Source organism: Acidovorax sp. SRB_14, from assembly GCF_012932145.1.
In the GTDB taxonomy this organism is placed as follows: domain Bacteria; phylum Pseudomonadota; class Gammaproteobacteria; order Burkholderiales; family Burkholderiaceae_C; genus Simplicispira.
The window spans coordinates 1-45,174 of record NZ_MWOK01000024.1; the positions used below are offsets into that span (position 1 = coordinate 1).

The following is a 45,174-nucleotide window of genomic DNA, read 5'->3' on the forward strand; positions in this document are numbered from 1 at the left end:
AGCGCGCAGCGCTGGGGTCGCAGACTTCGGGTCGCCTTCTCTTTGGTGACTTTCTCTTGGCGATCAAGAGAAAGTTACTGCGCCGCCGGGCGCACATCCCAGCCAGCAGCCTCCGCAAAAAGCGCGCTCTAAACCAAACCCCTGCCCGCGGCACAACCCAATTAATAAAAAACCAATGAAAAGTGCCTCTAGCCCAATAAATACCAGCGCTGAACGCTATGTTTTAAAGAGCAAGCGCAAAAATTCAAAACGGCGAAACCGCGTTGAACGCGCGCCCCAGCCAGCCCATGGCCTGGACCTCACTCTGCGCCCCGCGCCCGCGCGACTGCACGCGCACGTTGGCCACCTGCGTGGAGCTCACGATGCTGCCCGGCTGCAGCGCGCGCGGGTCCACCGTGCCCGAAAAGCGTAGCACGTCGACGTTGTCGTTCACGCCGATCTGCTTCTCGCCCGCCACCACCAGGTGGCCGTTGGGCAGCACCTCGATCACCGTGGCCGTGATCGAGCCCGTGAAGGTGTTGGCGCTCTCGGTGCCGCCCTTGCCCGAGAAGTTGTTTTCCGTGCCCGCGCCGACCTGGGTCTTGTCGCCCAGCACCTTGTTGTTCATGAACGGCAGCGCGGTGATGCCGGCCTTGATGCCCGATTTGCGGTCGATCGTCGACGACGAGGTCTGGCTGGCCGTGACGCGCTCGACGATCTGGATCGTGACGCTGTCGCCCACCATGCGCGCGCGCCGGTCCTCGAACACGGGGCGGTAGCTGGCGCTGCGGAACAGGCTGCCCGTGGCCGGGCCGACCATGGGCGGTGCCGCGGCGATGGGCGGCGGCGCAGTGGGCAGCAGGTCCACCGGCGGCGGCGGCGACAGCGGGGCGCAGCCGCTGCACAGCAGCACCAGGCCGGCGCTCCAGGCGGCCGCGTGCCCGGGCAGGTCGAGACGGAAGGAGGACAGGGGCGAGCGCATGGCGAAATTCCTGGGTGCGGTGGGTGCGTTGAAGCGCGCGGTTACAGCTGGGCCAGCTTCGCCAGCATCTGGTCCGAGGTCTGGATGGCCTTGGAATTCATCTCGTAGGCGCGCTGGGTCTGGATCATGGTCACCAGCTCCTGCACCACGTTGACGTTCGAGGTTTCCAGGTAGCCCTGCAGCACCGTGCCCAGGCCGTTGGTGCCCGGCGTGCCGCCCGTGGGCTGGCCCGAGGCGGCGGTCTCGACATAGAGGTTCTGACCGCGCGGCTCCAGGCCCGCCGGGTTGATGAAGGTCGCCATGGCCAGGTTGCCCATGGGCTGCGGCGCGGGGTTGCCGGGCAGCAGGGCCGAGACGGCGCCGTCGGCGCTGATGCTCACGCCCGTGGCATTGGGCGGGATGGTGATGCCACCGCCCACCGGCAGGCCGCTCGACGTGACCAGGCGGCCTTGCGCGTCGACCTGGAACGAGCCGTCGCGCGTGTAGCCAATGGTGCCGTCGGGCTGCGTGACCTCGAAGAAGCCGTTGCCCTTGATGGCGACATCGAGGTTGTTGTTCGACTGCTGCAGGCTGCCCTGCATGAAGTTGCGGCTGGTGGCCACGGTGCGCACGCCCAGGCCCAGGTGCAGGCCGGTGGGCAGCTGGCTTTGCTCGGTGGTTTGCGAGCCGACCTGGCGCAGGTTCTGGTAGATCAGGTCTTCGAACACCGCGTTGGCGCGCTTGTAGCCCGTCGTGGAGACGTTGGCCAGGTTGTGCGAGATGACGTCCAGCTGGGTTTGCTGGGCTTCCATGCCGGTCTTGGAGATCCAGAGCGAATTGATCATGGTGTTTCCTCGTGTGCGTTCAGGGTGAGTGCGTGCTCAGGTTCAGCCGTTGAGGCTGAGCAGCTGGCTGGCCGATTTGTCGTTGGTTTCTGCGGTTTGCAGCAGCTTCATCTGCTGCTCGAACTGGCGCGCGGCGGCGATCATGCCGACCATGCTCTCGACCGCGTTCACGTTCGAGCCCTCGACCGCGCCGGCCAGCAGGCGCGCGTTGGCGTCCTGGGGCAGCGGCTCGCCCGAGGCGGTCCGGAACAGCCCGTCGTCGCCGCGGCGCAGCGGATCGTCGGCCGTGGGCGCGGCGAGCTTGAGGCGCCCGAGCACGGTCGGCGGCTGGCCTGCGGTCTTGGCGGTCAGTGTGCCGTCCGAGCCCAGCGAGAGGTCGGCGCCCGGGGGCACGTCGATCGGCGCGCCGCCGTCCGAGAGCACGGCCAGGCCGGTGCCGGTGCGCAGCTGGCCGTCCTGCGCGACCTCGAAGCTGCCGTTGCGCGTGTAGGCCTCGGTGCCGTCGAGGCCCTGCACGCCAAACCAGGCATTGCCCATCGCCATGGCGTCGAGGCTGCGGCCGGTGCGCTGCACCGGGCCCGAAGCTTCCGAGTGGCCGGACGTCGCTTCGAGCGCAAACACGCGCGTGGTCGAGCCCTCGCCCTGGATGGGCACCGAGCGGAACGTCGACATCTCGGCGCGAAAGCCGTTGGTCGACGCATTGGCCAGGTTGTTGGCCAGCACCGCCTGCCGGTGCGCGGCCGCGTTGGCGCCGGTCATGGAGGTGTAGATGATGCGGTCCATGGCGGTGGCTCCGTGCGTTCAGGGGGTCAGAAAATCAAGCGGGCGGTCAGCGCAGGTTGACCATGGTCGAGAGCACCTGGTCCTGCGTCTTGATCGTCTGGGCGTTGGCCTGGTAGGCGCGCTGCGCGGTCATCATGTTGACCAGCTCGGCCGTGAGGTCGACGTTCGACTCTTCGAGGGCGCCCGAGCGCAGCCCGCCAAACGTGCCGTCGCCCGGCTTGCCCAGCACCGAGGGGCCCGATTCGAACGACTCCACCCAGTTGTTGCCACCCACGGCCAGCAGGCCCTGGGGGTTGCGGAAGTTGGCCAGCGCCACCTGCGCCTCGGCGCGCGTCACGCCGTTGGAGTAGCTGGCCATGACCATGCCGTCGTTGGAGATGTTGATGCTGGTCAGTTCGCCCGAGGCGTAGCCGTCTTGCGTCAGGTCGGCGACGGCGAACTTGCTGCCGAACTGCGTGACGTTGGAGAGGTCGATGTCGACCGGGAAGGGCGCCACCGCCGGTGGGGCAGCGCCAGCGTTGGGGTTGGAGCTGGGCGTGACGGTCAGGCTCAGCTTCGCAGGCGGAACGATCTCGCCCTTTTCATTGAACGTGAGCGTGCCCACTTCCGTGGTCACAGCGGGGTCGAGCGTGTCAAAAACCTTCCATTCATTAGAGCCGCTCTTTTCGAAATACAGGTTCACCGGGGTGGCAACGCCCTGGCTGTCGTAGACGTTGATCGAAGTGCCATAGGTCGAGCGCGGCGTGGCCGCCACGGCGGCCACCGGGGGTGTGGCGGTGGGATCGGCCGCCACGCCGGCGGCCAAATTGGCGCGCGCATCCACATTCAGCGTCGCCTTGATGCTGCCGGTCTGCTTGGCCTGGATGGGGGCGCCGGTCGGGAACGACAGCGGCGTCGCCATCGAAGTGCCCACGCCGGTGGCCGGATCGACCTTGAACCCCATCACCTGCGCGCCGCCGTTGGTCACCACGCTGCCCGCCTTGTCGATCTTGAAGTTGCCAGCGCGGGTGTAGGCCGCCGAGCCGTCGGGCATTTGCAGCCGGAAGAAGCCGTTGCCGTTGATGGCAACGTCCAGGCTGTTGCCAGTGACCGTAAGGTTGCCCTGGCTGAACTGCTGCGCCACGGCCGCCACTTCGACGCCGATGCCGGCGTTCTTGCCGCTGCCGGCACCCATGGTCGAGGCGACCACGTCGGCAAACTCGGTGCGCGAGGCCTTGAAGCCGGTGGTGCCCGAGTTGGCGATGTTGTGGCCGATCACGTCCAGGTTCTTGCTGGCGGCGTTCAAGCCCGAGAGACCTTGTTGAAAACCCATGGTGTGCTCCTGAAGATATAGCTGCTTGCGCTTGCCGGTATTGGGCTGCGGTGCGATTAAAGGATGGACTTGATGGCGCCGTAACTGGCCGAGCCGCCGCGCGCCAATTCGAGCTGCAACGCGCCGTTGCTCATGCTGACGGCGGCGACATGGTCCACCGTGAGCGCGGTGGCCGCGACCGGGGCCTCTCCATTGGCGGCCAGCACCTTGAAGCGCAGAGGCCCGCTGTCCATGTGCCCCGTGCCATCCCACTCGAAGTTGTAGCGCCCTTCCTTGAGTGCGCCGAGGTCGACCATGCCGACCTCCTTGCCGCCCGCGTCGAGCACCTGCACGCGCACGCTCGCGGCGCTGCCGGTCAGGTCCAGCGCGCCATAGCCCTTGGAGGTTTCGGTGTTGAGTGCCAGCGAGTCACCGTCGACCAGCACCTGGCGGCCCACCATGGCACTGCCCTGCACCAGTTGCTGCGATGCAAACTGGCCGACCAGGCCCTTGACGGTTTCGTTGAGCTGCTGGATGCCGGTGACGGTGTTGATCTGCGCGATTTGCGAGGTCATCTGCGCGTTGTCCAGCGGGTTCATCGGGTCCTGGTTGTTGAGCTGGGCCACGAGCAGCTTGAGGAAGCGGTCCTGGGCACTGGCCGGGTCGTTGGCGTTGACGTCGCGCGGGCCGGCGGCGCTGGCGGCGTTGGCGCCCGCGGTGTAATCGGTCGATGAGATGGGTGCGGTCATGGCGGGGCTCTTTCGGCGGTCGGGGGCTTATTGGCCCATTTGCAGGGTCTTGAGCAGCAGCGACTTGGCCGTGTTCATGACCTCGACGTTGTTTTGGTACGAGCGCGAGGCCGAGATCATGTTGACCATCTCCTCGACCGCGTTGACGTTCGAATGCGTGACATAGCCCTCGGCATCGGCCGATGGGTGGCTCGGGTTGTGGATGCGCCGGCCCGGAGTGTTGTCCTCCTGAATGGCCTTGACGCGCACGCCCGCCGAGCTGTCCGCGCCCATGGGCGCGGTCTGGAACACGACCTGGCGCGCCTTGTAGGCCTGGCCGTCGGGGCCGGCCACGGCATCGACGTTGGCCAGGTTGCTGGCGACGACGTTGAGGCGCTGCGACTGCGCGCTGACGGCGCTGCCCGAGACGCTGAAGATGGAGAACATCGACATGGCAGGGGGTGCTTTCTAAGACGGCTCACTGGCCCTGGATGGCGCTGAGCATGGTTTTGGCGTTGCCGTTGATGAAGCGCAGCGTGGCCTCGTAGCGCACGGCGTTGTCGACGAAGTTGGCGCGCTCGCGGTCCAGGTCGACGGTGTTGTTGTCCAGGCTGGGCTGGGTCTGTACGGCATAGCCCAGCGCGCCCTCGCCCGCTGCGCCCAGGCGCACCGTGGGCAGGGCCATGTGGTGGGCGTGGGTGGGCGCCGCAGCGCCACGCGGCCCTGGGCTGGCGCCGCTGTGCGTGGCCTCGCGCATGGCTGCGGCAAAGCTCACGTCGCGTGCCACGTAGCCGGGGGTGTCGGCGTTGGCGATGTTGCTGGCGATGGCCCGCTGGCGCTCGGCGCGCACGAGCAGCGCGCTGCCGTGGAAGTCCAGCTTTTGGGTCATCTTGTCGAGCATGTCGGGCCTTGCGGGAAGGTGGCAGAAGGGACCCACGCTATAGGGCGGTGTCCGGCGTGGGGCAATTATGGAAACGCCGGGTTTTCTCTAAAGGGGAAAGAGCGCGGGGATCGCTGCGCAGTTCGGGGTATCGCCGCGGCGTGCGCTGCCTATATTTGCAGCGGTGAAAGAGCCTGCGCGCTGTGCGCAGGCGTCCGTGGATTTCCTGGAGGCCCCGCCATGCCCGCTCCCCTTGCCTTAGCCGACAACCCCGCCCCGCTCATTGCGCAGCGCGTGCGCACGGCGTTCGTTGCGCTGTCGCTGGGGTGCGCGGTGGCGGCGGCCACTGCGCAGGCGCCGGCCGAACTGGGCCAGGCCACGCAGCAGTGGCTCGATGCGGCGCTGCAGCAGCAGTCGCAGGGCATGCTGCGCATGGAGGTCAGCGTGGGCGCGCTCGACGAGCGCCTGCGCCTGGCGCCGTGCGCGCGCATCGAGCCCTACCTGCCGGCCGGTGCCCGCTTGTGGGGGCGCTCGCGGCTGGGTCTGCGCTGTGTGGAAGGGAGCACGCGCTGGAACGTCTTCCTGCCCCTGACTGTGAAGGCGTTTGGCCCCGCCTGGGTGCTGACCGGCAACGTGGCGTCGGGCGCGGTGCTGACCGAGGCCGACGCGACCGAGAGCGAGGTCGATTGGGCCGCCGAGGCGGCGAGCATCGTGGCCGACCCCGCGCAGTGGGTGGGCCAGGTGGCGTCGCGCCCCTTGCACGCCGGCCAGGCGCTGCGCCAGTCGATGGTGCGCGCGCCCCACCTGTTCCAGGCGGGGGCCCAGGTGCGTGTGGTGGCCGAAGGGCCGGGCTACGCCGTGAGCGGTGGCGGCCAGGCCCTGGTGGCCGGCGCCGCAGGCCAGACTGTGCGCGTGCGCATGGGTAATGGAAAGATCGTCAGCGGCACTGTTGACGAAAGTGGAACAGTCACGGCCCAGTTTTGAGCCGCAGGCGCATAAAACGCTAAAGTAGGCAGCCCACAGGTCGAAAACATTGCTACTGATGCCCCATACCACACGGGGTGGTGGAGAGAGCGATGAAGATAGGTCAAACACCGGAGTTGCCCAGCGCGGCAGTGCAGGCAGGTTCTGCCAAGCAGCAGGGCAAGGCCGCTGCACCCGCAGCCCCAGGGCTTGCCACAGGCGCCGCCGCAGCGGCCGCCACCGCCGGTGTGCCTGTCAGCCTGTCGCGGGCCGCGCTCGCACCTACCGGCCGCACCGCGGGCGACTTTGACGCCGACCGCGTGAAGGCCGTGCGTGCGGCCATCGAGCGCGGCACGTTCAAGGTCGATGCCGGGGCCGTCGCTGACAAGATGCTGGCCAATGCCACGGAGATCCTCTCGCGCGCACGCTCCTGAGCGGACTGCCTGCGTTTTTTTTGATTCTGTGGCCTCGCCATGTCCCTTGAACAAGCCCTGACCGACGTCGAGCAGTCCCTGCAAGCCGTGTCGTCCCGCCTTCTGGCGAACGATGCGCTGGCGCTGGAGCGCAGCAGCGCCCATCTGCGCGCGGCCGTCGCCGGCTTGTCCGCGGTTCTGGCCGGCACGCAGAGGCAGGCGTTGTCGCCCGCGGTGGCGCAGCGCGTGCAGCAGGTGCATGCACAGCTGGCGGCGCAGCGCGAGGGCCTGGCGCGCCTGGCCGCCGCCACGGACCGCCAGGCGGCGGTGGTGTTGCCCTCGGTGCGCGACGACGCCACCTACGCCCAGGCCGTGGGCGTGCGCGCTGTCTCGGGCGCGGGGGCCCGCATCTACCGCTCGGCCAGCTGAAGTCCAGCAGCCGCAGGCCGCAAGGCGGCTTCTTGGGTGGAGTGGGGTGCCCTCAGTGGCTGCGCATCTTGGCGCGCAGCCGCGCAATCGACTGGCTGTGCAGCTGGCACACGCGCGATTCCGTCACGCCCAGCACCGCGGCGATTTCCTTGAGGTTCATGTCCTGCTCGTAGTACATGCCCATGATGTACTGCTCGCGCTCGGGCAGGCCCTCGATGGCCTTGACCAGGGACGCGCGCAGGCGCTGGTCGCGCAGCAGTGCCATCGGGTCGCCCGCGTCGTCGGCCGTGTCATGGCGCTCCAGGAAGCCCTCGTCGTCCTCGCCGTGGCCGCGCGCCATGTCTTCGAGGTACACCAACTGCGTGCCGCGCACCTTGCCCAGCAGGCTTTGGTAGTCCGCCAGCGCCATGCCCAGCTCCGCTGCGATCTCCGACTCGAGCGGGCTGCGGCCGAGTTTCTGTTCCAGGCGCTGCACGGCCTTTTCGATGTCCTTCTGGCTCTTGCGCGAGCTGCGGCTCATCCAGTCGCCCTCGCGCAGCTCGTCGAGCATGGCGCCGCGGATGCGCTGCGTGGCAAAGGTCTCGAACTGCACGCCCTGCGCCACCTCGTAGCGCGACAGCGCTTCGGTCAGGCCGATCATGCCGACCTGGATCAGGTCGTCCAGCTCGACGTTGGGCGGCAGCTTGGCGATCATGTGGTGCGCGAGGCGCCGAACCAGCGGAACATACTGGCGGATCACGGCATCGCGTGCGAGCTGGCCTTTGGCGGTGTACATCACTTCAATGGCTCTGGAAAGAAAAGAGGGGGTGGCCTGCCGCGGGTGCGGCCTGCGGCCAGGCGCAGTCCTCGGGGGCGCCGAGCGTGCACGCGTTCTCCAGCAAATGCAAGGCCAGGCGCTGCATGTCGGGTGCGTGGCCGGCCTGCACCACGGTGGTGGCGACGCTCTGGCCCAGGTGGCGTGCTGCGCACTGGCGCACGGCGTTCACCGCGTCATGGCCGTGGCGCTGGAGGTCGCTGTCGTGCGAGGGCACCAGGCAGGCCACGGTGGCGGGCAGGCCGGCATGTAGCGCCAGGAGCTTGAGCTGGCGGTAGCTGTCCACCACGCCCGCCGGGCCGGCCTGCATGGTGAGCAGCGGCGTGACCGCCGTGCCTGTCAGCAGCGGCGATGCCAGGGTGCCGACCGGCGCGTGGAGTACCACCAGGGCGTACTGGCGAAACAGCGGCTGCAGCGCCCGCAGCGGTGCATCCAGAGGGCGGGCCTCGAACGCCAGCATGTCCAGACCGGTCATCGCCGGCAGCACGGCCAGCGACCCGGCATCCATGCCAGTGTGGGGGAGGGCATCGTCGCCCCAGGGGGCGCAGGCCAGCAGGTGCTGCAGGCCGGGGGCGTCGTCACTCTCCTGCGCCGTGCCGTCGAGCACCACCACCGGGTGTCCCAGGCGCTGCAGCTGCGCGCACACCTGCCACAGGGTTTCCAGCGCATGCGCATTCCCGCCCTGGCTGGCGACGACCGCCAAGCGCAGCTCGGCCTGCGGCGTGTGGCTGTGCAGGCTGGTGCCTTGGTGCAGGCCGATGTCAAGCATCGACCAGCCCTCTGTCGTGCACCGGCTGGGGCGTGTGAGAGAAAAAGAAGTTCAGGTCGCTGGCCTTGGGGTCGAACGCCGAGCGCGCGGGGGCGCGCATTGACGTGCCCACCAGCTTGTGCGCGTCGGCGGCTTCCCAGTCCTCGGGCACGCGCTGGCCATTGGTCACGCCGCGCAGCACCATCTGGTGGCGGATCAGTGCGTCGATCGAGGGGCCGAGCTTCACCGCCTCGTCCACCTTCGAGAGGATGGCCTGCTGCGATCCATCGGTCTTGAAAGCGGCCAGGGTGTCGTCCAGCGTGTCGCCATGGCAGCCGGCGTTGAGCACCAGCAGCCGGTTGACGTGGGGCAGGTTCAGCACATCGAGCATGTCGCGCTTGCGCGGGTCGCGCGGGGCCACGCCCGTGGTGTCGATGAGCACCATCTTCTTGCCGCCGAGCAGGCCCAGCAGGTCTTGCAGCGCGGCCCGGTCGTGCGCCAGGTGCGCGACGATGCCGAGCATGCGGCCATAGGCGCGCAGCTGTTCGTGGGCGCCCACGCGGTAGGTGTCGAGCGTGATCAGGCCCACGCTGGCGGGGCCGTGGATGCGCGCGCACATGGCGGCCAGCTTGGCGGTGGTCGTAGTCTTGCCCACGCCGGTCGAGCCCACCAGGGCGTAGATGCCGCCTTCCTGGTACAGCGGGCGGGCGCCGGCATCGGTCTTGAGGTTGCGCTCGAGCACCTCCATGAGCCAGCGCACCGATTCGCTGGCGTCGAGCTCATCGGGCAGGCGCTCCAGCACGGCGCGCGCCAGCGCAGGCGAGTAGCCCGCGCGGATCATCTTGAGCATCAGGTTGGACTGGATCGGGTTCTGGCGCGCCTGGCCCAGCCAGGACAGGGTGTTGAACCGGTCCTCGATGAGGTCCTTCATCGACTGCAGCTCTTGCAGCAGCCCGTGCGGGTTCATGCTGGGCGCCATCGCCACGGGGGCGGGTTCGCGGCGGGGCCGGGGAGCGGGCTCGGCCATGAAGGCCGGGCTGGGGGCGGGCGCCGGACGCAGCGGGTTGTGGCGCGCCACCGGCGGCGGCGCTTGCATGACACTGGCTTCGTGGGTGAAGGACGGGGACTGGAATGCCGCCGCAGGCGCGGCTGCGACGGGCTGGGCGGCGCTGCCTTGCAGGGCTTCGTGGCGGCGGCGCAGCATGCGCTCGCGCACATAGTCCTGGAACGACAGGGTGCTCATGGCCAGCTTCTCTGTGTCTTCCTGCACCGGGTTGCGCAAGGGCGCCGGGCGCGGCTGCATCTCGCGCGCTTCGGGCTGCGCGCTGCGCTCTTGGGCGCGGCGTGCCACGGGGCTCGCCGCCTCGGGCGAATCCAGGGCGCTGAGCGCATCTTCGGCCGTGGCCACGACCTCGACGCCGGTGGCGGTGGGGCGGTTGGACAGGATGAGCGTGCCCTCGCCAAAGGCCATGCGGGCCTTGGCCAGCGCCTCGCGGGCGGTCGCTGCGTGAAAGCGTTTGAAGTTCATGCCGAGGCTCCTTTGAGGATGGGCCCGATGCGGATCGTGTGGGTTTCGGGAATTTCACTGTGCGCCAGCACCTGCAGGCGCGGGGCCACGCGGCGCACCAGGCGGGCGATGGCGCCGCGGATCTGGTCGGGCACCAGCAGGCAGGCCGGCAGGCCGATCTCTTCCTGTTTCATGGCCACCTCGGCGGCTTTCTGCGTAAGGATGTCGGCCACGCCGGGGTCGAGCGCCGGCCCCGCGGCATTGCCCAGGGCCTGCACCAGCAGGCGCTCCAGGCCGGGCTCGATGGCGATCACGTTGAGCTCGCGCGTCGGGCCATAGATCTGCTGCACGATGGCCGGCGACAGCGCAATGCGCACGCGCCGCGCCAGCTCCACCGGGTCGGTGATGCTCACGGCATGCTCGGCCAGGGTTTCGATGATGGTGCGGATGTCGCGGATGTGCACCGACTCCTCCAGCAGCAGCTGCAGCACTTTCTGGAACGTTGCGATCGACACCATTTTCGGAACCACTTCTTCAATCAGTTTGGGGGCCAGCTTGGCCACGTGCTCCACCAGTTGTTGGGTCTCTGTGCGGCTGAGCAGCTTGGCGGCTTGGACTTGCATCAAGTGTGACAAATGGGTCGCCATCACGGTTTCCGAATCAACCACGGTAAAGCCCGCCATTTGCGCCGCTTCCTTCTGGCGTTCGTCGATCCAGTGCGCGGGCAGACCGAAGGCCGGGTCGGTGGTGGGCGTGCCGATCAGCGGCGTGGTGATGCCCCCGGGATTGATCGCCAGGTGCATGCCGGGAAAGGCCTCGCCCTCGCCCACGACCACGCCGCGCAGCGTGATGCGGTAGGCGCTGGGCTTGAGTTCGAGGTTGTCGCGCACGTGCACCGGCGGCGGCAGAAAGCCGACCTCCTGCGCGAACTTGCGCCGCACGCCCTTGATGCGCGTGAGCAGGTCGCCCTGGCGCGTTTTGTCGACCAGCGCAATCAGGCGGTAGCCCAGCTCCAGGCCCAGAAGGTCCACGGGCTGCAGGTCGTCCCAAGTGGCTTCGCCGTCGCCCACGGGGGCCATCGGCGCCTCCACTTCGGCAGGTGCTTTCTGGCGCTGCGCGAGCGACCAGGCGGTGTAGGCGAGCAGCGAGCCGACGGCCAGAAACACCACATGCGGCATGCCCGGGATCACGCCCAGCAGGATCAGGATGCCCGCCGTGATGCCGAGCACGCGCGGCGAGGTGAACAGCTGGTGCACGATCTGCTGCCCCATGTCCGAGTCCTTGCCGACGCGCGAGATCACCATGGCCGCCGCGACCGAGATCAGCAGGCCCGGAATCTGCGCCACCAGCGCGTCACCCACGGCCATCAGGATGTAGGTGTCGGCCGCCTTGCCGGCCGACAGGCCGTGCTGCAGCATGCCGATGGCAAAACCGCCGACGATGTTGATGACAAGGATCAGCATGCCCGCCACCGCATCGCCGCGCACGAATTTGGAGGCGCCGTCCATCGAGCCGAAGAAGTTGGCTTCTTCGGCCACCTCGGCGCGCCGGCGCTTGGCTTCTTTCTCGTCGATCAGGCCCGCGTTCAGGTCGGCGTCCACCGCCATCTGCTTGCCGGGCATGGCGTCGAGCGTGAAGCGCGCCGACACTTCGGCAATGCGCTCCGCGCCTTTGGTGATCACGATGAAGTTGATCACCACCAGGATGGCAAACACGATCAGGCCCACTGCGAAATTGCCGCCGATCAGGAAGTGGCCAAAGGCCTCGATCACCGCACCGGCCGCGCCCGGGCCGGTGTGGCCTTCGAGCAGCACGACCCGGGTCGAGGCCACGTTGAGCGACAGGCGCATCAGCGTGCTCAGCAGCAGCACCGACGGGAAGGCGGCAAAGTCCAGCGGTTTGAGCATGTAGGCCGCCACCATCATCACCATCAGCGCCACGGCGATGTTGATGGTGAAAAAAGTATCGAGCAGCCAGGTGGGGATCGGCAGCACCATCAGTGCCAGGATGGCCACCACCAGCAGCGGCGCCGACAGGCCCTGCACCGCGGCGGCGTGGGTGCCCGCGAAGCGGCGGGCAGAGTTCAACGAGAAATTCATGGCGGCGTGTCTCGGTGCGCTGGCTTGTGGTGCGGGTCCAGCTCGGGGGGGACATAGGGATCGGCCAGCGTGTCGGGCATGCGGCCCTCTCCGCGCAGGGCGGCCTTCAGGCGGTAGACATAGGCCAGCACCTGCGCCACGGCGGTGTAGAGCGTGGCGGGAATCGGTTGGTCGAGTTCGGCGTGCGCGTACAGCGCGCGCGCCAGCATCGGCGACTGCAGCACGGGCACGCCGTGCGCGGTCGCGAGCTCGCGGATCTTCATGGCGATCAGGTCCGTGCCCTTGGAGACCACCTGCGGCGCGCCCATGGACTGGTCGTCATAGCGCAGGGCCACGGCGTAGTGGGTCGGGTTCATGACCACGAAGTCGGCCTTGGGAACGGCCGTGACGCTGGCGCCATCGGCAATCTCGCGCTGGCGCTGGCGCATGCGGCCCTTGGTCTGCGGGTTGCCGTCGGATTCCTTGTGCTCCTGCTTGACTTCCTCGTGGCTCATCTTGAGGCGCGACTTGAAGAAGAACGCCTGCAGCGGCACGTCGACCAGCGCCACCAGAAATACCACCAGCAACAGCAAGGCCATGCCCGAGGTCAGCCAGCCGGCCACCTGGCGAATGGCCAGGGGCGAGGGTTGCAGCACCAGCATGGCGACCTGGTCCAGGCTGCTGCCCAGGTAATTCCAGGCGACGGCCGAGAGCACGCCGGTCATCAGCACCATCTTGGCCACATTGGCCATCTGCTGCTTGGAAAAGAGATTGGCCGCCCCCGCGAGCGGATTGAGGCGGTTGAACTGTGGCGTGATCGGCTTGAAGCTCCACACCCAGCCGCCCGCGCCAATGGCGCTCACCAGCGCCGCCGTGCCGGTGAGAAACGCAAACAGCGCGCTGGCCAGCAGGCCCAGCACGGCCATGCTCTGCAGCCGCGTGAGCATGGCGCCTGGCGAGCGCACGGTGGTGGCGTCGAACACCAGCTGCTGGCCCATGGCCCGCTGCAGGTGCTCCAGCAGGGCCGGTGCCAGCACCAGCATGCAGGCCGCGCCCGTGCCCAGAATCGCCAGGTGCGAGAGGTCGCGCGAGCGCGCCGCCTGGCCGTCGGTGCGGGCCTTCTGGAGCTTGCGCTCGGTGGCGGGGAGGTTTTTATCTTGGCTCGATTGCATGGGGGCGCGACGTCTTCTGTCGTGCCATTGTCCCGAGCCACCTGTGAATCTAAAGCCCGATAAGAGGGCCTGCGGGGCGCCTATTCAAAACCAAAACGCGCGCCCCGTCTGCAGCCTGTGCGATTTTAAAACCCGAGGCTGGCCAGCAGGTCGTCCACCTGCGACTGGTCGGTGACCACGTCCGCCGTTTTTTCGGGGTTGACCACGGGGCCCGCCAGGTGCGCGCGCGGCGCTTCCGCCGGTGCCGCAGCGACGGGCGTGGGCGCGGTCTGGATCACCAGCTGCACCAGTTGCTGCTCGATGGTGGCGGCCAGCGTCACCACGCGGGCGATCACCTGGCCCGTGAGGTCGTGGAAGTCCTGCGCCATCATGATTTCGGTCAGGTGCTCGTCGGTGGCCTTGGCCACCTGCCCCACATCGCTGAGAAAATTCATGATTTCGCCCGAGGCCACGGCTCTTACGGGGTCTTGCACCAAGGCCGTCGTGACGCGGCGCGTCTCCGCGGCGAGGTGGTCGTGTTGCACCTTGGCCTGCTCGACACGGCCCAGCACCTTTTCGGCGGCTTCGCCCGTGAGCCGGGCGATGTACGACAGCCGGCTCTGGGCATCGGGCAGCTCGCCCATGGTGCCGCGCAGCTGGTCGGTGTAGCCCAGCTCGTTGAGGGTGTCGTGCAGCTGGCGCGTCAGGATCCCGATCTTCTGGTGCACATCGATCGGGTCGGGCGCGGGAGGGGAGAGGCTGGCGTCCATGGCGTTCTACAAGCCCAGCTTCTTGATGATCAAGGTGACTTTTTCTTCCAAGGTGGCCTTGGTGAACGGCTTGACGATGTAGCCTGCCGCGCCGCCCTGGGCTGCGGCCACGATGTCTTCCTTGCGCGCTTCGGCGGTCACCATGAGCACGGGCAGGTGCTTGAGTTTTTCATCGCCCTTGATTTCGGTCAGCAACTGGAAACCGTTCATGTTGGGCATGTTGATGTCGGTCACGACGAAGTCGAACTTGCTGTTGCGCAGCTTGTGCAGGGCGACGACGCCGTCTTCTGCCTCATCGGCGTCGGCGAAACCGCTTTCCTTGAGCAGGTTGCGCACGATGCGCCGCATCGTGGAGAAGTCGTCAACGATCAGAAAGCGAAGGGCTGTGGCCACGTGGGACCCTTTCGGTCGAAAATTACGGTGTGCATTGTCATGGGGTGCCGCGGTTGTGACAAGTGGTTACTTTTAGCTCCCGGAGGGAGGATTGTCCGGCTTTTCAGCGGGCAATTGTGCCGTGGGGGCGATGGGGGGCGCCTGGCCCAGCAATCTTTCTTCCGCCTCGCGCGTCAAAACCGTGATCGTGATGCGCCGGTTGACCGGTGCGCGCGGGGTGTCGGGCTCCAGCAGATGGCTGGCGGCCAGGCCCACGACGCGGCCCAGCTTGGCGTCGGGCATGCCGGCGGCCACCAGCTCGCGGCGCGAGGCGTTGGCGCGGTCGGCCGACAGCTCCCAGTTGCTGTAGCCGCGCTCGCCATTGCCATAAGGCGCGGCGTCGGTGTGGCCCGCCAGGCTGATGCGGTTTTCGACCCCGCCCAGCGCCGCACCAATCTCGCGCAGGATGTCGCGCATATAGGGTTTGACCAACGCGCTGCCGCTGTCGAACATGGGCCGGTTCTGCTCGTCCACGATCTGGATCTGCAAGCCGTCGGGCGTCACATCGATGCGGATCTGCGAGCGGTATTCGTTCAGGCGCGGGGTCTGCGTGATGATCGTTTCGATCCTGCTGCGCAGCGTTTTGATGCGCGCCGCGTCCTGGCGCGCCATTTCGGCGCGCGCCGTGTCCGGGTTCATGCGCCTTTGCTTGTCCACGTCCGAGTCCGAGCGCCGCACCTGGCCGTGCACCTTGCTCAGGTCGTTGCCGCCGCCCGGAATCACGCTCGAACTGTTGCCCGCGCCGTTGCCGCCCGTCATGGCCACCTGCAGCGGCGCATTGAAATAGTCGGCAATGCCTTGCAGCTCGCCTTTCGCGGTCGAGCCCAGCAGCCACATCAGCAGAAAGAAGGCCATCATTGCCGTCACAAAGTCGGCATAGGCAATCTTCCAGGCGCCGCCATGCGGGGCGTGGCGTCCCTTCTTGACGCGCTTGACGATGATGGGCTGGAGCTTTTTCTCGGCCATGGTGCGAAACGGTGCGGATCGGAGCGCTTACTTCTTGCCGCGCACGTGGCTTTCGAGTTCGACGAAGCTCGGCCGGTCGGCCGAGAAGAGCACCTTGCGGCCGAATTCGATGGCCGTAGCCGGGTTGTAGCCTTGCATGCTGGCCAGCAGCGTGGTCTTGATGCACTGCAGCTCTTTGGCCGCGTCCTCGGTCTTTTGCTCGACCAGGCCGCCCAGCGGCTCGACGATGCCGTAGGCCAGCAAGATGCCCAAAAAGGTGCCCACCAGCGCCGAGCCGATCATGCCGCCCAGCACCGACGGCGGCTGGCCCACGGAGCCCATGGTGTTCACCACCCCCAGCACGGCGGCAATGATGCCGAAGGCGGGCAGCGCGCCCGCCAGCCGCGCCAGCGCCGCCACGGGCGCGTGCGCCTCGTGGTGGTGGGTTTCGATCTCGCTGTCCATCAGCGACTCGATCTCGTGTGCATTCAGGTTGCCCGACACCATCATGCGCAGGTAGTCGGTCATGAACTCGATCACATGGTCGTCCGAGCCCACCGTGGGGTATTTTTTGAAGATTTCCGACTCGTGCGGCTCTTCCACGTCCTTCTCGATCGCCATCAACCCCTCTTTGCGGGCCTTTTGCAGGATGTCATAGAGCATCGCCATCAGCTCCATGAAGCGTGTCTTGGTGTACTTCGATCCCTTGAGTGCCATGGGCATGGCTTTCAGCGTGGCCTTGAGCACCTTGGGCTGGTTGTTGACCACGAAGGCCCCCAGCGCGCCGCCCAGAATGGTGACCAGCTCGAAGGGCAGCGCCTTCAGGATCACGGCAATGTTGCCGCCGTGCAGCACGTACATGCCGAAGATGCAGCCGAGACAAACGATGTAACCAATGATGACGAGCATGGGGCGATTCTGGCAGAGTCGTTTGCGCCCATAAGCGCGAACAGGGGTGGCTTGGACCGCCAGATTGCCCGGCTGGCGCATGCGCGCACGGTCAATGCTCTGTGGGACAGCAAGGGCCACAGCGGCGCGATTGGTGGTCTTTTTGGCCTTCAGCGCTTTATAGGTAAGCGCCAGCAGCTATCAAAACGATAGAGGTCGCGGCAAAACTCTCGGCCCGGAGATTTCGCTGCGCCGCACTTTAACTACAAAAAGTTACGTCAACCCTAAAGTTTGGAGCGTGCGGGTCCGATAACCCAAGCAACAGGGAACAAAAGCCCTGTCCCCGATGGCAAGACCAAAAACATGAGGTGGCCAACGGGTTGGGCAGCCAGCGTGGGCTGGCATTTGATACCGGCAGCAATGCCGCACGTTCGGGCTTTACACAAGGAGCTATCACCATGGCAGTCATCAACACCAACGTCCAGTCGCTCACCGCGCAGCGCAACCTGAGCACTTCGCAAAGCCAGCTCTCCACGTCCATGCAGCGCCTGTCGTCGGGTATGCGCATCAACAGTGCCAAGGACGACGCCGCCGGTCTGGCGATCTCCGAGCGCATGACCACGCAGATCAAAGGCCTGAACCAGGCAGGGCGCAACGCCAACGACGGCGTGTCGCTGGCGCAAACGGCCGAAGGCGCGCTGGGCACCATCGGCAACAACCTGCAGCGCATCCGCGAGCTGGCCGTGCAATCGCGCAACGCCACCAACTCCAGCGAAGACCGCGCAGCCCTGCAAAAGGAAGTTGCTCAGCTCAAGAGCGAGGTAGATCGCGTCGCCAAAGATACGTCCTTCAATGGCACCAACCTGCTCGACGGCACATTCACCGCCAAAGCATTTCAGGTGGGCGCCAACCAGGGCCAGCGGATTAACATTGACAGCATTCAAAATTCCCGCGTGGACCAGTTGGGCTCCTGGAGCAGCGTAGACAAGCCTGCTTCGGTCTATGGCGCGTTGGCTGCGACAACCCCAACTGCTGGGACTGGAGGATTTACTGTTGCCGCGCTGGGTCTTGGGGACGCTGCTGGGCAGTCTGGAGGAGCGATTGCCGCCTTCAAAATCAATGTGGGCGGTGTGGAGTTGGATGTTGCAGGGCTAGGTGCAAGTTCTGGACGTGATGTTGCTACTACACAGAACGCCATCGCTGGTCAAATGGCAGCAGCCATCAATGGTGCAAACATTGCAGGGGTGACAGCGACTGCTGGGGCTTCAGGTGCGGTGGCTGTGTCTAATGCATCGGTCAATGCATCCACGTTGGCAGTGGCGGGCTCAGCCATGGTCACGGCAGATAGTCTTGGTGTTCTGGCTGCAGGTAGTAACCATGCGGCGATTGCTGCGGGCGCTCTCAAGATCAATGGCCAAGACATCGTTGTGGATAAGGCCTATACCGACGCGGACCGCACGGCCCAGCTGGTCACCGCCATCAACAATGCGTTTTCCGATGGCGCGGTCAAAGCCTCGAATGTGAATGGCACGCTGGTGATGAAGTCCGATGCTCCCATCGTGATCGCTGGGAGTGCTCCGGCGACGGGCACGGGTTTGACCGCTGGAACGGCTGCCATCGTCGCCGGCACCGCACAAACCGGTTTTGCCAGCGTTTCGGTGGCCACCGCAGAAGGCGCAGACGACACGATCCTGGCCATGGACGCGGCGCTGAAGGCCGTGAACTCTGCCCGCGCCGACCTGGGCGCCATCCAGAACCGCTTTGAATCGGTGGTGTCGAATCTGGCGGTGAACAGCGAAAATCTCTCGGCTTCGCGCAGCCGCATCTTGGATGCCGACTTCGCTTCGGAAACGGCCAACCTGAGCCGCTCGCAGATCCTGCAGCAGGCGGGCACGGCCATGGTGGCGCAGGCCAACCAGTTGCCACAAGGCGTACTGGCCTTGCTGCGTTAAGCAAGGCGCAGCGGCAGCCCTGGGTTCGGGGCCGCCTTCCAAAAAACCGGGTTCACACCCGGTTTTTTTTCGCCCATTTTTTATGCCACTGGTGCATGGCGCCAAAAAGCTCGGGATTTCTACCCCTTATCGGGGCAATGCCGCCCGGCGTGCACTCCAACAATTGGCCATCCGGAAAACGTGGGCCTGCCCATGGCCTCCGGCCCCGAAGCCAGCATAGTTGCTGGCATTGCATGCGGCCACCGCAGTGCCGGTTTTCTGGCTTAAACCCGAGGAGCTATCGCCATGGCATCTGTCATCAATACCAATATCCAGTCGCTCACCGCGCAGCGCAACCTGAGCACTTCGCAAAGCCAGCTCTCCACGTCCATGCAGCGCCTGTCGTCGGGCATGCGCATCAACAGCGCCAAGGACGACGCCGCCGGCCTGGCGATCTCCGAGCGCATGACCACGCAGATCCGGGGATTGAACCAAGCTGGGCGCAACGCCAACGACGGTATTTCGCTGGCGCAGACGGCCGAAGGCGCGCTGGGCACGATCGGCAACAACCTGCAGCGCATCCGCGAGCTGGCCGTGCAGTCCCGCAACGCCACCAACTCGTCGGAAGACCGGGCCGCCCTGCAAAAGGAAGTCGCCCAGCTCAAGAGCGAGGTCGACCGGGTCGCCAGGGATACTTCCTTCAACGGCACCAATCTGCTCGATGGCTCCTTCACCTCGAAGGCTTTCCAGGTCGGTGCCAACCAGGGCCAGCGTATCGACATTGACAGCATCCAGAACTCTCGCGTGAGCGAGCTGGGCTCCTGGAACAGTGTCGACAAACCGGCCTCGGTTTACAGCGGTGCGATCGCGGGTGGCACACAAGCAGCAGGCGCCGGTACGTTGACTGCGGCCGTGGCAGTCGGGGCCGGGGCCAATGCAGTTGCGGCCTTCCAGATCAATGTAGGCGGTGTAGAGCTCCAAGTGGCCGGCGTCAGTGCGCAAGCCTTGCGCACTGACGCAGATGCAGAACTCGCGATCGCTGCCAACATAAAGGCGGCAATCGATGGCGCCGGCATTGCTGGGCTGTCCACGTCTTCTGCGGCGGGCGTAGTCACGGTAAACAATGCTTCTGTCAATGCCTACACTTTGTCGGTTGCTGGCGGCCCTGTGACGGCAGTCAACGTCACTGCAGGCACCAACCACGCGGCCATTACCGGAGCTGCTTTAACCGTCAACGGCCAGAACATCGTGGTGGGCACGGCCTATACCGATGCCGACCGCACGGCGCAGATGGTCACCGCCATCAACAATGCATTTCCCGATGGCGCTGTCAAAGCTTCGAACGTGAATGGCACGCTGGTGATGAAGTCCGATGCCCCCATCGTGATCGCCGGAACGGCTCCGACGGTGGGTACGGGTTTGGCGGCTGGAACGACTGCCATCGTTGCTGGCACCCCGCAGACCGGTTTTGCCAGCGTTTCGGTGGCCACCGCAGAGGGCGCAGACGACACGATCCTGGCCATGGACGCTGCGCTGAGGGCTGTGAACTCGGCCCGCGCCGACCTGGGTGCCATCCAGAACCGGTTTGAGGCGGTGGTGTCGAATCTCGCGGTGAACAGCGAAAACCTCTCGGCCTCGCGCAGCCGCATCATGGACGCCGACTTTGCCCAGGAAACCGCCAACCTGAGCCGCTCGCAGATCCTGCAGCAGGCGGGCACGGCCATGGTGGCACAGGCCAACCAGCTGCCGCAGAACGTGCTCAAGCTGCTGCAGTAAGCGCCGGGGCCGCGTCCAGCGCTCAAGCTGGGCGCGCAATGGCCGATAACATTCGATACAAGCTTGAAAGCTGGGTGCTCCGCGCAAACGGGGGCCCGGCCTGCTGGCATGGTCCGTGCACGGGGCCGCGCCAGCCCACTTACTGGAGACACACATGGCCATTTCATCCCCCGGCATTGGCAGCGGCCTGAACGTCAAGGAGATGGTCGCCGGCTTGGTGGCGCTGGAAAAGCGCCCGCTGGCGCAGTTGCAGACTACGGCTGCTAGCTTGAATGCGCGTGTGTCGGCTTATGGGCAGCTCAAGTCGCAAATTGCCAACCTGCAGGACCAGGCGGCCAAGCTGGCCAGCGCGTCCACCTGGGGCGCGATGTCGGTCACGTCGAGCAATGCCGCGGCCGTGTCGGGCGTGGCCACCACGGCCGCCTCTGCCACCGGTTTCAGCCTGGAGGTGAGCCAGCTGGCGCGCGCGCAGTCGGCCGGGTCGCCGGTGTTTGCGGCGGGCAGCGCGGTGGGCACGGGCACGCTCAAGATCCAGCTGGGCAGCTGGAGCAAAGGCGATTTCAGCAAGGATGACGATGGCGCGGCCGAATTTGCGCCGGGCGCTGCGGCCGAGGTGTCGATCGATATCACGGCGGCCGACGACACGCTGGCCAAGGTGGCGGCCAAGATCAATGCGGCCAAGGCCGGCGTGACGGCCACGGTGCTGCGCGATGCCTCTGGCGAGCGGCTGTTGATGCGCTCGACCGAGACCGGCGAAGCCCAGGGTTTTCGCATCCAGGCGAGCGAAGATGTTGGCGCGCCTGGCTTGGCGCGGCTGGGGTTTGATCCGCAGAACAGTGCATCGGGCCTGGCCTTGACGCAAACGGCGCAGGACACGTTGGTCACCATCAATGGTGTGCAGGTGGCATCGAAAAACAACACGCTGACCGACGCGGTCGAGGGGCTGACGCTCACTGTGGCGCAGGTGACGACGGCGCCGGTGGACGTGACCGTCAAGAGCGACAGCGCCGGCGCACGCTCGGCCATCAAGAATTTTGTCGAGTCGTACAACGCCCTGAGCAGTGCCATGGGCAGCATGACGAGCTACGACGCCAAGACCAAGACCGCCGGCACCTTGCAGGGCGACTCGACTGCCGTCAACCTGCAGTCGGCGCTGCGTCGCCTGGTGGGCGGCATGGGGCCGGGGGGCGAGGGCTTTGCGCGCCTGTCGGACGTGGGCGTGCAGTTCCAGGCTGACGGCACGCTCAAGATCGACGACGCCAAGCTCGACAAGGCGCTGGCCCAACCCGAAGCGCTGAAGAAGTTTTTCAGCGCGGACGAGGAAGGCACGGCGTCTGACGGCATGGCCGTGCGCATCAAGGAGTTTGCCGCCGGCATGCTGGGATCGGACGGCCTGTTTGCCACCAAGACCAAGTCACTCGAAGGCTCGGTGAAGCGCAACACCGACGAGCAGCAAAAGGTGAGCGACCGCGCCGCGCGCGCCGAAGCGCGCCTGCTGGCCCAGTACACGCGCCTGGACGCGGCCATGGGGAAGCTCGATGCGCTCAACAGCTACGTCTCGCAACAGGTCAGCCAGTGGAACAAGAGTTCCAGCCGTTGAGTTAAGGTGTTTTCGGGCTCTGGCGCTGATGGGGTAAGCGCTGGAAGCTATCAAAAAAGAAGTGAACTGGTGGCTGAAACAGCCGGTGTTTTGTGCTCTTGTCGTGCCCCTTAAATTTCTTGAGTTTGCGCCGCAGTTGCCGATATGAATAACAAGTAGCACATGAAGGAGCCGTTGATGTACACCCCCGTCAGTTCTCGCGCAGCCTCGGCATATCGGCAAGTGGGCGTCCAGTCCGGTGTCGATGGCGCCTCGCCGCACATGCTGATCAAGATGCTGTTCGATGGCCTCATCCAGTCGCTCAATGCCGCGCGCGGTGCGCTGCAGCGCGGCGACGTGGCCGAAAAGGGCCGCCAGATCGGCAAGGCCGTGCGCATTCTGGAAGAGGGCCTCAAGGGCGGCCTCAACCCCGCGCAGGGCGGTGACATTGCCCGCAACCTGGCCGCACTGTACGACTACTGCGTCGGCCGCCTGACCCTGGCCAACGTGCGCAACGACGCGGCGCTGGTCGAAGAGGTGGTGCGCCTGATTGCGCCGGTGGCGCAGGGCTGGAGCGAGATCGGTGGCGGCAGCGCCCCGGCGCAGGCGGCAGGAGCATGACCATGTCGCAAGCACTCATCGACTGCTACAAAGCCATTGAAGACAGCAGCCGCAAGATGCTGGAGGCCGCCCAGGCCAAGGACTGGGATGGCGTGGTGCGCTACGAGGGCGCCTGTGCGGTGCTGATCGAGCAGCTGCGCTTCCAGTCGCAGGAGCAGGAACTGCTGCCCGAGCACCGCAAGGAAAAGACCGTGATCATGCAGCGCATCCTGCGCAACGACGCCCAGATCCGCTGTCTCGCCGAGCCGTGGCTGACGCAGTTCGAGCACATGTTCGACGGCCAGCCGCAGGTGATGCACTGATACGGATTTGCCTTTAACCGGCTAACGACGTTGGCTCGCCTCGCCGTGCTAAAGCACTGTCTTCGGCTCCCCGCCTAGTTATCCAATTGAATGCAAATCCGTATGAGGCGGAGGGGCCAACCCTGCCACGGGGGGGCTGGGAAGCGGAAGTTTGAATGAAATAGGCTGCTGGCGCTTGCCTGGAAAGTGCCGGAAGCTATCAATCTAATAGTGAGGAGGCGATGGTCCCGCGCAGGACCACGCACCAGGGGATGGGCGCAATGCCGCAGTCTGGAATTTGAGCTAAATCAGGCTCTGGCGCTTGTGCGGTAAGCGCTGATAGCTATCAATTAAATAGCAATGAGGCGCCGGCCCTACACCTGCATGTTCATGATGTCGGTATAGGCCTGCACCATGCGGTTGCGCACGTGCAGCGTGGCCTGGAAGCCGATCTGCGCCTTCTGGATGGCGACCATGGTCTCCTCGAGGCTGACGGCGGGGTTTTCCATCTGCACTTCCTGCTGCAGGCGCGTCGAGTGGTTTTGCGCGGCGCTGACCGAGGTCAGCGCGCCCTTGAGCGCACCGGCAAAGCCCACGTCCTTCTCATCGTTCTGCGGCGCGGCAGGGCGGCGCACCAGGCTGGCGCCAGCGAGCGGGGTGGTGGGGCTTGAAATGCGCAGGTCCATGGCGGTGTGGTTCTACCTAAAGAGATGCGGCAATCGTAGGGCGCGCGCGCCCGTCCATCGCGGCGAACAGATGGCCAAATGCGCGGCTTATCCAGCGAACGTGCGGGGGTGCGTGCCCGAATAATCGAGTCCGGCACAAGGTCCCTGCCGTGGGACTGCCATACTTGGAAAGCCAGATGTCCGCAGTTGTCGATGCTCCTTTGATGAACCCTTCTGCCAGCCCCACATGGCTGCAGCGGCTGTCGGCGCTCGACCGGGCGCAGCGCATGCGCCTGGGGGCGGGCCTGGCCTTGCTGGTGGTGGCCGCCGTCGCGGCGCTGGTGCTGGGCCGCCAGCCCGACTACCGCGTGCTGTTCGCCAACCTGAGCGACAAGGACGGCGGCGCCATCGTGGCGCAGCTGTCGCAGATGAACGTGCCCTACCGCCATGCCGATGGTGGCGGCGCGATTTTGATTCCGGCCGACAAGGTGCACGACGTGCGCCTGCGCCTGGCTTCGCAGGGGCTGCCCAAGGGCTCGGTGGCGGGCTTTGAGCTGATGGAGCAGAGCAAGTTCGGCATGACGCAGTTCCAGGAGCGGCTCAATTTCCAGCGCGGGCTCGAGGGCGAACTCACGCGCTCCATCCAGGCGCTGTCGTCGGTGCAGAGCGCGCGCGTGCACCTGGCGCTGCCGAACCAGAACGGGTTTTTTCGCGAGCAGCAAAAGCCTTCGGCGTCGATCCTGGTGAGCCTGTACCCGGGCCGCACGCTCGACCGCGCCCAGCTCGCCGGCATCGTGCACCTGGTGGCGTCGAGCGTGCCCGAGCTGGCGCCATCGGCCGTGAGCGTGCTCGACGACAGCGGCAAGCTGCTGTCCAACCCGCCCGACGGGGCAGGTGCCGGCGGCTTTGACGCGCAGCAGCTGCAGTACGTGCAGCAGATCGAGCAGCAGTACACGCGCCGCATCCTCGACATCCTGGAGCCCGTGGTGGGGCGCAGCAACGTCAAGGCGCAGGTCACGGCCGAGGTCGATTTCAGCCAGACCGAGTCCACCTCTGAACAGCACCGCCCCAACCTGGGCGCCGATGCCAGCGCGGTGCGCAGCCAGCAGGTGGTCGAGAGCACCGGAGTGCAGGGCGCGGCGCAGCCCACGGGCGTGCCCGGCGCCACGAGCAACCAGCCGCCTGCGCCGTCGAGCGCGCCCATCAACGGCGCCAACCCGCCGCCCACGGCCGCGGGCCAGCTGGGCGCGGCTGCGGCTGGGGGTCGGCGCGAGTCGGTCACCAACTACGAGGTCGACAAGACGGTGCGCGTCACGCGCGGCGGCAGCGGCAGCGTCAAGCGCCTGAGCGCGGCCGTCGTCGTCAATTACCAGCCGGTGGCGGGGGGCAAGGGCCCGGCCGTCAACCAGGCCCTGCCGCCCGAACAACTCGCGCAGATGACGGCGCTGGTGCGCGAGACGATCGGCTTCAGCCAGGAGCGCGGCGATTCGGTCAACCTGATGAACACGCCTTTTCTGGTCGATGCCGTGCCGGCCGCCGACCTGCCGCTGTGGAAGCAGCCCGAGACGCTGGAGCTGGCGCGCAGCCTGGCCTGGCCCGTGGGGCTGTCGCTGTTTGCCGCCATCGTGCTGCTGGGCCTGGTGCGCCCTGCACTCAAGGCGCTGGGCAAGCCGCGTGCCGTCCCGGTGGCGGGTGGGCAACTCGATGCGCTCGAGGCCGACCAGCCCCAGCGGCCGGCCTTGCCGGCACCGAGCGGGGCGCAAGACCTGTCGCCGACGGCGGAGCAGCTGCGCCTGGACGAAGCCCGCGCCCTGGCGCGCAGCAACCCCATGGCGGTGGCCAACATTGTCAAAAACTGGGTCAACGGCGAAGCCAACTGACCCGCAACCTGTACCGGAAACTGCCCCACCATGGATGAGCAAGGACTCAACGACGCAGCCATCTTCCTGATGTCGCTGGGCGAAGAGGAGGCGGCCGAGGTGTTCAAGCACTTCTCGCCCAAGGAAGTGCAAAAGCTCGGCGAGACGATTGCGCGCATGCGCAACGTCTCGCGCGACAAGGTAGACCAGGTGATCAACCGGTTTTCGGGCGATGCGGCCGCGCAAAGCCTGCTGGTGTCCGACACCGGAAACTACGTGCGCGCGGTGCTCAAGCGCGCGCTGGGCGACGACAAGGCGGGGCTGCTGATCGATCGCATCCTGCAGGGCGGCGATGTCTCGGGCATCGAGAGCCTCAAGTGGATGGACCCGCTGTCGGTGGCCGAGCTGCTGCGCAATGAGCACCCGCAGATCGTGGCGGCCATCCTCGTGCACCTCGATTACGAGCAGTCCGCGGCCGTGCTGATGCAGTTTTCCGACCGCCAGCGCAGCGAAGTGCTGCTGCGCGTGGCCACGCTCGAGGGCATCCAGCCGACGGCGCTCAAGGACCTCAACGAGGTGCTGTTCAAGGTGCTCGCCGGGGGCGACAAGATCCGCAAGACCTCGCTCGGCGGCATCAAGGCGGCGGCCGAGATCATCAACCTGCTGGGCACCAACACCGAGTCGGTGGTGCTCGAATCGATCCGCAGCTACGACCCCGACCTGGCGCAGAAGATCATGGACAAGATGTTCGTGTTCGACGACGTGATCAAGCTCGACGACCGCGCCATCCAGACGGTGCTGCGCGAAGTGGCGTCGGAGACGCTGATCGTCGCGCTCAAGGGCGCGCAGCCCGAGCTGCGCGAGAAGTTCCTGGCCAACATGTCGAGCCGCGCTGCCGACGCGCTGCGCGAGGACCTGGAGTCGCGCGGCCCGATGCGCCTGTCCGAGGTCGAGGCGCAGCAGAAGGAAATCCTGAAGACCGTGCGCCGCCTCGCCGACGAAGGCCAGGTGGTGCTGGGAGGCGGCAGTGACGACAGCTTCGTCTAAAAATCGCTACGCCCGCTTCATCCCGAGCGAGGAAGTGGGGGACGTCACGCAATGGCGCTTTGGCGCGGTGGGCAGTTCGCACGCCCAACTGCCCGAGCTGGAGGCCACGACCGAGGCCGAAACCGCCGCCGATGCCGCCGCGCGCATGGCGCAGGAGGCCCTGCAGCAGGCGGCTCTGCAGCAGGCCAGCGACGACGCCTATGCGCTGGGGCTGCAGAAGGGCCGTGAGCAGGCCACGGCCGAATGGCAGCGCCGCATGGACGAATACGTCGCGGGCGAAGGCCAGGAGGCCGCACGCCGCCTCGACGCCGTGGTGCAGGCGCTTTCGGCGGGCCTGGACGCGATGCAGCAGCACATGGCGCAGGACGTGCTGCAGCTGGCCTGCGACATCGCGCGCCAGGTGGTGCGCCAGGAGCTGCGCAGCAATACCGACACCCTGCGGCCCGTGGTCGGCGAGGCGCTGGGCATGCTGGTGGCCGATGGCAAGCCGGCCACCGTGCGCCTGAGCCCTGCGGACCACGCAGCGGTGGCGGCGGCATTGCGCCAAGAGTTCAGCGCCAGCCCGGTGCAGTGGCTGGCCGATGCGGCGGTGCCGCCCGGCGGCTGCCAGGTCGAGGCGGCTGGCGCCGTGGTCGACGGCAGCCTGGACAAGCGCTGGCAGCGCGCCATTGCCCCGCTGGGGCTGGCGTCGGCATGGAGCAGCGCAGGGGACGGCGATGGCATCTGACACCCCCGACATGGCCACCGACTGGACGCGCTTCATGGCCGACGCGCGCGGGCGTGTGGCCGAAGCCGCGGGGCTGGAAACGCGCGGCACCCTGACGCGCCTCACGGGTCTGGTGCTCGAGGCCTCGGGCATCCGCGTCCCCGTGGGCTCGCAGTGCATGGTGCAGATGCCGGGCGCTGCGCCGATCCTGTCAGAGGTGGTGGGGTTTTCGGCCGACCGGGCCTTCTTGATGCCGGCGGGCGATATCCATGGCCTGTCGAGCGGCGCCAGCGTGGTGCCGGCGGCGCCTTATGTGCCTGCGCCGCGCCTGGGCGAAGCCTCGCGGCCCATCAACCCCATCGGCGTGCTGCGCCTGCCCATGGGCGACGGCCTGCTGGGCCGCGTGGTTGATGCGCAGGGCCTGCCGCTGGACCATGGCGGCCCGGTGCAGGACGTGGTGGCCGAACCCATGGACCGCCGCCAGATCAACGCCATGGAGCGCGACCCGGTGCGCGAGCCGCTGGACACCGGCGTGCGCGCGATCAACGCGCTGCTCACCGTGGGGCGCGGCCAGCGCCTGGGCCTGTTTGCGGGCTCGGGTGTGGGCAAGAGCGTGCTGCTGGGCATGATGGCGCGCTACACGCAGGCCGACGTGATCGTGGTCGGCCTGATCGGCGAGCGCGGCCGCGAAGTCAAGGAGTTCGTCGAAGACATTCTGGGCGCGCAGGACCGCGGCCGCGCCGTGGTGGTGGCGGCACCGGCCGACGCGCCGCCGCTCCTGCGCATGCAGGGCGCGGCCTATGCCACCGCCATTGCCGAGCATTTCCGCGACAAGGGCCAGCATGTGCTGCTGCTCATGGACTCGCTGACGCGCTACGCCATGGCGCAGCGCGAGATCGCGCTGGCCATCGGCGAGCCGCCGGCCACCAAAGGCTACCCGCCGAGCTGCTTTGCCAAGCTGCCGCAGCTGGTCGAGCGCAGCGGCAACGGCCTGCACGGCGTGGGCTCGATCACGGCGTTCTACACCGTGCTGTCCGAGGGCGACGACCAGCAGGACCCGATCGCCGACGCGGCGCGCGCGATCCTGGACGGGCACATCGTGCTCTCGCGTGCGCTGGCCGAGACGGGGCACTTTCCGGCCATCGACATCGAACAATCGGCCTCGCGCGTGATGCACAACGTGGTCTCGCGCGAGCATTTCGAGGTGGCGCGGCAGTTTCGCGCCGTCTATTCGCGCTACCAGAAGAGCCGCGACCTGGTGCAGGTGGGCGCGTACATGAGCGGCTCGGACCCGGCGCTCGACGAAGCCATCCGCCTGCAGCCGGCCATGGCCGCGTTCCTGCAGCAGGGCATGTTCGAGGCCGCGTCGATGAACGACAGCTGCCTGGCCATGGCCGACCTGTTGGGCTGAGAGGGAGGCGGTCGCCATGTCTTCCTTGAATGCACTGACCGTGGCCGTGGAGCTGGCGACGCGCCAGCGCGACGACGCCCTGCGCGCCTTGCAGGGCGCGCAGGGCGCGCACCAGGCAGCGCTGGACCAGATGGCGCAGTTGCAGGGCTATGCCGACGAAACGCAGAACCGCTGGGGCCTGCGCGCCAATGCCCAGGTGGTCCCCGAGGTGATGTACCACCACTACCAGTTTATGGACCGGCTGGGCCACGCCATGGGCTTGCAGACCACCGTGGTCGGGGACCACGAAGTGCGCACGCGCACTGCCCACCAGGCCCTGCTGGCGGCCGAGCTGCGCCTGGCCAGCCTGAAGAAACTGACCGAAAAGCGCCGCGCAGAGTGGGAGCAGCTACAGGCGCGGCGCGACCAGAAGCAAACCGATGAGCGTGCGGCCCTGCAGCGCCGCACCGCATTCAATGGCCCCTGAGGGCCGGAGCCGTGACCATGGAACAAAGCCGCATCTCTGCGCCCCCGGCGCACCACACCCAGCCGACCGCCCGCGCCAAGGCGGCGCTTGCGCCTGCCGTGCCCGACGATGCGGCCGCCGCAGGGGGCTTTTTCTCGCTGCTGGCCGCATTGGGGAAGGCCCTCTCGCCCGAGCCGGTGGCCCAGGACGCCACGGCGCTGGCCGCCGGTGACCCAGCGGCGGCTTTGGCGTGGGTGGGCACCGGACCGGGCCTGCCGCTGGCCGGGCGGTTTGCCACCGACCCGGCCGCCGTCGGCGCGGAGCTGCTGCCGGTCGGGGGGCTGGTGGCCCAGACCGCACGGCTCGATGCCGCCGCGGGGGCCCAAGGGGACGAGCCGGCCGAGGGGGCGGGCGCCGCCCTGGCCGGTTACCGGCGCATTTTTTCGCGCATGCAAAGCGCGGTGTCATCAGGCACTGAAGGCGCCAGCCGCGGGGTGGCCGCGCCGGGCATGGCCACGGCTGCGGGGGACAGGAAAGTCGCCACCGCCATGCCCTTGCCTGGCACGGCGGCGCTGCCGCCAGAGCGCCGCGATGGGGCTGCGGCGAGCGCTGATGCCATGGCCGCGCCACCGCGCGGCGCGCACGACCCGGGCGCCCCGCCGGCGCTGTGGCAAGCGCTGACGGCAGACACTGCGGTGCCAGGGCGCTCCGCGGCGCGGGGCGGCGAGGGCGCACCCGGCCAGGGCGCGCCTTCGTCCGGCCCTTGGGGCAGCGACTCCCCAGGCCCGCAAGGCCCTGCGATGGGAGAAAGCGCAGGCGTGGCCGCCGAGGCCGCGCAGTTCAGTGCCGAGGACGGTGTGGCCGAGCAAGTGGCCTACTGGGTGGGCGAGAACCTGCAGAACGCCGAGCTGACCGTGAGCCACGACGGGCAGCCCGTGGAAGTGAGCGTGTCGCTGTCGGGCAACGAAGCCCATGTCGCGTTCCGCAGCGACCAGAGCGAAACCCGCGAGCTGCTGGACGCCGGCGTGGCCCAGTTGCACGACATGCTGCGCAGCGAGGGGCTGGTGCTGTCGGGCGTGACGGTGGGCAGTTCAGGGGGGCGCAGTGCTCCAGACGGCGAAGGGCGCCCGTCCCGCGGGCAGCCGGGCGGGCGGCAGGGGCAAGGGCTGGTGGCCCCAGCGGCTGCGCCGGCCCGCGCTGCTGCAGGGATCACGGACAGGTCGGTCGACGTGTTCGTTTGAGCGGCACCCGCGCAGTGTGGCGGCAGCGCACCGCCGCACGGCGCGGTGGAATGCCGGGGGTTCGCAGGCCTATTCTGGCCATTGGGGGGCGCGGCATCTTCAATAATGGAGCCTTCCAAACCGCTTGCAACCCCTGGCTGCAAGCCACACCGCACCCGCCGCAAGGAATCTCAACGTGTCCACCCAAGCTGCAGCCTCCGAGGCTGCCAAGACCCCGGCCAAGGGCAAAAAGCTGATCCTCATCGTCGCTGCCGTGGTGGTGGCCCTGCTGGTGGCTGCGGGCGCCACCATGGCCTGGGTGGTGTCGAGCCGCGCCTCGGCGGACGAGTATGGCGACGAAGAGGTACAGAAGAAGGCCGCTCCCGCCGTGGTACCGACCTTCCTGCCGATGGACACGCTGGTGGTCAACCTGGCAGACGCCGGCGGTGAGCGATTCGCCCAGATCGGCATCACGCTCGAACTGGAAGACTCTAAGACCTCCGATCTGGTTAAACAGCACATGCCGAGCATCCGCAGTGGTGTGTTGATGCTGGTGTCACAGCGCACCTCCGATGAGTTGCTGAGCCGCGAAGGCAAGGAAAAGCTGGCTGCGGACATCCTGCAGGAAGTTGCCCGGCCCCTGGGCTTCAAAGGTGCGGCCGAGGCACGCCGCGAGGGCGGCGACAGCGACGACGAGCGCCGGTCGGCCAAGCGCCGCAAGGAGGCGGCCCATCCGGTGCGGCAGGTGCTTTTTTCCAGCTTCATCATCCAGTAGGTTGCACGAGGGCTGAGCCATGAGCGAATCATTTCTGTCGCAAGAAGAAGTCGATGCCCTGTTGGAGGGGGTGACGGGCGAGAGCCAGAAGACCGTCGAGGAAGTGCACGAAGCGGGGGAAGTGCGCAGCTACGACATCTCCAGCCAGGAGCGCATCGTGCGCGGCCGCATGCCGACGATGGAGATCGTCAACGAGCGCTTTGCGCGCAATTTCCGCATCGGCCTGTTCAATTTCATCCGCCGCAGCCCCGAGATCTCGGTGGGCACGGTGTCCGTGCAGCGCTACAGCGCCTTCCTGCGCGAGCTGGCGGTGCCGACCAACTTCAACATCGTCGCCATCCGGCCGCTGCGCGGCAGCGGCCTGATCGTGTGCGAGCCCTCGCTGGTGTTTGGCATCATCGACACGCTCTTTGGCGGGGCGGGCAAGTTCCAGACCCGCATCGAAGGGCGGGACTTTTCGCCTACCGAGCAGCGCGTCATCAACCGCCTGGTCGATGTCATCTGCACCGAATACAAAAAGGCGTGGCAGGGCATTTACCCGCTGGAGCTCGAATACCAGCGTTCGGAAATGCAGCCGCAGTTCGCCAACATCGCCACGCCCAGCGAAATCGTGGTGTCGACCGCGTTCCAGCTCGAAATCGGCGATCTGTCGGGCGCAGTGCACATCTGCATGCCCTATGCCACGCTGGAGCCGATCCGCGATGTGCTGTATTCGTCCACGCAGGGCGACTCGATCGAGGTCGACCGGCGCTGGGTGCGCGTGCTGACGCGCGAGATCCAGGCGGCCGAGGTCACGCTGGTGGCCGAGCTCGCGCGCGCCGACGCCACGGTGGAGCAGCTGCTGTCGATGAAACCTGGCGACTTCATTGAATTGGACCGGGAGCCGCGCATCCGCGCCTCGATCGGCGGGGTGCCGGTGTTTGAGTGCCAGTACGGCACGCACAACGCCAAATACGCCATTCGCATTGAAGAATGTCTGCGCAATTCAGACCTGAGCTGGATGGGAGAAAAGAATGTCAACTGAAGACCATGCCAACAACAACGATGCCGCGGCGGACGACCCGTTTGCGGGCTGGGCCGAAGCGCTCGAAGAGCAAAAACAGAGCGACGGCAAGCCCGTCGACGCCGAGCAGGGCGGGCCGCTGAGCGGCGAGCCGGTGCGGCCATTCGCCAGCGGGGGCGACGCGCCCGTGAACGACATCAACATGGTGCTCGACATCCCGGTGCAGCTGTCGGTTGAGCTGGGACGCACCAAGGTCCCAATCAAGTACATCCTGCAACTGGCCCAGGGCTCGGTGGTCGAGCTCGACGCCCTGGCGGGGGAGCCCATGGACGTGCTGGTCAACGGCTACCTGATCGCGCAGGGCGAGGTGGTGGTGGTGAACGACAAGTTCGGCATTCGCCTGACCGATGTGGTGACGCCGTCCGAGCGGCTGCGGCGGGTCAGCCGTGGGTGAGGGCAGCATGGCACAGACCTTGGGATTGGTGGTGCTGTTCGTCGCCGCCATGGCCGCGCTGCCGTGGCTGATCCGGCGTGTGCAGCAGCGCCAGGCGCAGGGAGCGGGGTCGGCCGGCACCGCCGCGCGCGTGCTCTCGGCCGTGGCGGTGGGCCCCCACCAGCGCGTGGTGACCGTGGAAGTGGGGCCGGAAAATGCCCGCACGTGCCTGGTGCTGGGCGTGACGGCGCAGCAGGTCAGCTGCCTGCACGTGCTGGCCGTGCCCACGGCACCTGCGGTGGTGTCCGCCCCCAGCTTCGCAAAGGAAATGGCGGCTGCCAGCGGGCCGACGACGCCAGCGGCGGCTTCCCATGAATAAGCGCTGCGGGTTTTTGCAGCGCGTGCGCGTGCCTGGCTGGGTCCGAGCCGCGCTGTTGCTGGGCCTGGTGGCGGGCCACTCGCCCGCCATGGCACAGGCGGCCGGGTCGCTTCCGCTGCTGGTGGGGTCGGGCAGTGGGGGCACGAACTTCTCGGTGCCCATACAGACCCTGCTGTTCTTCACGGCACTGTCGTTCCTGCCGGCGGTGCTGCTGATGATGACCGGGTTCACGCGCATCGTGATCGTGCTGTCGCTGCTGCGCCAGGCCATCGGCACGCAGTCTGCGCCGCCCAACCAGGTCATCATCGGTTTGTCGCTGTTTCTCACCGTGTTCGTCATGGGGCCCACGCTCGACCGGGTCTACCAGGACGCCTACCTGCCCTACACCACCAACGCCATCGGCTTCGAGCAGGCGCTCGAGAAGGCCGAGGCGCCCATGCGGCAGTTCATGCTCAAGCAGACCCGCCAGTCCGACTTCGCGCTGTTCGCCCGCCTGGCCAAGCTCGACGCTGCCACCACGGCCGACACCGCACCGCTGCGCGTGCTGGTGCCCGCCTTCGTCACCAGCGAGCTCAAGTCGGCGTTCCAGATCGGGTTCATGATCTTCATTCCCTTCCTGGTCATCGACATGGTGGTCTCCAGCATCCTGATGTCGCTGGGCATGATGATGCTGTCGCCGGTGCTGGTGGCCCTGCCGTTCAAGCTGATGCTGTTCGTGCTGGCCGACGGCTGGAACCTGCTGATCGGCTCGCTCGCGGCGAGCTTTGTCACCTAGGAGTGCGCGCATGACGTCGCAAATGGTTCTGACGATCGGGCGCGATGCCCTGACCCTGCTGCTCATGATCGCCATGCCCGTGCTCGGTGTGGTGATGGCGGTGGGTCTGCTGGTCAGCATTTTCCAGGCCGTGACGCAGATCCACGAGGCCACGCTGGCTTTCGTGCCGAAGCTGATCGCGGCAATGGTGGTGTTTGCGATTGCTGGCCCTTGGATGCTCAGCACGCTGGTGGATTTCATCCGCCGCACCATCTTGTCGATCCCATCGATGGTCGGCTAGTCCTTTGTGATCACGTTCTCCGAGGCGCAGCTGGTGGCCTGGTTGTCGCCCATCCTGTGGCCGTTTCTGCGTGTGCTGGCGGTGTTCTCCTCGGCGCCGCTGTTTTCGATGCGTGTCATCCCCATGCGCACCAAGATCGGCCTGGCCTTTTTGGTGGCGCTGTGCGCGCAGGCCATGCTCGAAGGGCAGTCCGTCGTGGCACTCAACGGGCCCGGTGCGCTGGGTGCAGTGGCCCAGCAGGTGGCAGTGGGCCTGGCCCTCGGGTTTGCCGTGCGGCTGGTGTTCGCGTCGGTGGAGCTGGCCGGCGAGGTGATCGGATTGCAGATGGGCCTGAATTTCGCCTCGTTCTTCGATCCGGCCAGCAATGCCCAGGTCAGCGCCGTGGCGCGTTTCTTCGGGCAGATGGCCATGCTGCTGTTTGTGGTGGTCAATGGCCATCTGATGGTCTTGATGGCGGTGGTCAAGAGCTTTGACGCGTTCCCGGTGGATGGTCATTTTCTCCGCGCCTTGGCGCAGATGCGGCTGCACGAGCTGGGCACCTCGCTGTTTGCCAGCGCCCTGTGGATGGCCCTGCCCATGGTGGCCCTGCTGCTGTTTGTGAACCTGACCCTGGGCATCATTTCGCGCGTGGCACCGCAGATGAACATCTATGCGGTGGGCTTTCCGGTGACGCTGACGGTGGGGCTGCTGGGCATTGCCGCCACGCTGCCGATGATGGAGCAACCTGTCCTGGCCTTGATGCAGCAGGCGATCGACCTGTTCGCGTCGCAGCGCTGACGGGCCAGGCGCCTGCCGCAGCGGCTGCTGCGCTTAGACGAGCTCGTTGCGGATGGCGTACACCGTCAATTCTGCGTTGTTGGTGAGTTTGAGTTTTTCGAGCACGCGAGAGCGGTACACGCTCACGGTCTTGGGGCTCAGCATCAGCTCTTCGGCGATGTCGGACAGGCGCTTACCGGTGGCAATTTTCAACAGGGTCTGGAGCTCGCGCTCCGACAGCGCCGCATGTGCGGATTCCGACTCGGGCTCGGACACGCTATGCGCCAGCATCTGCGCCACCTCGGCGGTCAGGTATTTGCGCCCCTGCACCAGGGTATGCACGGCCGCCACCAGCTCGACGGGATCGGATGCCTTGTTCGCGTAGCCTTGTGCGCCCGCGCGCAGGCAGCGCACGGCGTACTGGTCCTCGGGGTACATCGACACCACGAGCACCTTGATCTCGGGGTGCGTCTCGCGCACGCTGGCCAGCACTTCGAGGCCGCTGCGCCCGGGCAGGTTCAGGTCCAGCAGCAGCACCTCGCAGGCACCGCCGCGCAGCACCTCGCGCAGCTCCGAATAGCTCCCGGCCTCGCCGGTGACCTGGATGTCGGGCGCTTCCTCCAGCGTATCGCGGATACCGCGGCGCACCAGGGCATGGTCATCGCATAGCACCACTTGAATCAAGGCTCGTCTCCTGTTGTGCGGACCCGCGATGGTAGCGGGACCGACAGGATCACCGACGTTCCCTTGCCGGGCTGGCTGCTGATGTCCAGCCAGCCTTGGACGGTGCGCGCGCGCTCCTGCAGGCCGCGGATGCCGAAGGCTTTGGGTTTGTCGCGCGCTGCCGGGTCCATGCCGCAGCCGTCGTCCCAGACTTCGAGCGTCAGCATGCCTTCGGTGTCCGCCAGGTCCATGCGGACCTGGCGTGGCGCGGCGTATTTGGAGACATTGGTCAGGGCCTCCTGGGCGGTGCGGTAGGCCACAAGCTGCACATCGTCGGGCAAAGCCATGCGGGGCGCGCTCGTGCGCACCTGGGTGGGCACACCGGTGCGCCGCTCGAAGCTGTCGGCCAGCCACTGGACTGCTGCGACCAGGCCCTGGTCGAGGATGGGGGGGCGCAGGTCCATCATGATGCGCTGGCTGGCCCCAATCGCATGCTGCAGCATCGCTGTGGCGGCCTGAGCATGGTGGCGCACGCCGTCTTCGGTGGTGTGGCGAGCGATCCAGGCCAGATCGAACCGGATGGCCGTGAGCGCGCCGCCGATGTCGTCATGGATCTCCCGCGCGATCGACGCACGCTCCTGTTCAATGGAGCTTTGCAGGTGCTCGGCCAATTCGGCCAGCCGCTGTTGCGAGGCGGCGAGTTCACGCGCGGCGAGCTCGCGCGCAAGCCGCGCCTGGTGGACCTCGCAGGCCCGGGAGATGACGTGCGGCAGGCGCGCCATATCGTCCTTGAGGACATAGTCCGCGATGCCCAACCGCATGGCATCCACGGCAGCCGCTTCGCCAATGGCGCCGGACAGCAAGATGAAGGGGGGGTGCGACGGCTGTTGCGAAACCTGCTGCCAGGCGTCGAGTGCCGTGAATCCCGGCAAGCGGTAGTCGGCGAGGATCAGATCAAACCCGCCCTGGGAGGCGCAGCGCGTGAACGACTCCAAGGTGTCCACCTGCTGCATCGTGAAAGCCATGCCAGCACGGCGTAGGGCGATCGCTGTCAGCGCATGGTCCGCCGGTGAATCTTCCAGATGCAGGATTTGCAGGGGGTGGTCTGGCGCGGCGGTGACCATAGGGGCGGTATCATAGGATACAAATTGGAACAAACTGAGGTGGGTATTCGTGAGAGCGATAGAACGGCCACCGCTTCCCGGGGCTACGAATCAAGGCTTGCAAGGCGTGTAAAGCGGCCTGCAGCGATGGAGAAACGATGCAATCAATGCTAACAAGATCTGGTGGCCCGGGAGTGCAGGTGCCTGTCATGGTGGCGGCGGAATTGCAGGATTCCCTGCTCGTTGTCATGCACGACCTGCAGCGCCTCGAAGGACTGCTGAGCCAGGCCACCGACAAGCTGCTGGACCATTTTGGTGCCGCCAACGCGACCTTGACCGAAGCGGTGGTCGGTGACTGTGCAGAGCTGGCTGCCGTGCGCGCCGCCCTGCGGGCGGCGGTGACGGAGCTGCAATTCCAGGACATGGCCTCGCAGCTGATCTGGCACACGACCAAGGTGCTGCAAGGCTGTGCGTTTCGGCTGGCGGCCGAGACCATGGGCACGGACGAGGGGGAAGAGGCTGCGCCCTTTGCGGACATGGCGCCCGACCGGCCCAATCCCGTGACCCAAAGCGAGATGGATGCCGGTTCGATCGACCTTTTTTGACGAATCGCTGCGCTGGTTAACCTATATATTCAAGTGAGTTGGAGCTTTACATGCAATCGATCCTCGCCGTTGATGACTCTCCGTCCATGCGCAAGATGGTGTCTTTCACCCTCACCGGTGCCGGCTACCACGTAGTCGAGGCGGTGGATGGCGAGGACGCGTACGAAAAAGCGCAGAGCCACAGCATCGATCTCGTGCTGGCCGACCAGAACATGCCGCGCCTCGACGGCATCGGCCTGACCCGCAAGCTGCGCGAGCACCCCAAGTTCAAGACCGTTCCCATCTTGATCTTGACCACCGAATCCAGCGACCAGATGAAGCAGGCAGGCCGCAGCGCCGGTGCCACGGGCTGGCTGGTCAAACCCTTCGACCCCACCAGGCTCATTGAAGTGATTCGGAAAGTGATCCGTTGAGCGCCATGGCCCAGGACAGCAAGTACACAGGAGCCCCCCATGGGTGAGACTTACCAGGAAGGATCCGGATCGGGTGCAGACTTCGACCTGACCCAGTTCTACCAGATCTTCTTCGAAGAAGCCGGTGAAAACCTCGACCAGATGGAGCACATCCTGCTCGACCTGGACCTCAGCAGCGCCAACGATGAGGAGCTCAACGGGATTTTCCGGTGCGCCCACTCCATCAAGGGCGGGGCTGCGACGTTCGGGTTTTCCGATGTGGCCGAACTGACGCACCACATGGAGTCCTTGCTGGACCGGCTGCGCCGGCATGAGATCGAGCCCATCGCGCAGATGGTGGATGTGCTGCTGGAGTCGGCCGACGCCTCGCGCAGCCTCCTGGCGCGCCACCAGGCTGGCGGCGAGGGCGAGGGCCCGTCGACGGCAGGGCTGGTGCGCCGCATCAGCGAGCTGGCAGCCGGCATGGTGCCCACGCAGCCTGTACCCGTTCCAACGGTGGCCGCGGCGCCTGCGCCGGAACCCGACAAGGCGGCTGCCGCGCCGGCAAGCCCCGGAACGCGCCAGATCCAGGTGCGCATCGGCCCGTTGGAGCGCGTCGAGAGCGCCGACGCCGTCAAGGAGCTGTTTCGCGATATCCCGGGACTGGGCAGCATCAGCGATCTGCCCTGCGCGCAGGCCGACACCCGGGTTTTCGCGGTGGAAACCACCTCCAGCGACGATGACTTGCTGGACTTGTTCGCGTTCCATGTGTCCAAGGAGCAGGTCCACATCAGCGGGCCAGACGGCGGCGAGCCGGCCCCCGAAGAGCCGCTGGCGCCGCTGGCGAACGGCGAAGTGCCCTACGGGTTTTTCCAGGGCGCACCCGGAGCACCGCCGCAAGAGCCGGAGGCTCTGACAGTGGCCGCGCCTGCTGTGGTGGTTGCGCCCAAGGCCGCCGAGCCCAAGGCGGCAAGCCAAGCACAGATGGAGTCGACCACGATTCGCGTGGCGGTGAACAAGGTTGATCAATTGATCAACCTGGTCGGCGAACTCGTCATCACGCAGGCGATGCTGGCGCAAAACAGCCTCGGCCTGGATGCCGGGGTGCACCAGCAGCTGCTGGCGGGCTTGGCCGATCTGGACCGCAACACCCGGGATTTGCAGGAATCGGTCATGTCGATCCGCATGATTCCAATGTCCATCGTGTTCAGCCGCTTTCCCCGCATGCTGCGCGACCTGGCCAACCGGCTCGACAAGAAGGTGGAACTGGTCACGCACGGCGAGGCCACCGAGCTGGACAAGGGCCTGGTCGAAAAAATCACCGATCCGCTCACGCACCTGGTGCGCAACAGCGGCGACCATGGCATCGAACTGCCAGCCGAGCGGCTGGCCAAGGGCAAGCCGGCGCATGGCACGATCACCCTGTCGGCCGCACACCAGGGCGGCTCCATCGTCATCGAGGTGCGCGACGACGGGCGGGGCCTGTCGCGCGAGAAGATCCTGCGCAAGGCGCGCGAGCGCGGCATGGACGTGTCGGACCAGATGAGCGACGCGGAAGTCTGGCTGCTCATTTTCGCGCCCGGCTTCTCCACCGCCGACGTGGTCACCGATGTCTCGGGACGGGGCGTGGGCCTGGACGTCGTCAAGCGCAACATCGCCGCCCTCAACGGCACGGTCGAGGTGGACTCGTCGGAGGGCTATGGCATGAAGGTGTCTGTGCGCCTGCCGCTCACGCTGGCCATCATGGACGGCATGTCGGTCGGTGTGGGCGACGAGGTCTACATCTTGCCGCTGTCGTCGGTCGTAGAGTCCTTCCAGGTCAACGCCGATGCGGTCAACACAGTGGCCCAGGGCTCGCAGCTGGTGAAAGTGCGCGAGGAATACATGCCGGTGATCGCGCTGGAAAAGATTTTCCAGGTGCCGCGACCCGATATCAACCAAAGCAGCACCATCATGGTGGTGGTCGAGGCCGACGGCAGCCGTGTGGCGCTGCTGGTGGATGAGCTTCTAGGCCAGCACCAGGTGGTGGTCAAGAACCTCGAATCGAATTACCGCAAGGTGCCCAATGTGTCCGGTGCCACCATCCTCGGGGACGGCAAGGTGGCGTTGATCCTCGACACGGGCGGGTTGGTGCGCCGCGCGCGCCATTGATTTTCAGGCCAGCGCCAGACGGCGCTGCCACAGACAAACAGGAGAATTCAGCATGAGTGTGATGGGAAAAACCGGCGAAATCGCCGCCGCGGGTGCAAGGGAGTACCTGACGTTTCGCCTGGACCAGGAAGAGTACGGTATCGACATCCTAAAAGTGCAGGAGATCCGGGGCTACGAGCCGCCCACGCGCATCGCCAATGCCCCTGAGTTCATCAAGGGTGTGGTCAACCTGCGCGGAACGATTGTTCCCATCGTGGACATGCGCCTGAAGTTCAACTGCGCCCAGGCGGAATACAACAGCTTCACGGTGGTCATCATCCTGAACCTGCGCAACCGCGTGGTGGGCATCGTGGTGGACTCGGTCAGCGACGTGATGGAACTCACGCCCGAGAGCATCAAGGCGGCGCCCGAGATCGAGAGCGTGATCGACAACGGCTGCATTCTGGGTTTGGGATCGGTGGCCGAGCGCATGCTGATCCTGCTCGATATCGAGAAGCTCATGTCCAGCGTGGACATGGGGCTGGTCCCCGCGGGTGACTAGCCGTCTGGCCGGATCGAAGGGCATGCGGGCGGCGCTCGCTGCCCGGGTTCAATGCTTGGTGACATGACTGCCCACCCTTGTCGAGCGATCGCCTATGTGTGCCATGGCCAGCCCTGACGCGACCGTGCGCGCAGGCGCAGGCGGTGCAGCGCGCACAGGCGACGCCCCACCGGCCGGGCCCTTGGCGCAGGGGCGGGAATTCGTCTGGACCGACGCCGACTTTTCACGCGTGCAGGCCCTGATTTACCAGCGTGCCGGCATCCACCTGCACGATGGCAAGCACGCCATGGTGTACAGCCGGCTGTCGCGGCGCCTGCGGGAGACCGGGCATGCGAGCTTCCATGGCTATCTGGCGTGGCTCGAGACGCATGACGGCCCCGAGTGGCAAGAGTTCATCAATGCCCTGACCACCAATCTGACCGCGTTCTTCCGCGAACAGCACCACTTCGAGATCCTGGCCGCGCATCTGCGGTCGCAGCCCGCGGGCACGCCCTGGCGCGTGTGGTGCAACGCGGCCTCCACGGGAGAGGAGCCGTACTCCATCGTGATGACTGCGTTCGAGGCGCTCGGCGCGAACGCGCCGTTCAAGCTCGTGGCCAGCGACATCGACTCCCGGGTGCTGGCCACGGCCGCTCAGGGGGTGTACCGGCTCGACAGCCTCAAGGGTCTGGGCACGGAGCGCTTGCAGCGGTTCTTTCTGCGCGGCAAGGATTCGAATTCCGGTCTGGCGCGCGTCAAGCCCGAGCTGGCCCGCGCCATCGAGTTCATGAGTGTGAACCTGATCCGCGACGATTGGCCGTTCCGCGAGCCCTTCGACGTGGTGTTCTGCCGCAACGTCATGATCTACTTCGATGCGCCCACGCAGCGCCGCGTGCTCGAGCGCATCCACCGCGCGCTCAAGCCCGGTGGCATGCTGTTCGTCGGCCATGCCGAAAATTTCAGCGAGTCCCGGGACTTGTTCACCTTGCGCGGCAAGACGGTCTACGAACGCCGTTGATGCCGCACGCCCTGCTTCGCCTTGCGACACCATGACCACCTCGCGATCCGGTTTTCCAGTCCCTGTGGACGCAGCCACTGCCGGTGGCGTGGAGCGCAGGCGCGCCCCGCGCATGGCCCCGCTGCCGGCGGACCTGTGCGCACCCGCCGCGGCCGCCGCGCCCGAATCCTCCCTGGAGGCGCTCAAGGCGCGGCCCGCACGCCCCGGGCAGGCGAGTTTTTTCTATTTCGACCACCATTTCCAGTACAACGCGGTCAAGGTCTTGCCGGGCGAGTACTTTGTGGCCAATGAGGACCTGGTGATCATGACCGTGCTGGGCTCGTGCATTGCGGCCTGCCTCTGGGACAGCCGTGCGCGCGTCGGCGGCATGAACCACTTCATGCTCCCCGACGGCGACTCCATGGATGTGTCCGGCCGCTATGGCTCCTACGCCATGGAGTTGCTGATCAACGAAATGCTCAAGCTGGGTGCGCGGCGCGAAACCATGCAGGCCAAAATTTTTGGCGGCGCCCAGGTCATGCACAACTTCACCACCCTGAATGTGGGCGAGCGCAACACGCAGTTCGTTGTGGACTACCTGCGCACCGAGCGCATCCCGGTGGTCTCGGAAGATGTGCTCGATATCTATCCCCGCAAGGTGTGCTACTTCCCGGTGACGGGCAAGGCCATGGTCAAGCGCCTGGCCCATACCCATCCCGAGGAACTGCAAGCGCAGGACAAGCGGGGCAACGCCGCTGCCGTGGCGAGCGCCACGGCGGGTGGTTCGGTCGATCTGTTTTAAGTTCAGGAAGAGAGCGGGAGATGGGCACGAACATCCGGGTGATTGTGGTGGACGATTCCGCGCTGGTGCGCAGTCTGCTCGCAGAAATCATCAACCGGCAGCGCGACATGGAGTGCATCGGAACGGCCAACGACCCGCTGATCGCCCGCGAGATGATCCGCGAACTCAACCCGGACGTGATCACGCTCGACGTCGAGATGCCGCGCATGGATGGCATCGACTTCCTGGGCCGCCTGATGCGCTTGCGCCCCATGCCCGTGGTCATGATCTCCACGCTGACCGAGCGCGGCGCCGAAGTCACCATGAAGGCCCTCGAACTCGGCGCCGTGGACTTCGTTGCCAAGCCCCGCGTGGGCCTAGCCAATGGCCTCAACGAACTGGCCAGCCAGATCGTCGACAAGATCCGCGTGGCCGCGGTGGCGCAGGTGCGCCGCATGCCGTGCGCGAGCGCGCTGGCGGGCGCAGAACGTGCCGCCGCCGCACCGCCGTCGGGCCTGCTCGGTCGCCTCTCGACCGAGAAGCTGGTCTGCATTGGCGCGTCCACCGGCGGCACGGAGGCCATCAAGGAAATCCTGGTCCACATGCCGGCCGATGCGCCCGCCATCGTCATCACGCAGCACATGCCGCCCGGGTTCACGACCAGCTTTGCCGCGCGGCTCAATGGGCTGTGCCAGATCACCGTGAAAGAGGCGGTCCACGGCGAGCGCATCCTGCCCGGCCATGCCTACATCGCGCCCGGCGGCAGGCAGTTTTATTTGCAGCGCAGCGGCGCCAACTATGTGGCGGTGGTTGACGACGGCCCGCCGGTCAATCGCCACAAGCCGTCGGTGGAGGTGCTGTTCAAGTCGGCCGCCGCAGTGGTCGGGCGCAACGCGTTCGGCATCATGCTCACGGGCATGGGCAACGACGGCGCGGCCGCCATGCGCGAGATGAAGGACGCGGGCAGCTACAACTATGTGCAAGACGAGGCCAGCTGCATCGTGTTCGGCATGCCGCGCGAGGCCATCGCCCACGGCGCGGCCGACGAGGTGCTGGCGCTCACCCAGATCGCGCCGGCCCTGGTGGCCAGATTGCGCGGCGCTTCCGACCGGGTGCACCACCGCATTTGAGCGTGCTGCGGTGCAGGTGCCTGTGGAGCGGCATCAAAAACAGGAGCAGCTAGCGCTCGCCGGTTCTTGGTTTCAGGGATAAAACACCTTGAAAACCAGTAGGAGACAGCGCAAGGCGCTCACTTTATTGAAGCTCTGGCGCGGCCACCCCGCCAGAGCCTGTTTCCCCAAGCTGCCGCCCTGCGGCTTCAGGCGGACAGCAGCGACCAGCGCTCCAGCGCCTCCATCAGGGCGTTTTCAATCTCGCCCTCGCGCGCATGCAGCGTGGCGGCGCGCGCGCCATCGCTACTGTACAGCGTGCCGTCGGCCAGCGCCTCCTGGATGTCCCTTTGCTCGGCCTCGAGCGCCGCAATCTGCTCGGGAAGCTGGTCAAGCTCGCGCTGCTCCTTGTAGCTGAGCTTCTTCTTGGCCGGCTGCGGGCGCTCTTCGGAGCGTTGCGCGGCGTTCGGGCTGGCGACCGGTGCCGGCGCGGCGGTCGCGGGCAGCGCCGCGGCGGCGATTTCGCGGCTGCGGCGCGACTGAACCAGCCAGTCCTGCACACTGCCTTCGTACTCGCGCCACAGGCCGTCGCCTTCGAACGCAATCGTGCTGGTGACCACGTTGTCGAGGAAGGTGCGGTCGTGGCTGACCAGGAAGACCGTGCCTTCGTAGGTCTGCAGCAGCTCTTCCAAGAGATCGAGCGTTTCGATGTCCAGGTCGTTCGTTGGCTCGTCGAGCACCAGCACATTGGCCGGACGCGCGAACAGGCGCGCCAGCAGCAGCCGGTTGCGCTCTCCGCCCGACAGCGAGCGCACCGGCGAGTGCGCGCGCGCAGGCGAGAACAGGAAGTCGCCGAGGTAGCTCTTGACGTGCTTGCGCTGCTTGCCGATCTCGATCCATTCGCTGCCGGGGCTGATGAAATCCTCCAGCGTCGCGTCGAGGTCGATCGCATGGCGCATCTGGTCGAAATACGCCACCTGCAGGTTCGCGCCCTGGCGCACCCGGCCGCTGTCGGCCTGCAGTTCGCCCAGGATGAGTTTGAGCAGCGTGGTCTTGCCGGCGCCGTTCGGACCGATCAGGCCCACCTTGTCGCCGCGCAGGATGGTGCCGCTGAAGTTGCGCACGATGGTCTTGTCGCCAAAGGCCTTGGAGACGCCTTCGAGCTCGGCCACGATCTTGCCGCTCGGTGCGCCCGAGGCCAGGTCCATCTTCACGCTGCCCAGCGTCTCGCGGCGCTGGGCACGGCTGGCGCGCAACGCTTCGAGCCGTCCGATGCGGCTCTGGCTGCGGGTGCGGCGCGCTTCCACGCCCTTGCGTATCCAGATCTCTTCTTGCGCGAGCAGCTTGTCGGCCTTGGCCGAGATGGTTTCTTCCTGCGCCAGTTGCTCCTGCTTTTGCAACACATACTGGGCAAAGTTGCCGGGGTACGAGAGCAGGTTGCCGCGATCGAGCTCGACGATGCGTGTCGCCACACGGTCCAGAAACGAGCGGTCATGGGTGATGGTGACGACGCTGCCGCTGAAATCGATCAGCAGATCTTCCAGCCACTCAATGGAGTCCAGGTCCAGGTGGTTGGTCGGCTCGTCGAGCAGCAGCACGTCCGGGCGCGTCACCAGTGCCTGCGCCAGGGCGACGCGCTTCTTCGTGCCGCCCGAGAGGTCGCCGACGCGGGCCTGGGGGTTCAGGTGCAGGCGCTGCAGCGTTTCTTCCACGCGCTGCTCCCAGTTCCAGGCGTCGTAGGCCTCGATCTGCGTCTGCAAGGCGTCCAGATCCAGGTCTTCAGCGCCGCTCAGGTACTGGTCGCGCACGGCAATCACATGGGCCAGGCCGTGCGAGGTCGCGTCAAAGACCGTCGCCTCGGGGTCCAGATCGGGTTCCTGCGCCACATAGGCAATGCGCACGCCCTGCTGCAGGTGGCGCGCGCCATCGTCCGCATGTGCGAGCCCCCCCAAAATCTTCAGCAGCGACGACTTGCCGGCGCCGTTGCGCCCAATCAAGCCCACCCGCTCACCGGTCTCCAGGGAAAAAGTTGCGTGGTCCAGCAAGGCCACGTGCCCGAAGGCTAGCTGTGCGTCTAATAAGGTAATCAATGCCATGGTGGGCCATTATCGGGCGCCCGCCCTGGGCGGGCGCACCGGAGGGCAAGCGCGTGGCACGGCAGGGATGTGCAATTTCTTCGCCAATCTGTTGTTTGGCCCTCCCCACCGATGCTATAGTCGAGGGCTTCGCTGCACGGAAGCCTTCTTCAAAGAGGGTCTGTGCCAGCCAGGCCCGGGGGTTCAAGAGCCGGGGCTGTGGCAGGAAAT

Annotated in this window: 48 protein-coding genes; 28 read left to right on the forward strand and 20 right to left on the reverse strand. The window is 66.6% G+C overall.

Annotated elements, in window-relative coordinates; all coding sequences use genetic code 11:
- Nucleotides 1-244 precede the first annotated feature (244 nt).
- Genes B2J86_RS15045 through flgB form a run of 7 tightly spaced genes read right to left on the reverse strand, consistent with a single transcriptional unit; the run spans nt 245 to nt 5,488 of the window.
- Complete coding sequence (locus tag B2J86_RS15045; protein ID WP_169169187.1) at nt 245-961, reverse strand: flagellar basal body L-ring protein FlgH; 717 nt, start codon at nt 959-961, stop codon at nt 245-247.
- A gap of 41 nt (nt 962-1,002) precedes the next feature.
- Nucleotides 1,003-1,785, reverse strand: a complete 783-nt coding sequence (gene flgG, locus B2J86_RS15050) for a flagellar basal-body rod protein FlgG (RefSeq protein WP_169169186.1) — start codon at nt 1,783-1,785, stop codon at nt 1,003-1,005.
- A 42-nt stretch (nt 1,786-1,827) separates the two neighbouring features.
- Nucleotides 1,828-2,568: a flagellar basal body rod protein FlgF gene (locus B2J86_RS15055; RefSeq protein ID WP_169169185.1), complete on the reverse strand. Its 741-nt coding sequence runs from the start codon at nt 2,566-2,568 to the stop codon at nt 1,828-1,830.
- Nucleotides 2,569-2,614: 46 nt separating this feature from the next.
- Complete coding sequence (gene flgE, locus B2J86_RS15060) at nt 2,615-3,880, reverse strand: flagellar hook protein FlgE (protein ID WP_169169184.1); 1,266 nt, start codon at nt 3,878-3,880, stop codon at nt 2,615-2,617.
- A gap of 56 nt (nt 3,881-3,936) precedes the next feature.
- The gene (locus B2J86_RS15065) at nt 3,937-4,608 is read right to left on the reverse strand and encodes a flagellar hook assembly protein FlgD (protein ID WP_169169183.1); all 672 of its coding nucleotides are present in this window, start codon (nt 4,606-4,608) and stop codon (nt 3,937-3,939) included.
- A gap of 27 nt (nt 4,609-4,635) precedes the next feature.
- Nucleotides 4,636-5,040, reverse strand: a complete 405-nt coding sequence (gene flgC, locus B2J86_RS15070) for a flagellar basal body rod protein FlgC (protein WP_169169182.1) — start codon at nt 5,038-5,040, stop codon at nt 4,636-4,638.
- A 25-nt stretch (nt 5,041-5,065) separates the two neighbouring features.
- Nucleotides 5,066-5,488 carry a flagellar basal body rod protein FlgB gene (flgB, locus tag B2J86_RS15075; RefSeq protein WP_173026014.1) on the reverse strand — a complete coding sequence of 141 codons (423 nt, stop codon included), beginning with the start codon at nt 5,486-5,488 and terminating at the stop codon, nt 5,066-5,068.
- Between the two features lie 219 nt (nt 5,489-5,707).
- Here flgB and flgA point away from each other — a divergent pair, with 219 nt between their 5' ends.
- From flgA to B2J86_RS15090, 3 genes are all read left to right on the forward strand, one after another.
- Complete coding sequence (gene flgA / locus B2J86_RS15080) at nt 5,708-6,451, forward strand: flagellar basal body P-ring formation chaperone FlgA (protein ID WP_173026015.1); 744 nt, start codon at nt 5,708-5,710, stop codon at nt 6,449-6,451.
- A 92-nt stretch (nt 6,452-6,543) separates the two neighbouring features.
- On the forward strand, nt 6,544-6,864 hold the full coding sequence (gene flgM / locus B2J86_RS15085) for a flagellar biosynthesis anti-sigma factor FlgM (RefSeq protein ID WP_173026016.1): 321 nt from the start codon (nt 6,544-6,546) through the stop codon (nt 6,862-6,864).
- A gap of 39 nt (nt 6,865-6,903) precedes the next feature.
- Nucleotides 6,904-7,272: a hypothetical protein gene (locus tag B2J86_RS15090; protein WP_169169178.1), complete on the forward strand. Its 369-nt coding sequence runs from the start codon at nt 6,904-6,906 to the stop codon at nt 7,270-7,272.
- A gap of 52 nt (nt 7,273-7,324) precedes the next feature.
- On the opposite strand, the gene B2J86_RS15095 is transcribed toward B2J86_RS15090, so the two are convergent.
- The 9 genes from B2J86_RS15095 to motA all read right to left on the reverse strand — a co-directional run bounded on the left by B2J86_RS15095 (nt 7,325) and on the right by motA (nt 16,626).
- The gene (locus B2J86_RS15095) at nt 7,325-8,047 is read right to left on the reverse strand and encodes an RNA polymerase sigma factor FliA (RefSeq protein WP_173026017.1); all 723 of its coding nucleotides are present in this window, start codon (nt 8,045-8,047) and stop codon (nt 7,325-7,327) included.
- Nucleotides 8,048-8,051: 4 nt separating this feature from the next.
- Nucleotides 8,052-8,855, reverse strand: coding sequence for a hypothetical protein (locus B2J86_RS15100; protein ID WP_169633465.1), 804 nt, complete (start codon nt 8,853-8,855; stop codon nt 8,052-8,054).
- Nucleotides 8,848-10,362, reverse strand: a complete 1,515-nt coding sequence (flhF, locus tag B2J86_RS15105) for a flagellar biosynthesis protein FlhF (protein WP_169169175.1) — start codon at nt 10,360-10,362, stop codon at nt 8,848-8,850. Before flhF ends, B2J86_RS15100 begins: the two co-directional genes overlap by 8 nt.
- Nucleotides 10,359-12,440, reverse strand: a complete 2,082-nt coding sequence (flhA, locus tag B2J86_RS15110; RefSeq protein ID WP_169169174.1) for a flagellar biosynthesis protein FlhA — start codon at nt 12,438-12,440, stop codon at nt 10,359-10,361. The genes flhF and flhA overlap by 4 nt, the downstream gene beginning before the upstream one ends.
- A complete protein-coding gene (locus tag B2J86_RS15115; RefSeq protein ID WP_169169173.1) occupies nt 12,437-13,591 on the reverse strand; it encodes a flagellar biosynthesis protein FlhB in 1,155 nt (384 codons plus the stop codon). The genes flhA and B2J86_RS15115 overlap by 4 nt, the downstream gene beginning before the upstream one ends.
- A gap of 125 nt (nt 13,592-13,716) precedes the next feature.
- The gene (locus B2J86_RS15120) at nt 13,717-14,340 is read right to left on the reverse strand and encodes a protein phosphatase CheZ (protein ID WP_169169172.1); all 624 of its coding nucleotides are present in this window, start codon (nt 14,338-14,340) and stop codon (nt 13,717-13,719) included.
- A 6-nt stretch (nt 14,341-14,346) separates the two neighbouring features.
- Entirely contained in the window at nt 14,347-14,733 is a 387-nt protein-coding gene (gene cheY, locus B2J86_RS15125; protein WP_169169171.1) for a chemotaxis response regulator CheY, read from the reverse strand.
- A gap of 72 nt (nt 14,734-14,805) precedes the next feature.
- Complete coding sequence (gene motB / locus B2J86_RS15130) at nt 14,806-15,738, reverse strand: flagellar motor protein MotB (RefSeq protein WP_169169170.1); 933 nt, start codon at nt 15,736-15,738, stop codon at nt 14,806-14,808.
- A gap of 27 nt (nt 15,739-15,765) precedes the next feature.
- Entirely contained in the window at nt 15,766-16,626 is an 861-nt protein-coding gene (motA, locus tag B2J86_RS15135; protein WP_169169169.1) for a flagellar motor stator protein MotA, read from the reverse strand.
- Between the two features lie 437 nt (nt 16,627-17,063).
- Here motA and B2J86_RS15140 point away from each other — a divergent pair, with 437 nt between their 5' ends.
- From B2J86_RS15140 to B2J86_RS15160, 5 genes are all read left to right on the forward strand, one after another.
- Nucleotides 17,064-18,557 carry a flagellin gene (locus B2J86_RS15140; RefSeq protein ID WP_173026018.1) on the forward strand — a complete coding sequence of 498 codons (1,494 nt, stop codon included), beginning with the start codon at nt 17,064-17,066 and terminating at the stop codon, nt 18,555-18,557.
- A gap of 285 nt (nt 18,558-18,842) precedes the next feature.
- A complete protein-coding gene (locus B2J86_RS15145; protein ID WP_173026019.1) occupies nt 18,843-20,312 on the forward strand; it encodes a flagellin in 1,470 nt (489 codons plus the stop codon).
- 154 nt (nt 20,313-20,466) lie between these two features.
- Nucleotides 20,467-21,912, forward strand: coding sequence for a flagellar filament capping protein FliD (fliD, locus tag B2J86_RS15150; RefSeq protein WP_173026020.1), 1,446 nt, complete (start codon nt 20,467-20,469; stop codon nt 21,910-21,912).
- A gap of 177 nt (nt 21,913-22,089) precedes the next feature.
- Nucleotides 22,090-22,512 (forward strand): flagellar export chaperone FliS, encoded by a 423-nt coding sequence (gene fliS, locus B2J86_RS15155; protein WP_173026021.1) that lies wholly within the window; start codon nt 22,090-22,092, stop codon nt 22,510-22,512.
- 2 nt (nt 22,513-22,514) lie between these two features.
- A complete protein-coding gene (locus B2J86_RS15160) occupies nt 22,515-22,814 on the forward strand; it encodes a flagellar protein FliT (protein WP_173026022.1) in 300 nt (99 codons plus the stop codon).
- 353 nt (nt 22,815-23,167) lie between these two features.
- Here B2J86_RS15160 and fliE read toward each other — a convergent pair whose 3' ends face one another.
- Nucleotides 23,168-23,479: a flagellar hook-basal body complex protein FliE gene (gene fliE / locus B2J86_RS15165; RefSeq protein ID WP_169633473.1), complete on the reverse strand. Its 312-nt coding sequence runs from the start codon at nt 23,477-23,479 to the stop codon at nt 23,168-23,170.
- A gap of 176 nt (nt 23,480-23,655) precedes the next feature.
- Here fliE and fliF point away from each other — a divergent pair, with 176 nt between their 5' ends.
- The 13 genes from fliF (at nt 23,656) to fliR (ending at nt 34,568) form a co-directional block, all read left to right on the forward strand.
- Entirely contained in the window at nt 23,656-25,338 is a 1,683-nt protein-coding gene (gene fliF, locus B2J86_RS15170) for a flagellar basal-body MS-ring/collar protein FliF (protein WP_173026023.1), read from the forward strand.
- Nucleotides 25,339-25,368: 30 nt separating this feature from the next.
- Entirely contained in the window at nt 25,369-26,364 is a 996-nt protein-coding gene (fliG, locus tag B2J86_RS15175) for a flagellar motor switch protein FliG (RefSeq protein WP_169170211.1), read from the forward strand.
- A complete protein-coding gene (locus tag B2J86_RS15180; RefSeq protein ID WP_173026024.1) occupies nt 26,345-27,091 on the forward strand; it encodes a flagellar assembly protein FliH in 747 nt (248 codons plus the stop codon). Before fliG ends, B2J86_RS15180 begins: the two co-directional genes overlap by 20 nt.
- Entirely contained in the window at nt 27,081-28,481 is a 1,401-nt protein-coding gene (gene fliI / locus B2J86_RS15185; protein WP_173026025.1) for a flagellar protein export ATPase FliI, read from the forward strand. Before B2J86_RS15180 ends, fliI begins: the two co-directional genes overlap by 11 nt.
- Before the next feature lie 16 nt (nt 28,482-28,497).
- Nucleotides 28,498-28,947: a flagellar export protein FliJ gene (gene fliJ, locus B2J86_RS15190; RefSeq protein ID WP_169633477.1), complete on the forward strand. Its 450-nt coding sequence runs from the start codon at nt 28,498-28,500 to the stop codon at nt 28,945-28,947.
- Nucleotides 28,948-28,964: 17 nt separating this feature from the next.
- The gene (locus B2J86_RS18260; RefSeq protein ID WP_254068146.1) at nt 28,965-30,167 is read left to right on the forward strand and encodes a flagellar hook-length control protein FliK; all 1,203 of its coding nucleotides are present in this window, start codon (nt 28,965-28,967) and stop codon (nt 30,165-30,167) included.
- A gap of 175 nt (nt 30,168-30,342) precedes the next feature.
- The gene (fliL, locus tag B2J86_RS15200; RefSeq protein ID WP_206041461.1) at nt 30,343-30,921 is read left to right on the forward strand and encodes a flagellar basal body-associated FliL family protein; all 579 of its coding nucleotides are present in this window, start codon (nt 30,343-30,345) and stop codon (nt 30,919-30,921) included.
- Nucleotides 30,922-30,940: 19 nt separating this feature from the next.
- Entirely contained in the window at nt 30,941-31,945 is a 1,005-nt protein-coding gene (gene fliM, locus B2J86_RS15205) for a flagellar motor switch protein FliM (protein WP_169170215.1), read from the forward strand.
- On the forward strand, nt 31,935-32,378 hold the full coding sequence (gene fliN, locus B2J86_RS15210) for a flagellar motor switch protein FliN (protein WP_169170216.1): 444 nt from the start codon (nt 31,935-31,937) through the stop codon (nt 32,376-32,378). The genes fliM and fliN overlap by 11 nt, the downstream gene beginning before the upstream one ends.
- A 7-nt stretch (nt 32,379-32,385) precedes the next feature.
- Nucleotides 32,386-32,736: a flagellar biosynthetic protein FliO gene (locus B2J86_RS15215; protein ID WP_173026026.1), complete on the forward strand. Its 351-nt coding sequence runs from the start codon at nt 32,386-32,388 to the stop codon at nt 32,734-32,736.
- A gap of 88 nt (nt 32,737-32,824) precedes the next feature.
- On the forward strand, nt 32,825-33,511 hold the full coding sequence (gene fliP / locus B2J86_RS15220) for a flagellar type III secretion system pore protein FliP (protein ID WP_169633492.1): 687 nt from the start codon (nt 32,825-32,827) through the stop codon (nt 33,509-33,511).
- A 10-nt stretch (nt 33,512-33,521) separates the two neighbouring features.
- On the forward strand, nt 33,522-33,791 hold the full coding sequence (fliQ, locus tag B2J86_RS15225) for a flagellar biosynthesis protein FliQ (RefSeq protein WP_169170218.1): 270 nt from the start codon (nt 33,522-33,524) through the stop codon (nt 33,789-33,791).
- Nucleotides 33,792-33,797: 6 nt separating this feature from the next.
- Entirely contained in the window at nt 33,798-34,568 is a 771-nt protein-coding gene (fliR, locus tag B2J86_RS15230) for a flagellar biosynthetic protein FliR (protein ID WP_169633478.1), read from the forward strand.
- 33 nt (nt 34,569-34,601) lie between these two features.
- Here fliR and B2J86_RS15235 read toward each other — a convergent pair whose 3' ends face one another.
- Together B2J86_RS15235 and B2J86_RS15240 are read right to left on the reverse strand one after the other, a co-directional pair.
- Nucleotides 34,602-35,231: a response regulator transcription factor gene (locus B2J86_RS15235; RefSeq protein WP_169633479.1), complete on the reverse strand. Its 630-nt coding sequence runs from the start codon at nt 35,229-35,231 to the stop codon at nt 34,602-34,604.
- Nucleotides 35,228-36,334: a response regulator gene (locus tag B2J86_RS15240; RefSeq protein ID WP_173026027.1), complete on the reverse strand. Its 1,107-nt coding sequence runs from the start codon at nt 36,332-36,334 to the stop codon at nt 35,228-35,230. Before B2J86_RS15240 ends, B2J86_RS15235 begins: the two co-directional genes overlap by 4 nt.
- Before the next feature lie 137 nt (nt 36,335-36,471).
- Between B2J86_RS15240 and B2J86_RS15245 the strand changes: the two genes are divergently transcribed.
- The 7 genes from B2J86_RS15245 to B2J86_RS15275 all read left to right on the forward strand — a co-directional run bounded on the left by B2J86_RS15245 (nt 36,472) and on the right by B2J86_RS15275 (nt 42,889).
- On the forward strand, nt 36,472-36,918 hold the full coding sequence (locus B2J86_RS15245) for a hypothetical protein (protein ID WP_169170222.1): 447 nt from the start codon (nt 36,472-36,474) through the stop codon (nt 36,916-36,918).
- Between the two features lie 50 nt (nt 36,919-36,968).
- Nucleotides 36,969-37,331, forward strand: a complete 363-nt coding sequence (locus tag B2J86_RS15250) for a response regulator (protein WP_169633481.1) — start codon at nt 36,969-36,971, stop codon at nt 37,329-37,331.
- A gap of 39 nt (nt 37,332-37,370) precedes the next feature.
- Nucleotides 37,371-39,461, forward strand: a complete 2,091-nt coding sequence (locus B2J86_RS15255; RefSeq protein WP_173026028.1) for a chemotaxis protein CheW — start codon at nt 37,371-37,373, stop codon at nt 39,459-39,461.
- A 52-nt stretch (nt 39,462-39,513) separates the two neighbouring features.
- Nucleotides 39,514-40,002, forward strand: coding sequence for a chemotaxis protein CheW (locus B2J86_RS15260; RefSeq protein WP_169170225.1), 489 nt, complete (start codon nt 39,514-39,516; stop codon nt 40,000-40,002).
- A gap of 103 nt (nt 40,003-40,105) precedes the next feature.
- The gene (locus B2J86_RS15265; protein WP_169170226.1) at nt 40,106-40,999 is read left to right on the forward strand and encodes a CheR family methyltransferase; all 894 of its coding nucleotides are present in this window, start codon (nt 40,106-40,108) and stop codon (nt 40,997-40,999) included.
- Nucleotides 41,000-41,030: 31 nt separating this feature from the next.
- Complete coding sequence (gene cheD / locus B2J86_RS15270; protein WP_173026029.1) at nt 41,031-41,780, forward strand: chemoreceptor glutamine deamidase CheD; 750 nt, start codon at nt 41,031-41,033, stop codon at nt 41,778-41,780.
- A gap of 20 nt (nt 41,781-41,800) precedes the next feature.
- The gene (locus tag B2J86_RS15275; protein WP_173026030.1) at nt 41,801-42,889 is read left to right on the forward strand and encodes a chemotaxis response regulator protein-glutamate methylesterase; all 1,089 of its coding nucleotides are present in this window, start codon (nt 41,801-41,803) and stop codon (nt 42,887-42,889) included.
- 188 nt (nt 42,890-43,077) lie between these two features.
- Here the strand turns inward: B2J86_RS15275 and B2J86_RS15280 are convergent, their stop codons facing one another.
- On the reverse strand, nt 43,078-44,964 hold the full coding sequence (locus tag B2J86_RS15280) for an ATP-binding cassette domain-containing protein (RefSeq protein ID WP_173026031.1): 1,887 nt from the start codon (nt 44,962-44,964) through the stop codon (nt 43,078-43,080).
- Nucleotides 44,965-45,174 lie beyond the last annotated feature (210 nt).

What these genes read in the sequence shown, in the direction of transcription:
- B2J86_RS15045 (WP_169169187.1), bottom strand. Translation starts at nt 961, where the DNA reads ATGCGCTCGCCCCTGTCCTCCTTCCGTCTCGACCTGCCCGGGCACGCG.
- flgG (WP_169169186.1), bottom strand. Translation starts at nt 1,785, where the DNA reads ATGATCAATTCGCTCTGGATCTCCAAGACCGGCATGGAAGCCCAGCAA.
- B2J86_RS15055 (WP_169169185.1), bottom strand. Translation starts at nt 2,568, where the DNA reads ATGGACCGCATCATCTACACCTCCATGACCGGCGCCAACGCGGCCGCG.
- flgE (WP_169169184.1), bottom strand. Translation starts at nt 3,880, where the DNA reads ATGGGTTTTCAACAAGGTCTCTCGGGCTTGAACGCCGCCAGCAAGAAC.
- B2J86_RS15065 (WP_169169183.1), bottom strand. Translation starts at nt 4,608, where the DNA reads ATGACCGCACCCATCTCATCGACCGATTACACCGCGGGCGCCAACGCC.
- flgC (WP_169169182.1), bottom strand. Translation starts at nt 5,040, where the DNA reads ATGTCGATGTTCTCCATCTTCAGCGTCTCGGGCAGCGCCGTCAGCGCG.
- flgB (WP_173026014.1), bottom strand. Translation starts at nt 5,488, where the DNA reads ATGCTCGACAAGATGACCCAAAAGCTGGACTTCCACGGCAGCGCGCTG.
- flgA (WP_173026015.1), top strand. Translation starts at nt 5,708, where the DNA reads ATGCCCGCTCCCCTTGCCTTAGCCGACAACCCCGCCCCGCTCATTGCG.
- flgM (WP_173026016.1), top strand. Translation starts at nt 6,544, where the DNA reads ATGAAGATAGGTCAAACACCGGAGTTGCCCAGCGCGGCAGTGCAGGCA.
- B2J86_RS15090 (WP_169169178.1), top strand. Translation starts at nt 6,904, where the DNA reads ATGTCCCTTGAACAAGCCCTGACCGACGTCGAGCAGTCCCTGCAAGCC.
- B2J86_RS15095 (WP_173026017.1), bottom strand. Translation starts at nt 8,047, where the DNA reads ATGTACACCGCCAAAGGCCAGCTCGCACGCGATGCCGTGATCCGCCAG.
- B2J86_RS15100 (WP_169633465.1), bottom strand. Translation starts at nt 8,855, where the DNA reads ATGCTTGACATCGGCCTGCACCAAGGCACCAGCCTGCACAGCCACACG.
- flhF (WP_169169175.1), bottom strand. Translation starts at nt 10,362, where the DNA reads ATGAACTTCAAACGCTTTCACGCAGCGACCGCCCGCGAGGCGCTGGCC.
- flhA (WP_169169174.1), bottom strand. Translation starts at nt 12,440, where the DNA reads ATGAATTTCTCGTTGAACTCTGCCCGCCGCTTCGCGGGCACCCACGCC.
- B2J86_RS15115 (WP_169169173.1), bottom strand. Translation starts at nt 13,591, where the DNA reads ATGCAATCGAGCCAAGATAAAAACCTCCCCGCCACCGAGCGCAAGCTC.
- B2J86_RS15120 (WP_169169172.1), bottom strand. Translation starts at nt 14,340, where the DNA reads ATGGACGCCAGCCTCTCCCCTCCCGCGCCCGACCCGATCGATGTGCAC.
- motB (WP_169169170.1), bottom strand. Translation starts at nt 15,738, where the DNA reads ATGGCCGAGAAAAAGCTCCAGCCCATCATCGTCAAGCGCGTCAAGAAG.
- motA (WP_169169169.1), bottom strand. Translation starts at nt 16,626, where the DNA reads ATGCTCGTCATCATTGGTTACATCGTTTGTCTCGGCTGCATCTTCGGC.
- B2J86_RS15140 (WP_173026018.1), top strand. Translation starts at nt 17,064, where the DNA reads ATGGCAGTCATCAACACCAACGTCCAGTCGCTCACCGCGCAGCGCAAC.
- B2J86_RS15145 (WP_173026019.1), top strand. Translation starts at nt 18,843, where the DNA reads ATGGCATCTGTCATCAATACCAATATCCAGTCGCTCACCGCGCAGCGC.
- fliD (WP_173026020.1), top strand. Translation starts at nt 20,467, where the DNA reads ATGGCCATTTCATCCCCCGGCATTGGCAGCGGCCTGAACGTCAAGGAG.
- fliS (WP_173026021.1), top strand. Translation starts at nt 22,090, where the DNA reads ATGTACACCCCCGTCAGTTCTCGCGCAGCCTCGGCATATCGGCAAGTG.
- B2J86_RS15160 (WP_173026022.1), top strand. Translation starts at nt 22,515, where the DNA reads ATGTCGCAAGCACTCATCGACTGCTACAAAGCCATTGAAGACAGCAGC.
- fliE (WP_169633473.1), bottom strand. Translation starts at nt 23,479, where the DNA reads ATGGACCTGCGCATTTCAAGCCCCACCACCCCGCTCGCTGGCGCCAGC.
- fliF (WP_173026023.1), top strand. Translation starts at nt 23,656, where the DNA reads ATGTCCGCAGTTGTCGATGCTCCTTTGATGAACCCTTCTGCCAGCCCC.
- fliG (WP_169170211.1), top strand. Translation starts at nt 25,369, where the DNA reads ATGGATGAGCAAGGACTCAACGACGCAGCCATCTTCCTGATGTCGCTG.
- fliI (WP_173026025.1), top strand. Translation starts at nt 27,081, where the DNA reads ATGGCATCTGACACCCCCGACATGGCCACCGACTGGACGCGCTTCATG.
- fliJ (WP_169633477.1), top strand. Translation starts at nt 28,498, where the DNA reads ATGTCTTCCTTGAATGCACTGACCGTGGCCGTGGAGCTGGCGACGCGC.
- B2J86_RS18260 (WP_254068146.1), top strand. Translation starts at nt 28,965, where the DNA reads ATGGAACAAAGCCGCATCTCTGCGCCCCCGGCGCACCACACCCAGCCG.
- fliM (WP_169170215.1), top strand. Translation starts at nt 30,941, where the DNA reads ATGAGCGAATCATTTCTGTCGCAAGAAGAAGTCGATGCCCTGTTGGAG.
- fliN (WP_169170216.1), top strand. Translation starts at nt 31,935, where the DNA reads ATGTCAACTGAAGACCATGCCAACAACAACGATGCCGCGGCGGACGAC.
- B2J86_RS15215 (WP_173026026.1), top strand. Translation starts at nt 32,386, where the DNA reads ATGGCACAGACCTTGGGATTGGTGGTGCTGTTCGTCGCCGCCATGGCC.
- fliP (WP_169633492.1), top strand. Translation starts at nt 32,825, where the DNA reads ATGGCACAGGCGGCCGGGTCGCTTCCGCTGCTGGTGGGGTCGGGCAGT.
- fliQ (WP_169170218.1), top strand. Translation starts at nt 33,522, where the DNA reads ATGACGTCGCAAATGGTTCTGACGATCGGGCGCGATGCCCTGACCCTG.
- B2J86_RS15240 (WP_173026027.1), bottom strand. Translation starts at nt 36,334, where the DNA reads ATGGTCACCGCCGCGCCAGACCACCCCCTGCAAATCCTGCATCTGGAA.
- B2J86_RS15245 (WP_169170222.1), top strand. Translation starts at nt 36,472, where the DNA reads ATGCAATCAATGCTAACAAGATCTGGTGGCCCGGGAGTGCAGGTGCCT.
- B2J86_RS15250 (WP_169633481.1), top strand. Translation starts at nt 36,969, where the DNA reads ATGCAATCGATCCTCGCCGTTGATGACTCTCCGTCCATGCGCAAGATG.
- B2J86_RS15255 (WP_173026028.1), top strand. Translation starts at nt 37,371, where the DNA reads ATGGGTGAGACTTACCAGGAAGGATCCGGATCGGGTGCAGACTTCGAC.
- B2J86_RS15260 (WP_169170225.1), top strand. Translation starts at nt 39,514, where the DNA reads ATGAGTGTGATGGGAAAAACCGGCGAAATCGCCGCCGCGGGTGCAAGG.
- B2J86_RS15265 (WP_169170226.1), top strand. Translation starts at nt 40,106, where the DNA reads ATGGCCAGCCCTGACGCGACCGTGCGCGCAGGCGCAGGCGGTGCAGCG.
- cheD (WP_173026029.1), top strand. Translation starts at nt 41,031, where the DNA reads ATGACCACCTCGCGATCCGGTTTTCCAGTCCCTGTGGACGCAGCCACT.
- B2J86_RS15275 (WP_173026030.1), top strand. Translation starts at nt 41,801, where the DNA reads ATGGGCACGAACATCCGGGTGATTGTGGTGGACGATTCCGCGCTGGTG.
- B2J86_RS15280 (WP_173026031.1), bottom strand. Translation starts at nt 44,964, where the DNA reads ATGGCATTGATTACCTTATTAGACGCACAGCTAGCCTTCGGGCACGTG.